Origin of the sequence: Paraburkholderia metrosideri, from assembly GCF_904848625.1 — a bacterium.
GTDB classification, from domain to species: Bacteria; Pseudomonadota; Gammaproteobacteria; order Burkholderiales; family Burkholderiaceae; genus Paraburkholderia; species Paraburkholderia metrosideri.
This window is the reverse complement of record NZ_CAJHCP010000003.1, coordinates 227,830-285,500: the sequence shown is the minus strand read 5'-3', so window position 1 is coordinate 285,500 and position 57,671 is coordinate 227,830. Positions and strand designations below refer to the sequence as shown.

General features: G+C 59.4%; 37 protein-coding genes and 3 pseudogenes (2 of these 40 only partly in view). 20 read left to right on the top strand and 20 right to left on the bottom strand.

The annotated features are described in order from the left end of the window. Positions 1–68, top strand: partial view of a class I SAM-dependent methyltransferase gene (locus LMG28727_RS07065; protein ID WP_201641596.1) — the 3' portion only. The gene continues 685 nt to the left of window position 1, outside the view; 68 of the gene's 753 nt are visible here — the last part of the coding sequence; the start codon falls outside the window, past its left edge; its stop codon occupies positions 66–68. A 124-nt stretch (positions 69–192) separates the two neighbouring features. Here the strand turns inward: LMG28727_RS07065 and ppc are convergent, their stop codons facing one another. Next, positions 193–3,432, bottom strand: a complete 3,240-nt coding sequence (gene ppc, locus LMG28727_RS07060) for a phosphoenolpyruvate carboxylase (RefSeq protein ID WP_201641595.1) — start codon at positions 3,430–3,432, stop codon at positions 193–195. 454 nt (positions 3,433–3,886) lie between these two features. Between ppc and hemC the strand changes: the two genes are divergently transcribed. Genes hemC through LMG28727_RS07045 form a run of 3 tightly spaced genes read left to right on the top strand, consistent with a single transcriptional unit; the run spans position 3,887 to position 8,156 of the window. Then, the gene (gene hemC, locus LMG28727_RS07055; protein WP_201641594.1) at positions 3,887–4,921 is read left to right on the top strand and encodes a hydroxymethylbilane synthase; all 1,035 of its coding nucleotides are present in this window, start codon (positions 3,887–3,889) and stop codon (positions 4,919–4,921) included. Then, the gene (gene hemDX / locus LMG28727_RS07050; protein ID WP_201641593.1) at positions 4,921–6,963 is read left to right on the top strand and encodes a fused uroporphyrinogen-III synthase HemD/membrane protein HemX; all 2,043 of its coding nucleotides are present in this window, start codon (positions 4,921–4,923) and stop codon (positions 6,961–6,963) included. The genes hemC and hemDX overlap by 1 nt, the downstream gene beginning before the upstream one ends. A gap of 2 nt (positions 6,964–6,965) precedes the next feature. Further along, positions 6,966–8,156 carry a heme biosynthesis protein HemY gene (locus LMG28727_RS07045; RefSeq protein ID WP_201641592.1) on the top strand — a complete coding sequence of 397 codons (1,191 nt, stop codon included), beginning with the start codon at positions 6,966–6,968 and terminating at the stop codon, positions 8,154–8,156. 192 nt (positions 8,157–8,348) lie between these two features. Here the strand turns inward: LMG28727_RS07045 and LMG28727_RS34045 are convergent. Beyond that, positions 8,349–8,818: pseudogene (locus tag LMG28727_RS34045) on the bottom strand (hypothetical protein). A 1,866-nt stretch (positions 8,819–10,684) separates the two neighbouring features. Here LMG28727_RS34045 and LMG28727_RS07040 point away from each other — a divergent pair. Then, the gene (locus tag LMG28727_RS07040) at positions 10,685–13,690 is read left to right on the top strand and encodes a metallophosphoesterase (protein ID WP_201641591.1); all 3,006 of its coding nucleotides are present in this window, start codon (positions 10,685–10,687) and stop codon (positions 13,688–13,690) included. Positions 13,691–13,702: 12 nt separating this feature from the next. Continuing rightward, positions 13,703–14,416 (top strand): hypothetical protein, encoded by a 714-nt coding sequence (locus LMG28727_RS07035; protein WP_201641590.1) that lies wholly within the window; start codon positions 13,703–13,705, stop codon positions 14,414–14,416. A 993-nt stretch (positions 14,417–15,409) separates the two neighbouring features. Here the strand turns inward: LMG28727_RS07035 and LMG28727_RS07030 are convergent. Beyond that, positions 15,410–16,072 carry a GntR family transcriptional regulator gene (locus tag LMG28727_RS07030; RefSeq protein WP_201641589.1) on the bottom strand — a complete coding sequence of 221 codons (663 nt, stop codon included), beginning with the start codon at positions 16,070–16,072 and terminating at the stop codon, positions 15,410–15,412. A 146-nt stretch (positions 16,073–16,218) separates the two neighbouring features. On the opposite strand from LMG28727_RS07030, the gene pruA reads away from it, so the two are divergent. The 3 genes from pruA (at position 16,219) to LMG28727_RS07015 (ending at position 20,355) form a co-directional block, all read left to right on the top strand. Beyond that, positions 16,219–17,826 (top strand): L-glutamate gamma-semialdehyde dehydrogenase, encoded by a 1,608-nt coding sequence (gene pruA / locus LMG28727_RS07025; RefSeq protein WP_201641588.1) that lies wholly within the window; start codon positions 16,219–16,221, stop codon positions 17,824–17,826. A 165-nt stretch (positions 17,827–17,991) separates the two neighbouring features. Next, positions 17,992–19,143 carry a branched-chain amino acid ABC transporter substrate-binding protein gene (locus LMG28727_RS07020; protein ID WP_407945832.1) on the top strand — a complete coding sequence of 384 codons (1,152 nt, stop codon included), beginning with the start codon at positions 17,992–17,994 and terminating at the stop codon, positions 19,141–19,143. Between the two features lie 657 nt (positions 19,144–19,800). Beyond that, positions 19,801–20,355: an AAA family ATPase gene (locus LMG28727_RS07015; RefSeq protein ID WP_201641586.1), complete on the top strand. Its 555-nt coding sequence runs from the start codon at positions 19,801–19,803 to the stop codon at positions 20,353–20,355. A gap of 575 nt (positions 20,356–20,930) precedes the next feature. Here LMG28727_RS07015 and LMG28727_RS07010 read toward each other — a convergent pair. From LMG28727_RS07010 to LMG28727_RS06990, 5 genes are all read right to left on the bottom strand, one after another. Continuing rightward, positions 20,931–24,473 (bottom strand): autotransporter outer membrane beta-barrel domain-containing protein, encoded by a 3,543-nt coding sequence (locus LMG28727_RS07010; protein ID WP_201641585.1) that lies wholly within the window; start codon positions 24,471–24,473, stop codon positions 20,931–20,933. 753 nt (positions 24,474–25,226) lie between these two features. Then, positions 25,227–25,568, bottom strand: a complete 342-nt coding sequence (locus tag LMG28727_RS07005) for a hypothetical protein (protein ID WP_201641584.1) — start codon at positions 25,566–25,568, stop codon at positions 25,227–25,229. Positions 25,569–25,795: 227 nt separating this feature from the next. Beyond that, a complete protein-coding gene (locus LMG28727_RS07000) occupies positions 25,796–27,004 on the bottom strand; it encodes a DUF3443 domain-containing protein (protein ID WP_201641583.1) in 1,209 nt (402 codons plus the stop codon). Positions 27,005–27,013: 9 nt separating this feature from the next. Continuing rightward, on the bottom strand, positions 27,014–27,499 hold the full coding sequence (locus tag LMG28727_RS06995; protein ID WP_236591645.1) for a DUF2844 domain-containing protein: 486 nt from the start codon (positions 27,497–27,499) through the stop codon (positions 27,014–27,016). Between the two features lie 508 nt (positions 27,500–28,007). Next, the gene (locus tag LMG28727_RS06990; protein ID WP_201641581.1) at positions 28,008–29,612 is read right to left on the bottom strand and encodes an FAD-dependent monooxygenase; all 1,605 of its coding nucleotides are present in this window, start codon (positions 29,610–29,612) and stop codon (positions 28,008–28,010) included. Between the two features lie 762 nt (positions 29,613–30,374). Here LMG28727_RS06990 and LMG28727_RS06985 point away from each other — a divergent pair. Then, positions 30,375–31,167: pseudogene (locus LMG28727_RS06985) on the top strand (SDR family NAD(P)-dependent oxidoreductase). A gap of 337 nt (positions 31,168–31,504) precedes the next feature. Further along, complete coding sequence (locus LMG28727_RS06980; RefSeq protein WP_201641580.1) at positions 31,505–31,876, top strand: YciI family protein; 372 nt, start codon at positions 31,505–31,507, stop codon at positions 31,874–31,876. Between the two features lie 17 nt (positions 31,877–31,893). Here LMG28727_RS06980 and LMG28727_RS06975 read toward each other — a convergent pair whose 3' ends face one another. The 4 genes from LMG28727_RS06975 to LMG28727_RS06960 all read right to left on the bottom strand — a co-directional run bounded on the left by LMG28727_RS06975 (position 31,894) and on the right by LMG28727_RS06960 (position 35,911). Next, the gene (locus LMG28727_RS06975) at positions 31,894–32,121 is read right to left on the bottom strand and encodes a hypothetical protein (RefSeq protein ID WP_201641579.1); all 228 of its coding nucleotides are present in this window, start codon (positions 32,119–32,121) and stop codon (positions 31,894–31,896) included. Then, a complete protein-coding gene (locus tag LMG28727_RS06970) occupies positions 32,118–33,140 on the bottom strand; it encodes a LysR family transcriptional regulator (protein WP_201641896.1) in 1,023 nt (340 codons plus the stop codon). Before LMG28727_RS06970 ends, LMG28727_RS06975 begins: the two co-directional genes overlap by 4 nt. Next, positions 33,124–34,473, bottom strand: a complete 1,350-nt coding sequence (locus LMG28727_RS06965) for an amidohydrolase (RefSeq protein WP_201641578.1) — start codon at positions 34,471–34,473, stop codon at positions 33,124–33,126. Before LMG28727_RS06965 ends, LMG28727_RS06970 begins: the two co-directional genes overlap by 17 nt. 64 nt (positions 34,474–34,537) lie before the next feature. Beyond that, entirely contained in the window at positions 34,538–35,911 is a 1,374-nt protein-coding gene (locus tag LMG28727_RS06960; RefSeq protein ID WP_201641577.1) for a nucleobase:cation symporter-2 family protein, read from the bottom strand. Between the two features lie 150 nt (positions 35,912–36,061). On the opposite strand from LMG28727_RS06960, the gene LMG28727_RS06955 reads away from it, so the two are divergent. Beyond that, on the top strand, positions 36,062–36,949 hold the full coding sequence (locus tag LMG28727_RS06955; RefSeq protein WP_236591667.1) for a LysR family transcriptional regulator: 888 nt from the start codon (positions 36,062–36,064) through the stop codon (positions 36,947–36,949). Between the two features lie 361 nt (positions 36,950–37,310). Next, entirely contained in the window at positions 37,311–38,120 is an 810-nt protein-coding gene (locus tag LMG28727_RS06950; RefSeq protein WP_236591643.1) for an SDR family oxidoreductase, read from the top strand. A gap of 275 nt (positions 38,121–38,395) precedes the next feature. Here the strand turns inward: LMG28727_RS06950 and LMG28727_RS06945 are convergent. Beyond that, a pseudogene (locus LMG28727_RS06945) lies at positions 38,396–39,355 on the bottom strand (MFS transporter); the annotation flags it as partial. A gap of 129 nt (positions 39,356–39,484) precedes the next feature. Between LMG28727_RS06945 and LMG28727_RS06940 the strand changes: the two are divergent. The 3 genes from LMG28727_RS06940 to LMG28727_RS06930 all read left to right on the top strand — a co-directional run bounded on the left by LMG28727_RS06940 (position 39,485) and on the right by LMG28727_RS06930 (position 43,954). Further along, a complete protein-coding gene (locus LMG28727_RS06940) occupies positions 39,485–39,796 on the top strand; it encodes an RHS repeat domain-containing protein (RefSeq protein WP_201641575.1) in 312 nt (103 codons plus the stop codon). 129 nt (positions 39,797–39,925) lie between these two features. Next, a complete protein-coding gene (locus LMG28727_RS06935; RefSeq protein WP_236591642.1) occupies positions 39,926–43,378 on the top strand; it encodes an RHS repeat-associated core domain-containing protein in 3,453 nt (1,150 codons plus the stop codon). A 117-nt stretch (positions 43,379–43,495) separates the two neighbouring features. Next, positions 43,496–43,954, top strand: a complete 459-nt coding sequence (locus LMG28727_RS06930; protein WP_201641573.1) for an Imm50 family immunity protein — start codon at positions 43,496–43,498, stop codon at positions 43,952–43,954. Positions 43,955–44,151: 197 nt separating this feature from the next. Here the strand turns inward: LMG28727_RS06930 and LMG28727_RS06925 are convergent, their stop codons facing one another. The 3 genes from LMG28727_RS06925 to LMG28727_RS06915 all read right to left on the bottom strand — a co-directional run bounded on the left by LMG28727_RS06925 (position 44,152) and on the right by LMG28727_RS06915 (position 47,897). Continuing rightward, entirely contained in the window at positions 44,152–45,471 is a 1,320-nt protein-coding gene (locus LMG28727_RS06925) for an MFS transporter (protein ID WP_201641572.1), read from the bottom strand. 159 nt (positions 45,472–45,630) lie between these two features. After that, positions 45,631–46,389: an SDR family oxidoreductase gene (locus LMG28727_RS06920; RefSeq protein ID WP_201641571.1), complete on the bottom strand. Its 759-nt coding sequence runs from the start codon at positions 46,387–46,389 to the stop codon at positions 45,631–45,633. A 68-nt stretch (positions 46,390–46,457) separates the two neighbouring features. Beyond that, positions 46,458–47,897, bottom strand: a complete 1,440-nt coding sequence (locus LMG28727_RS06915; RefSeq protein WP_201641570.1) for an aldehyde dehydrogenase family protein — start codon at positions 47,895–47,897, stop codon at positions 46,458–46,460. Positions 47,898–48,198: 301 nt separating this feature from the next. On the opposite strand from LMG28727_RS06915, the gene ppa reads away from it, so the two are divergent. Then, on the top strand, positions 48,199–48,726 hold the full coding sequence (gene ppa, locus LMG28727_RS06910; RefSeq protein WP_201641569.1) for an inorganic diphosphatase: 528 nt from the start codon (positions 48,199–48,201) through the stop codon (positions 48,724–48,726). Positions 48,727–49,057: 331 nt separating this feature from the next. After that, positions 49,058–51,154 carry an FUSC family protein gene (locus LMG28727_RS06905; RefSeq protein ID WP_201641568.1) on the top strand — a complete coding sequence of 699 codons (2,097 nt, stop codon included), beginning with the start codon at positions 49,058–49,060 and terminating at the stop codon, positions 51,152–51,154. A gap of 130 nt (positions 51,155–51,284) precedes the next feature. Here the strand turns inward: LMG28727_RS06905 and LMG28727_RS06900 are convergent, their stop codons facing one another. Further along, entirely contained in the window at positions 51,285–51,656 is a 372-nt protein-coding gene (locus LMG28727_RS06900) for a GIY-YIG nuclease family protein (RefSeq protein ID WP_201641567.1), read from the bottom strand. 9 nt (positions 51,657–51,665) lie between these two features. Then, entirely contained in the window at positions 51,666–52,835 is a 1,170-nt protein-coding gene (locus LMG28727_RS06895) for a GNAT family N-acetyltransferase (protein WP_201641566.1), read from the bottom strand. Between the two features lie 154 nt (positions 52,836–52,989). Here LMG28727_RS06895 and LMG28727_RS06890 point away from each other — a divergent pair, with 154 nt between their 5' ends. Further along, positions 52,990–54,678, top strand: a complete 1,689-nt coding sequence (locus LMG28727_RS06890) for an NAD+ synthase (protein ID WP_201641565.1) — start codon at positions 52,990–52,992, stop codon at positions 54,676–54,678. A gap of 147 nt (positions 54,679–54,825) precedes the next feature. After that, positions 54,826–55,164, top strand: a complete 339-nt coding sequence (glnK, locus tag LMG28727_RS06885) for a P-II family nitrogen regulator (protein WP_074763377.1) — start codon at positions 54,826–54,828, stop codon at positions 55,162–55,164. Between the two features lie 273 nt (positions 55,165–55,437). On the opposite strand, the gene LMG28727_RS06880 is transcribed toward glnK, so the two are convergent. Then, positions 55,438–56,595, bottom strand: a complete 1,158-nt coding sequence (locus LMG28727_RS06880; protein ID WP_201641564.1) for a porin — start codon at positions 56,593–56,595, stop codon at positions 55,438–55,440. A gap of 604 nt (positions 56,596–57,199) precedes the next feature. Then, on the bottom strand, positions 57,200–57,671 hold the 3' portion of the coding sequence (locus LMG28727_RS06875; RefSeq protein ID WP_201641563.1) for an ABC transporter ATP-binding protein. 308 nt of this gene lie beyond the right edge of the window; only the last 472 of its 780 coding nucleotides appear in the window; the start codon falls outside the window, past its right edge; its stop codon occupies positions 57,200–57,202.

The following is a 57,671-nucleotide window of genomic DNA, read 5'->3' as shown; positions in this document are numbered from 1 at the left end:
GTGAGTATTTCGACGTGCAGGACGACGGCTCATTCAAGCTCGACGCGTTGATGGTCGAAGCGCATTGAGCGCGCTGCGCGAAAGCGCGGCGGCATGAAAAACGGCGGGATACCGAACCCGGTACCCCGCCGCAACACATCACTTTGACTTCAGGCGGCAAAAAAACGCACCGCCTGACAGGGTCAGCCAAACTCAACCCGTATTACGCAACCCCGCCGCAATCCCGTTGATGCTCAGATGAATCCCGCGCCGCACGCGCGCATTGGTATCGCCCGCGCGGTGACGCTTGAGCAGTTCCACCTGCAAGTGATTCAGCGGATCGAGATACGGGAAGCGGTTCTTGATCGACCGGGCGAGCAGCGGGTTTTCCGCGAGCCGTTCGTTCTTGCCGGTGATCTCCGACAACACCTTCGACGTGCGCTCCCATTCGGCGACGATCCGCTCGAACACGTGCTTGCGCAGTTTCTTGTCCGACACCAGTGCCGCATAACGTGAGGCCACGGCGAGATCGGTCTTGGCGAGCACCATGTCCATATTCGACAACAGGTTCGAGAAGAACGGCCACGACTTGTGCATCTTCTTCAGCAGCGTGAGACGGCGCGCGCGTTCGGCGTCGCTCGGTGCGCTGTCGAGATGCGCGGCGACCGCGCTGCCGAAGCCGTACCAGCCGGTCAGCAGCAACCGGCATTGACCCCACGAGAAGCCCCACGGAATCGCGCGCAGATCTTCGATCTTGCGTTGCTTCGGATCCTGCAATTTGCGCGAAGCGGGCCGGCTGCCGATGTTGAGTTCGGCGATCTCCGCGATCGGGGTCGACTCGAAGAAATACTCCTTGAAGCCCGGCGTTTCGTACACCAGCGCGCGATACGACGCCATCGCCGCATCGGACAACTGCTGCATCGTTTCTTCGAAGGCGGGCAACTCGGCGGGCGCGTTGCCGTGCGGCAGCAGCGACGCTTCGAGCGTGGCGGCTACCACCGTTTCCAGATTGCGTCGGCCGATGTCCGGATTGCCGAACTTGCTGGCAATCACTTCGCCTTGCTCGGTCAAACGGATCTGACCGTCGACAGTACCTGGCGGCTGCGACAGGATGGCCTGATACGTCGGGCCACCGCCTCGACCCACGGTGCCTCCGCGGCCATGGAACAGTCGCAGCGTCACGCCGCGTTCGTTGAACAGCGACACCAGCGCGAGTTCGGCGCGATACAGTTCCCAGTTCGACGTGAGGAAACCGCCGTCCTTATTGCTGTCCGAATAGCCGAGCATCACTTCCTGCTCGTTGCCCTGATGTTCGATCAATGCATCGACACCCGGCAGCGCGATCAGATCGCGCATGATGTGCGGCGCGTTGCGCAAATCGGGGATCGTCTCGAACAGCGGAATCACCATCAGGCCCGCGCGTGCCGGGTCGTTCACATCGCCCAGACGGCCGTGCAGCAGACCGGTTTCTTTCTGCAGCAACATCACTTCGACCAGATCGCTGACGGTCTCCGTGTGCGAAATGATGTAGTTGCGCACCGCCCGCGCGCCGAATTTTTCGCGCGTGACACGGGCTTCTTCGAGCACGCCGAGTTCGCTCTTCACGAGATCGGAATACTCCGTGTACGGCAGACGCAATGCGCGCGGCTGTGCCAGTTCGGCGAGCAGCACGGTGAGCTTGTCCTGCTCGGAGAGCGCTGCGTAGTCGTCTTCGACGCCCGCACGCTTGAGCAACTCGGCAATCACTGCTTCGTGAATATCCGAGCTTTGGCGCAAGTCGATGCTCGCGAGGTGGAAGCCGAACACTTCAGCGGCCCGCGCGAGCGGCGACAGGCGCGGAGCCGCGAGCGGCGCGCCGTGATGCTCGGCGAGCGAATCGATCAGCACATGCAGGTCGCGCGCGAATTCCGACGAGTCGTCATACGGTTTCGCGCGCACCGGCGCCGCGCCCCGACCGGCGCTGCGCACCGGCACGCTACCTTCGCCCAGACGCACGCGCGCGCTCGCCGCGAGTCGCGTGTACATGCCGATCAGCGCGCGGCGATACGGCTCGTCCGTGCGATGCGGCGACTGGTCCGGCGAGATGTCCGCCAGTTCCTTCAGCGCGTCGCTCGCGCCCGCCAGCAGGTTCGACACGGACAGCTCCGCGCCGAGCTTGTGCACCTGCTCCATGTAGTGCTCGAAAATCACCGCGGCCTGGCGGGTGATCGCGTTTTCGAGCGTTTCGGCGGTGACGTTCGGATTGCCGTCGCGGTCGCCGCCAATCCAGCTACCCATCTGGAAGAACGGCGGCAGACGTGCGTCGATGCCGTGCTCCTTCAACGCTTCTTCGATATCGGTGTAGAGCGCGGGGATTTCTTCGAGGAACGTCGCGCGGTAGTACGACAGCGCGTTTTCGATTTCATCGGCGACCGACAGACGCGAATCGCGCAGCATGCGGGTCTGCCACAGCGACGTCACGCGTGCGCGCAGCATCGCTTCGTTATGCGCGCGTTCGCGCTCGGTCAACTGCTGGTCGCGCTCGGCGAGCAGACGCGCGACGTCATGCTGCGCGTCGAGAATGCTCTTGCGCTGCACTTCGGTCGGGTGTGCGGTCAGCACGGGGACGATCAGCGCGTCATTGAAGAACTGCTGCAACACGGGCGTCGCGGCCGCATTCGCTTCGACGAGCCGTTCGAGCGCATGGGCGATGGTGCCCGGCTGCGAGGTCGAACCGGCCAGCGCGTGAATCCGGTGACGGCGATTGCGGTGACGGTCTTCAGCGATATTCGCCAGATGCGAGAAGTAGCTGAACGCGCGCACCACGCTGACGGTTTGCTCGGGGCTCAGCGAACGCAGCTTCTTGTCGAGGGTCTGTGCGGCGGCGTTGTCGTCTTCACGACGAAAGCGCACGGCGGTCTGACGAATCGTTTCGACGACGTCGAACACCTCGTCGCCTTCCTGTTCGCGCAGCACGTCGCCGAGCAGGCGTCCCAGATATCGGATGTCCTGGAACAGCGGATGGTCCTTGTCCTCACGCGTGCGGCCATTGCCCTTCGGCGCGGCGGCGGATGCGGACACAGGCGCCGCGTTTTCCGTCGACACAGCCTGCAACTTCGGCGCTTTCGCAGCTTTCGCTGCTTTCGGCGCGGCAGCGTCGGTCGCGACGACCTTGATCTTCGTGGAGGCGGCCTTGGCCGGTTTCTTTACCGATGCAGCCTGGTTGGCTTGCGAGGCTTTATCCGCCTTCACCGTTTTAGCGGGCTTGGCAGGCTTGACCGGCGTGGAAGCTTTGGCGGCTTTGGACGCTTTCGCAGCCTGGGCATTCTTGCCCGGGCGTTTGACTGTTGTCGACGAAGCGTCGGCTGCACCAGCAGCGGCGGGAGCGGAGGGCGCTGCGGCGGCGTCGGCCGTGCGAGCGTTGGGCGATGCAGTGTTGCGGCGGGCAGGGCGCGCCGATCCGGAAGACGTCACGATGGGTTTCCTCAGGGAAGCCAGGGTCTGTTAAGTGATGAACTGCTACTGCGGAACTGCACTATGAACTGCACCAGGAACTGCACGACGCGGAAGGTGACGATGGCGTAACGCCGGGGAGGGGTCGCCTGCATGCAGCGCGTGCACACAGCGCGACACGCATGGCGGGTACAAACTGCATGACCCGCTGCACAGGCTCGCGTGCGGGGCGCTGCTTGATACAAGTTGCCGCAACTTGCTGCAACTTGCGCGCCGCATTGCATCATCCCGCCTGTCGGGGCCCGGTGCGCGAACGACCGTGCGTGAACAGACCGGGATGGGGCACGCGCATGCTGCACGAGGCCCGTCTCCTCCATCGATACCGCGCCAGCACGGCGCTCCGCTGTGTCTTCGGACACAAAGGCGCGTGCTAACATTGATTGTTATTACATCCCGTCATTCGATCAGCAAGCTAATGAACACCGAGACGTTTTCTACGCCACCCCACACGCTTGTGATTGCGTCGCGAGAGAGCCGCCTGGCCATGTGGCAAGCGGAGCATGTGCGATGTGCGCTGCACAAATTATATCCATCTTGTGACGTAAAAATCCTCGGAATGACGACACGTGGTGATCAAATTCTCGATCGCACGCTGTCGAAGGTCGGCGGCAAGGGCCTGTTCGTCAAGGAACTGGAAGCTGCACTGGCCGATGGCCGCGCCGATCTCGCGGTGCATTCGCTGAAAGACGTGCCGATGGAATTGCCCGCTGGCTTTGCGTTGTCCACCATCATGGAGCGCGAGGACCCGCGCGATGCGCTGGTCTCCAATGATTACGATTCACTGGCCGCGTTGCCGCAAGGCGCCGTGGTCGGCACCTCCAGCCTGCGCCGTGAAGCCATGCTGCGCATGCGTTATCCGCATCTCCAGGTGCGCCCGTTGCGCGGCAATCTGGATACGCGTCTGTCGAAGCTCGATCGCGGCGACTACGCGGCGATCATTCTGGCGGCGGCCGGTTTGAAGCGGCTGGGTCTGGGCGAGCGCATTCGTGCGCTGCTCGATCCCGAAGACAGCTTGCCCGCGGCCGGTCAGGGCGCGCTCGGCATCGAGATTCGCGCCGATCGCGCGGACCTCGCCGCATGGCTCGCACCGTTGCATCACGAACACACGGCGGCGGCGGTCGAAGCGGAGCGCATGGTGTCGCGCTCGCTCGGCGGCAGTTGTGAGGTGCCGCTCGCGGCTTATGCGAGCTGGCATGACGGCGCGCTGCATCTGCGTGGCATCGTCGCGACGACCGATGGTCAACGCGTGTTGAGCGCGCAAGCGTCCGCGCCTGCGCCCACTGTCGAGCGTGCGGTTGCGCTCGGCAAGGAAGTGGCGGACGCGCTCGAACAGCAAGGCGCGATGGAGATTGTCCGCGCGCTCAGCACGGCCAGCGGTCCCGCTGCGGCGTCCGGCGATGCTGCCGCCGACGCAGCCGACCCAGCCAATAGCGCGGCATCCGGCGAGTGATGGCGGCCAATCCTCCAGGCAACACAGCATCCTCCGCCAACCGTGCGGCGTTCACGGTCGTGATTACGCGACCGGCCGGTCAGTCGAGTGAACTGATCCGGCAACTCGACGCCGCCGGCATCGCCACGCTCGACTTCCCGTTGATCGACATCGCGCCCGTCGCCGACGACGCGCCGTTGCGCACCGCGCTCGCGTCGCTCGAGCGCTATGCGCTGGTGGTGTTCGTGTCGCCGAATGCCGTCGATCAGGCGTTTGCCCGCAGCAACGAAATCTGGCCGCACGCGCTGCCAGTCGGCGTAGTCGGGCCGGGCAGCGTGCAGGCGCTCGCGCGTCATGGCGTGGCCGCGCCCGCGCATCAGGTCATCAGCCCGGCTTCGGTTTCCGAAGACGAATCGACGAGCTTCGACTCCGAAGGCCTGTTCGCGGCGATCGACGCATCCATCGGCGCGGCAAGTCTCGAAGGCAAGCGCGTGCTGATCGTGCGCGGCGACGGCGGCCGCGAATGGCTCGCCGACCGTCTGCGCGAAGCCGGTGCCGAAGTCGAAGCCGTGTCTGCCTACCGGCGTCTCGTCCCCGAACCGTCAATTGGCGGCTGGGCGCGCGTCCACGAGTTGCTGGCAGGCGCACCGCACGCATGGCTCCTGACCAGTTCCGAAGGCGTGCGCAATCTGCACGAACTCGCGCAAGAGCATCTCACCGCCGACGAAATCGTCCAGTTGAAGCACGCGCCGCTTGTCGCGCCGCATCCGCGAATCGCACAGACCGCGCGGGCATTGGGTTTTGATAGGATTACGGTGTCCGGCGCGGGCGACGAGCGCATTGCCCGCGCGCTGCTTGCCGCTGTTCCGCCTGTCGTCCCGCCCGTAGTTCAACCGGTATCGTCCGACCCGGCTCATTCACCGGCTTATTCACCGGCTCATTCACGCATGACTGAAACGAACGCATCCACGAACGCTTCACCCCAGCCGGCCGCGACTACTCCGTTGCCGCCGAATCAACCCTTCACTCCCTACGAAGCGCAAACGCGCCGCAGCGCGAGCGGACCGCTGCTGTGGGCTGTCGTCGTGATCCTCGCTTGCGCGGCGGGCGGCGGCGGGTTTGTACTCAACCGCAAGCTTGAGCGTGCCGAGCAACAACTCGCGCAACGCCAGCAAGCCAACGACACGCAAACCAACGAACTGCGCATCAAGACCGATCAGGCGCTGGCCACCGTGCATCAATCGGACTCGCAGGTTGCGCAACTCGAAGGCAAGCTCGCCGATGCGCAGACCGCGCAGCAGGCGCTGCAACAGCAATACGCCGATCTCGCGCGCAATCGCGACGACTGGACGCTCGCCGAAGTCGGGCAAATGCTGTCGGCGGCTAGCCAGCAGTTGCAACTCACCGGCAACACGCAACTCGCGCTGTTCGCGCTGCAAAGCGCGGACACGCGTCTCGCCGCATCGGACAGCCCGCAGGCGGTCGCGGTGCGCAAGGCCATCGCGCAGGACATCGACAAGCTGAAGGCCGCGCCGTCCACCGATCTCACCGGCATGGCGATCAAGCTCGACAACGCGATTGCCCAGGTCGACAGCTTGCCGCTGTCGGGCGAAGCGCAGATCGCCCATGCGACGCCGCACGCGGCGACGTGGGCCGATACCGCGAAGGTGGCGGCTGCCACGGGCAAGCCGCGCTGGGAAGTGTGGCTGCATGAAGTGACCTCGGGCATCGGCGAGCAGATCACGAGCCTCGTGCAGGTGCGCCGCATCGACAATGCGGACGCGATGCTCGTCACGCCCGATCAGGGTTATTTCCTGCGCGAGAATCTGAAGCTGCGTTTGCTGTCGGCGCGCCTCGCGCTGCTGTCGCGCAACCAGGACACGCTGAAGTCCGACCTGCAGAGCGCGCAAAATTCGTTGACGCGTTACTTCGACAACTCGTCGGCGCAAACCAAGACCGTGCTCGATCTGGTCAAGCAGGTGGATGCCGGGTCGGCTGCGGTCCAGTTGCCCGATCTGAGCACGAGCTTGCAGGCGGTCAGTCAATACCGGAGCCGAGGTTAATCATGGCGATCCGGGGACTCTTATGGTTGGCGTTGCTGTTCGCGATTGCTGTCGCGCTGGCGGTGGTCGGTCGCTTCGACGCCGGGCAAGTGCTGCTGATCTATCCGCCGTACCGCGTCGACATTTCGTTGAATCTGTTCGTGGTCGGGCTGGTGGTGCTGTTCATCCTGCTGTATGCGCTGCTGCGCATCGTCCGCAATATCTGGCGCATGCCGCAGCGCGTGGCCGCTTACCGTGCGCGCTCGCGGGTCGCGAAAGCGCACGCGGCGCTGCGTGATGCGATCGGCAATCTGTACGCCGGACGTTTTTCGCGCGCTGAAAAAGCCGCTAAGGATGCGCTCGCGAATGGCGACAACAACGGCGCAGCCGGTTTGATCGCGGCGACGGCCGCGCATCGCATGCATGAATATGCGCGGCGTGATGAATGGCTGTCGCAGATCAATGAAGCCGACTGGCAGGATGCGCGCCTGATGGCCACCGCCGACATGCGCGCCGATGGCCGCGACGCGGACGGCGCACTGACCGCGCTGACCGAAATGCAATCGCAGGGCGCGCGGCGCATTCACGCGCAGCAGATCATGTTGCGCGCGCAGCAGCAATTGAAGAACTGGGCCGAAGTGCTCAAGCTCGTCAAGACGCTGGAAAAGCGCGAGGCGATTCATCCGGCGGTGGCGGTGCGGTTGCGTCAACTGGCGGCGGAAAATCTGCTGCGTGACCGTCGACATAACGCCGATGCGCTGCTGGAATTGTGGAGCTCGCTATCGGCCACCGAGCGTCATTCGCCGCGTCTTGCCGATCTCGCTGCGGAATTGCTGGTGGCGCTGAATCGTCCGCAGGAAGCGCGCAAGATCGTCGAGGAAGCGCTCGCGCAGAACTGGGACGCGCGCTTGCTGCGCCGTTATCCGGATACGACTGCGGGCGACGCGTTGCCGCTGATTCAGAAGGCCGAAGCGTGGCAGAAGGATCGTCCGGAAGATGCGGACTTGCTGTTTGCGTTGGGGCGTTTGTGTCTGCATCAGCAGTTGTGGGGCAAGGCGCAATCGTTCCTTGAACGCGCGCTGAAGCTGGCGGATAACGAGACGTTGAAGATTCGCTCGCATCGTGCGTTGGCCAGGTTGCATGAGCAGCTTGGCGATAGCGATAAGGCTAGCCAGCATTATCGTGAGAGTGCGTTGGCGATGAATGTGGTTTGAGGTTTGGGTTTTCAGGTTGGTTTTTTTTGACGGTTTGAAAACTTGTCGTTTGAGAAGTTGATGAAGAAATGGCCGCAGCGCGATTTGTGCTGCGGCCATTTTTTTTGGTGCGCCGGTTGTGCGTCAGGTGGTGGTTTTGCGTTGCCGAATGTGTGTTGTCTGGTTCTCGCTGACGGCTGGTTTAGTGCTGGCTTAGTGCGGTGCGGTGGACGGTTGTTGTTGCACTGACGGGGCGGCCAACGTGATGGCCGCGCGTTTCGTCGATAGCTTTTTGCGGGGCGAAACCTTGGCTTCTTGCATCGGCTTCTTTGCGATCTCCGATGCTTCGGCTAACAGGTTCGCTGCTTGCTGCGCCGTGAGACGGCTGCGCGGGATGCCCTTTGCGTCGAGTGCAACACCTGGAACAACTCGCGGTCGCATTCGAGATCCTGCTGATACTGCTCGGCCGTGTCCACCAATAATTCGAGCAGTGTCTGACGACGTCTTCTTTCGTCGTGCGTGAAGGCAGGATTTCTAACTATCGATGACGCAAGTGTGATCAACGTGTCCAGTTGACTCAATTGCCGGTCGCATAAATCGAATGCGGACAGGGCGAGTTTTTCGTATTGGATGGCGTCGACTGGTGGGCGTGAAGCGGGTTGATTTTTGACGGACCTGGGCATGGTGCGATCTCCCTGTTGCTTCGAAGGGTCGCCCGGACACTGGCCTTGCTTTGGGGAAGGGGTGAGCGGGCACGTGGCGGGATTGACAGACTGGCACTAAACCAAACCAGCGAGCCTTGCGGCTCTCCCACCACGGCCCGCCCATTGAAAAAGGACGTGCGGAGGCAGACGCACGACCTGCCTGGGCAGGCGTGCGGGTTTAGTGTGCAGGCTGTCAAACCTGATCGCCGGGTGTTTCCGGGCGATTTGGTAATTATAAGGGACGGGGGGCTATCTCGGATTTGGGATCGGGGGGTAAATGTTGGGATTGGCCGATTGGATGATGCCGAGTAGGGCGGGAGATACTTGGTCGGCACGTTGCCTATTTTCTACCGCTATTTCGCGGATTCTTGAAAGGCCTTTGTGAGTCGTGGCATTTCATCTCTATCGGCTTGGTCAGTACTGATCGGGCAACGCGGAGGACCGATGTCGACCCACAAGTGCCGTTCAACTTTCTCCAAAGCGGCCGCTCAAGCGGCTGTAGCGGGGCGAGTTTCGCTTGAGAGAATTAGACCGTCTATTCCACCCAGCATCGCCACCATTCCAAAGCTTGCGATCGTTGCTTGCCCTAGAAATAGGAACAACGCGGTGATGCAGACCCCGCCCAAAAAAACGAAAATCAGCAAAGTCCGTTCTTCAATTCCAAATAGCTTCGTGCCTTGCGGACGGCCCCCTTGTAGCAATGGCCCTAGTAGCATCCAAAGGAGTGATGCCGGAACATAGCAAGCCACGGCAGAAAAAAACGCGGCGCCTAGTATCGGAGCGCGAATCCAAAGAACGGCGAGGGCTATCAATCCCAACGCGATATACCACCTAATCCGCGACGCATATTTGCCTCTCATTTTTAGCTCCGGCCAGACCGAAGGCACATTGTCAGCGATTCTGCATCTCCGGTCCAACGTCGCTTCCTGGCCGGTTGTGTGAGCTCGCCAACGGCCGCTTTGAGGTGCTCCAGTTCGCAAAACCGTGATTTGACTGACTGACCGCTTTGGAGGGGGTCGTCTGACCGTAGTGGGTCGGGCTGAGTCCGTCCGCGCTTCGAACTCATCGCCGCAAACCGGTCATTGGTATTTCGCTTCCCGAAAGCGGCCGGTCGCCAACGTGCACTCCCGACCCTCAACCGCCAATCGGCCCAGTGACGCTACGAAGGCAAGTACTTGGCTACATCGGCCACTCGCGCTGGCAGGTCTGCTGGCGGGTTCGACCATTGCCGACGTTCAGCTGTCCGCATTGGTGAGGCAGCACCCAGTTGCGTTGCCGACGTAGAATCCGGCGCACCTCAATGTCCGCAAAGTTGCTGATTGATGACGTAAAGGCCTTGAGCCGCCGAACGGAAGGCCTTCTCGATCGAGGAACTCAACCTTACGCGAAGCGTGCCTACCTGCGCCGCAAGACACCCACAACCATCTAGCTTAAGCGGAAGCGTCGCATAACCGTTCCAAACGGTTTATCGTCGCTGCGATTCAACGACCAACTCCGGCAAGTTTCGCTGGTATCGACGGCTGACGTGCTTGACGTATCGAGCGTCGATTGCTGCGTTCGTCAAACGTTGACGTCCAGCTTAAAAAGGACTAGACAACGTTGTTGATATTATCTGAGGACTTAAAACTTATTCGCCCTGTCCTTGGCCTGTCAATATACGTGACGACTGTGCCGGCCACGAAATCATCAGACGAAAATGGCTGATTCGTCACAAACATTTTTCCTTGAAAATTCTAGATGGTCTGATATTTTTATTAGTTCCATCCGCTCTGACTTCATGAAAGTCTGAGTCGAAAGCAGTTAGGCACCGATCCCTGCGACGGCAAAGAATATAGCGAGAGCGAAATGGCCATAAAATGCTTGTCTTGGAACGTCAATGGCGCAGAGTTTCGGGGTCCCAGTGAGAAAGGGGGGAATGCTCTGTCTGATGGTCTTTCGTATATTGTCAACACATTAAATGACATAGATGCCGATTTGGTGGCTTTACAAGAACTGCCATGTGGAAAGGCTGAGTTGACTCAAGTTAGTGCGGCATTTAAGACGCTGAAAATCTATAGTCCGTTGAAATATATGATCTTGTCAAGCTCTCACGTCAGGCCAGGCGGAAAGCTGGGATTAGGAATTCTATCCAAGTATCCTCTAGTAAAAAACGAATTAAAGCATTTATTTCCGGTCCCAGATATACCTTTTTATAAAGAAGATAAAACAACTGAAAGTCTCCATGAGAAAGGCGCATTTAGAATTTGTGTAAAAATAGGAAATCGAATCGCCGAATTTGGCTCAATGCATCTTCCTCCTTTTCGAACGATTGCCCGCACAATCGGTGAAGTCCCATTTAGCGGAATGAGGTCTAGTGCTCATGAATTTATAGCTGGAATTCAGAATGAGTTTATCCTTGGAGCAGATATTAATATGGATAGCGTCAGGGATCTGCTTCCTCGTGTGGCCTTCGATCACCTGCGCGAAGCTATCTCGGGCCCGACGCACTGGCACAAAGGCGTCATGGAGCGATCAGATCAGTTGCTTTACTCAAAGCATTTGAGGCTCCGCTTCAGTCGTACTTTTTCGTCTAGGTTTGATCATCGCCCTTGCTATGGTGAATTCTTCTTTGAAGGCGACGAAAAGGATATCTATGAACCCAAAGAGGACTCTGAGAGCTCAGATGTGACCATCCTGCATCTGTCGGATTTACATTATGGTAAAGATTCGGCCGAAATTTCTGATACGAAAGTACTTCTCGATGGAGCTGAAAGAGTAAAAGTAATTAACAGGCTTGAACGATTTTGTAGAAGTATTCATCCTAAGCCAGATTTTGTTATTGTATCTGGAGACATTACAACTCGCGGCGATCAACAGGGATTTGAGAACTTTACCGAGGCTTTGAAAAAATGCATTGAATCAAGCGCTTTTCCATCTGCACGCCATATTGTTATCGTTCCGGGAAATCATGACGTAGATCGAAACATTAGTCCGCGCTCTGCAGAACGATGGGATGGATTTAAAAAGAGATTTGGTTTGAAGCATGTCATCCCATGGCTGCCAAACGCAGACCGACCAGATGTGTTGATGAGGAAATTTCTTGATTTAGATATTACCAAGCTCGATTTGATTGGGGGTGGTGATGTTAAGAATGATGGGTATGAGCCCACATCGCTTGGTCTCCCGTTTGTCTTCGATAAAACAAAGGGGGTCTTTATTTATGCATTTAACTCGGCAATGATATCCGGAACGAAAATCGTTGCTGGTAAGCCGCTTGAGGAATACCTGAAAGCCCTGAATACGACTGACACATCCGCTCAGAAGGAAAATCTTCTCAGGGTGTTCAACGAGCTTGTGAGCGTGGATCCGGCTCGCATTGAGTATGACGAGCTCGATCTGTTCGATCAATTTATTTATGCTTTTCGTCAAAAAATTCCGAACGATTTCCAGCGAGCTGTCAAGATTGCAATCCTTCACCATCACGTAACCCCGTTCATTTCAGAGGAAGTCAAACAGTTTGAATTCTTGATGAATGCTGGGCAGTTTAAGAAACATTTGGTCGATGCGGGCTTTCACATTGTTATGCACGGTCACAAGCACGTTCCAGACATGTTGATTGATTCGGCCTTAAGCGACGAAAAAAGGCTGATCATCGTTGCTGGCGCGACCGTTGGTGGAATGGCCTCGGGTAGCCAAAACGGGTTCAACATATTGCGGGTGGAGCGCGATACAAGGGATTTGCACGTGCATCGACATTTTGTTCCGGTTACTGCCGATGCTCCAGAGTCTGCAGTGAGCAAAAGCATGGAGTCACCCGCGCAATCGAAATCGACGCCCCTACGTCCGGATGATTTTCAGCGGCCAGAGAATGCAACTAAATCTGGAGCTGAACTGTTTGATGAGGTTGAAGAGAGGATTCTGAGTGAAATAAGGACATCGATTGACTCAGCGAATCGGACCGTTGCTGGATGGAACAACTATCTCAGTACGCGGATTCCGAGCGTTTTGGGAACCTCTTATGGAGTTGCTATATTAGCAACCCTTGAGTGTCAAAGGATCGAGTTTGTATCGAAAAAGCCAGCAATCACAGAGTTTCTGCTGTCGCAGCGCCGGGAAAACCGCTATTGGAGCGCTACGGCGCTTGGGGAGCCGGGCCAGCCGTTAGAGTCCTGCATCGTGCTTGCCGCGCTGTTTGAGTTAGGCTGGCCGGATGCTCAAGCGGCCGCAGACAGTCTGCTTAGTGATATTCGTGCGCAAAAATGGCCGACTCTATTGCAGTCTACCGTAGCAGTTGGAATGGTTTTACGATTCGCAATTAGGCACTGTCCCACCTCGCCAATCATCGAGCAGCTCATGGAGATTTTGCTCGATTCGGCTTGCTACGATGACGAAAACAACATCATGGGTTGGGGCATCAGGACCGGAGAAAACTTCAGCAGTATTGGTTCTGGCTTTATCGAAGGTGGACCATCCGGAGACTTTGCGCCATCCGTGCCGCGCACTGCAGTTGTGATTCTCGCGTGGCTGGAAGCGAAGAAATCTAAGGGAAGTTTGCCCGGACGTCTTGACGTTGATTTGAGCAAATGCTGCGAGCGTCTGCTTCATACGCAATGGTCACAGCATCAGGAATCCGTCGAAGAGGGTGGCAAAAAATTCTTGATACTCAATCTTCCCAGCGAATTGTTAGCAACACAGGCGTTGCTTAGGTCTGGAGTTGACCCGACAAATGAGAACATCCGGAAAACAGTAAATTCGATTTTGGATAAACGTGTCGATGGCTTATGGAAATTTGATACGGCAACGCGTGCAACATGGCATATCTATGAGGTCGTGCAGATGCTAAAGGCCTACGTTATGGCCCGTCGGATATAACGGGTCATAACTATGGACGCTCTAGACCATTTATGCGCGCGATTGAGTCATCTTGAGCCCGCAATCGATTCTCCAGCGAAGTGGGCAGGTTCGTCGACGGTGAAGGAGTTTTTTCGAAAAGAGCTGGATCATAAAGCAATTCTTATGGACTCGATTTCGCCGGCCCGTATTCAAGAGTCGGCAAAAGCGTCGTATTGGCATGACAATGGTTTCGTGAAAATTGTTTTGCTCAATACCCAGTACTATAAGCTGAGACTGCACATCTGGGATTGTCGCCACCATGTCCATCCTATGATTTCTAATGTACATAGTCACCGTTGGCCATTCTATTCAGTAATGTTATCTGGATGCTACGTTCACGAACTGTTCGACGCTGCAGCCGAGGGGGCGGCTTACTTTAACTACGACTACGAGCATGCCGAGGGAGGTGCTTATGAACTAATCGAGAAAGGCAAGATTCACTTGAATCGTACAGCGGATCATATTTTTCAGCGCGGTGAATGTTATTTCCAAGGATGCGAGCAACTTCACCGCGTCACGGCATTTCCTGGGCAGGTAGTCGTGTCAATGATTCTTCAAGGCAAGGCTATCCGCAAAAGGTCTACGGTATGTACGCGAGCTCCGTGGAAAGGAGATACAGTGCGCCCCCAAACGGCGCTCCAAGACAAGGTAGTCGCAGAGCATGTCGGTCTGGCATTGGACCGCATGATGCAAGCAAGTACGTGACAACCTCGCGCGATCAGCAGCCGAAGCACTTGGCACCGTCCGTACGCTAGGCCCATTTGTATGTCGGTCCTCAATCTCTTACTGTAACGGTGCCGATTTTATTCATAATTTTGCTCTCGCAATTTGCGTGAGTGGACGAACACTGTTCTATAGATTTCGAACATCGGTTCAAGAGGGATTTCGCGGAGCATCTCGCGCTTTGGGGCAATCCCTAAGACTACAAACGCAAAGCCAGTGACGACTATTCTTCTAGCAGCGGATCAAAGTCCGGATCAGTTTCTTTAGTGTGACTCTGACAGTTAAAAAACTGTCATTCGGCTGTCAAATCCAACCGCCGCTAGCAATCAATCCCGTCGCTGACATAGAACCCAGTCAATCCCAGTGACAGCAACGGCCGACAGCGTAGCCACCGAGATGCATGCTCGAATGGCCGTTCGAGTTTGTAAGTTGCGGTAGCTCTCGCGGCGACTCGAAGGACTGCTGGGTCGACTGCTGTCCTAGCGCGCAGCGAAGCTGTCATTCAAAGTGGCCGACGCTTCAACGACTGCTGAGCAACCCACAGCGGCCCTTGTCCAGCGATCGGCCTAATCACCTCATTGGCCGACAAGCATGCGTCCCGCATCGGGCGGGTTTCGGGGTGGACCGGCCGTGCGAGTGACTGCTGCACAGCTCAGGCGAGCGGCAGAAAGTGGCCGAATCCGGGCCGACGGCCAACGCGTCAAACCGACCCAATCGGTCGTTTAACATGGGGAGCCGAATTGTCTCGTTATTCGCCCTGAGCAGCCACTCACTGATTACGTTCGGTGACGTCACACAGGTTCTAGGCTGCGGATTGCAATTGGCGAGTAGATACTATCAGCCCCGCTGCCGCCGACTTTGGCTCCCCTCACAAAGCCCTGATGTCGTTTGCCGCTGCGGCTCATAGAGATTTGCCAAATGCCGTAAAGCTCCATCAATTGAAGATCGGGTGTACCTTGGATCCGTTAGTCCGCATCACTGCCCAAGGCGTGCAGCGGCAAGAACCTCCCGCTTTGTCTCAAGAATATGCTGTTCCAGCAAGCTCACTACTTCGTTGACAGCACGCCGCTTGCACGCGTCGACGATCTGATAGTGGTCCCTTTGCACGTCTTCCTTTTGCGTATTCAGCGACATCCTCAGATGCGGATAGCGATTGGTCGTGCTCAGGCAATACTCCTCGATCATCTTCTTGAGCCGCTCGTTGTTCGAGGGCGCGCACAGCGCCAGATGGAACTGCCGGTTGCACTCGGCCCACTCAGGAAGCGTTGTGGCGACGTCGTATGAAGCGAGGATGCGCTTCATCAACTCGATGTCGGCCACCACCATGTTCGGTACGGCGAGCTTTGCTGCATAGCTTTCAAGCGCGGCGCGAATGTCGAGCAACTCGCAAATCTCGCTCGTTGACATCGCGATCACGACCGCTCCGCGGTTGAGCTGATAGCTCACCAATCCTTCCGCTTCGAGTTGCCGTAATGCCTCACGCACTGGAATCCGGCTCGCGCCAAAACGCTCCGCCAGATTTTCCTGGCGCAGCTGTGTGCCCGGCGGGAGCGTGCCCCGCAGGATTTCATCGCGCAGTTGGTCCCGAATGGATTGCGGCAGCGAACGCTGATCTGCCTTGGCCTGCACTGTCGTCATGAGCAAAAGCCGGTCGTACGCCGACCGACGAAAAAAGTTGTCGTCAAAATTGTAGCCTGTTAGGATTGGATCCAATCGACACGTAAATGGATAATTTTGTTGTCGAATTGAATCCTATATGCCGTCAGTCAAAGGTTTGCATAGTCATGCTCGAAGCACCCAGAAACGAACCAATCTTAGCGTATCAGCCGGGCTCGCCAGAACGGGCGGAGCTTGTCCGCGCACTCGAACAGCAATCTGCCGATGTGGTGCAAATCCCCGTCGTGGCAGGCCGCAAGCGACTAACGGGCGGCGACACACTACCAGTGGCATGTCCGCATGACCACGCTCAAACGCTTGCGCAAGTGCATCAGGCGAGTAGCAGCGATGTGAGCGCCGCGATTCAGGCCGCCATCGAGGCGCAGCGCGACTGGTCGCAATGGTCTTTCGAGGATCGCGCGGCAGTATTTCTCAAAGCGGCCGACCTGCTGGCCGGGCCGTGGCGTCAAAAACTGAACGCTGCGACCATGCTTGGCCAAAGCAAGACGGCCTATCAGGCGGAAATCGACTCGGCCTGCGAACTGATCGATTTTCTGCGCTGGAATGTCGCGTTTGCGCGAGATTTGCAGCGGAGCCAGCCGGTCTCGGCGCCCGGTATGCGCAATGCACTTGAGTACCGACCGCTGGAAGGCTTCGTCTATGCGGTGACGCCGTTCAACTTCACGGCGATCGGCGGCAATCTAGCTTGCGCGCCGGCACTGATGGGCAACTGCGTGCTGTGGAAACCCGCGGCAACGGCAGCGCTGAGCAACTACTTCGTGTTCGAACTGCTGGAAGCCGCTGGTTTGCCACCTGGCGTGATCAATTTCGTGCCCGGCGGGGCGCAAACAGTGTCTTCCGTCGCGCTCGGATCGGACGCGTTCGCTGGACTGCATTTCACCGGCTCGACGGCCGTGTTCGATTCGCTTTGGCGCGAGACAGCCGCGCGTCTGCCGACGTATCGCAGCTATCCGCGCCTCGTCGGCGAAACCGGCGGCAAAGATTTCGTGCTCGCGCATCCGTCAGCGGATGTGGTGGCGCTTAGCGCTGCGCTGCTGCGCGGCGCGTTCGAGTATCAAGGCCAGAAGTGCAGTGCCGCTTCACGCGCATACGTGCCGCTCTCGCTCTGGCCGGCCGTCAAGGCGCGCCTTGCCGACGATCTGGCTACCGTCCGCATGGGCGATGTACAGGACCTCGGCAATTTCATGGGCGCAGTCATCGATCGCAAAGCCTACGACCGGGTCACTGGTTACATCGAGCAGGCACGGCAAGCGGGTGGCGTGTCGATCGTCGCGGGTGGCGGCGCCGACGACCGCACCGGCTTCTTCATCCAGCCGACCGTGATCGAAGTCGACGATCCGCAGTTCGTCACGATGCGTGAAGAGATCTTCGGGCCGGTACTCTCGGTCTACGTCTACCCCGACGCGCAATGGGCAGATGTCCTGAAGCTGGTCGATTCGACTTCACCGTATGCACTGACCGGCGCCGTGTTCGCGCAGGAACGCAGCGCCATTGTGGAAGCGAGCGCGGCACTGCGGTTTTCGGCCGGCAACTTCTACATCAACGACAAGCCGACGGGCGCGGTAGTCGGGCAGCAGCCGTTCGGCGGCGCACGTCGCAGCGGCACCAACGACAAAGCGGGCTCTGCGCTGAATCTGCTGCGCTGGGTTTCGCCGCGCACGATCAAGGAAACCTACGTGCCGGCTAATCAATACGCTTACCCGCATATGAGCTGAGCGCCGGCATCAAGCAACCCGGCAGCTTGCAAGAAACCGCGGTCGCCGACGGGCCGCGAGCAAGGTGCAATCAGAAGTGTCTGCAACAGGGGGACGGACGCAGCGTGGGAGGCACGCGGCGGGTGCCGTCTCGCGCCATTCCACAAGAAAGAGGAGCATCAGAAGATGAGCATGGGTACGAAACAGATCGCGTTGGCCGCTACCGCTGCGGCACTCGGCTTGAGCGGCGCAACCGCATTGGCACAGCAGGCGCAGGACGTGAAGATCGGCTTCGCCGCGCCGCTGACTGGCGGCCAAGCCCATTACGGCGCGGACTTCCGCAGTGGCGTGACGCTGGCAATCGAAGACTTCAACGCCACCAAGCCGGTCATCGGCGGCAAGCCCGTGCACTTCGTGCTCGACGCGGCCGACGACCAGGCCGATCCGCGTACCGGCACGACCGTTGCGCAGAAGCTCGTCGACGACGGCGTGGCCGCGGTAATCGGCCACTTCAACTCGGGCACCAGTATTCCGGCGGCGCCGATCTACGCGAAGGCGGGCATCCCCGAACTGGCGACTGCCACCGCGCCGGCCTACACGGCGCAGGGCCTCGCAACCACGTTCCGTCTCGTCACCTCCGATTCGCAACAAGGCGGCGTGCTCGGCGAATACGTAGTGAAGGACCTGAAGTTCAGGCGCTTCGCCATCGTCGACGACCGCACCGCGTACGGCCAGGGCGTGGCCGAAGAGTTTGCGAAGGCGGTCAAGGCGGCGGGCGGAACGATCGTCGCGCAGGAGTTCACGAACGACAAAGCCGTCGACTTCCGGGCGATCCTCACGCACATCAAACAGTCGGATGCGGACGCAATCTTCTACGGCGGAGCGGACACGCAAGCGGCACCGTTTCTCAAGCAGATGCGCACGCTGGCGGTCAAGGGTACGCTGATCGGACCGGACATGATCCACTCCGACGAGTTGCTGAAGATTGCGGGTCCTGCTGCGGAAGGTGCGTTGGCTTCGTCGGGTGGCAGCCCGCTCGACAAGATGCCGGGCGGCAAATCGTACGTGGAGCGCTACAAGAAGCGCTTCGGCAACGAAGTCGAACTGTATTCGCCGTACGCCTACGACGGCACGATGGCTGTGCTTAATGCCATGAAAAAAGCCGACTCAGTCGACCCGCACAAGTATCTGCCGGTGTTGAAGGCGACGCAGATGAAAGGCGTGACGACCAATGAGCTTGCCTATGATGATCGCGGCGATCTGAAATACGGCGGCGTGACGGTGTACAAGGTCACGAATGGCAAGTGGGCGGCGCTGCAAACCGTCGGCACGAAGTAATTCAAGTCTAGCTGGTCCAGTCCAGGTGGGCCTGGTCCCAGGCCACGGCGCGGGCGAGCGATTGCGACTCCTCTTTCAATTGTTGCGCGCCGATTTCGCGAGTCTCATGGTTGCACATGAGACTCGTTTTTTTTATCGTGGCAATGCAGTAGCGCCTACGTATCTGCCGCCTCTTACGGTCGGCTGATAGACAGCTTCGGTCTAACTTCGACACGCGCAAGTGGCACGCGAACGGCTCCTATGTCATACAAACCCGACACCCGGTTGTCGCTTTGCGTACTTCGGCGGATGACCGCTCCTGGCCGAACCCGGAAGTTCGGCCTGCGCCCGCCAGTCACCAGCTCGGCCTTGCCGCTAATTTCCTTTGTCGACCCTGAGCCGACGTTGGAATCGGCGCCAACGGAAGGTCCGCTCTCGACGCGTCAGCTGTCGTACCGCGTTGGATGGTCACTCTGCTGCTCGGACTGTGCTGGACGGTCGCGACTTGCCCCGTCTCGCCGGTTGAATTAAGCTTTGCGACATGAACCAATTTGTCATCAACTCGATTATTAGCGCCGCGAGAGTCTCGGCGGGATAGCTATTGAGTGACAATATGCAATCACAACCCGCCCAGAAGGCGGGTTTTTGCTTTCTGGGCTCTAAACGGAGCGTTTGGGAATGACGAGTGAGAGTCGAGCAGTTGACGAAGTTGGCCATCGTGAGACGGCTGTTTTGCATATGGTTTGCGGAAAAATCGCATCGGGGAAGTCCACGTTGACGGCTCGCTTGGCGGATGCCTCTCGGACGGTCCTGTTTAGCGAAGACAAATGGATGGCATGTCTTTACCCGGACGAGATTCATACGGTAAGCGATTATGCAGACCGCGCAGCACGCCTGAGAACGGTCCTCACGGAGCACATCCAGGCACTCCTCGCGGCGGGTATCTCCGTGGTACTGGACTTTCCATTCAATACGGCCAGCACACGTGCTTGGGGTTACTCACTATTCCAGGCGGTTGCCTGCGAGCATCGGCTTCACTATCTTAATGTGACCGACGAGATCTGCAAATCTCGTTTAATGACGAGGAATGTGTCAGGCGAGCATCCTTTCCGGACATCAGAAGAGCAGTACGATCAGATCACCCGGTACTTCGTTCCGCCCGCACTCAGCGAAGGATTCAACATAGTTGTCTATGACGAGTCAGGTAAGGTCTGTTCCCCGGCGGAGTCATGACATTCGAGTGTCGTGGTCGGCGGCGAAACGCAAGGCCTGCTCGTGGCCGCAAGCGGCCCACGACCCGGCGCGGCGGCGAGAGGCTTCGACCCCAAGGGACGTAGGGGTAACCCGGTCGAATGGCCGGTCTCCGACCGGACTCCGACCTTCAGTAGTGACACAAGTTAGATTAGCGGATAAGCCCCGACAGTCGCTTGCCATGAAACTGCGCATCCTGCCGGTCAAGCTGCCCGGCGATCAATCTACAAGCTGCGGTGCGGGATGACCCATTTTTCCTATTGAGAACTTCAGCGCGTGGACTATAAAGCCGCACCGTGTAGTCCAGCTATTCATCGCCGGCCAGCAGTTCGGAATCTTGCGATCGCACCCAGCCGAACTGGACTGAGAAAGAGCCGTCAGCGCCCTTTTTCGAAGTAAATTTATTCAGCCAACAGGCGTTGTACTTGTTCTTCTGGAAGGAGCCATCGGCATAGCGCACTGAGATACCGCTGACACGCGAATTTCGCCCTCGGGTAAATCTGTCAGCTTATGCGTAACCGCATTTCCGGCCATATAGGGGCAAAGTCCACCCGCTCCTACTGCGACACAACCGCGGCGGCGGGTGCCGGCGCGACGAGGGAGGATGACGCAGGCTGCGGCGGGTCCCCGAAGATAAGACGCAGACCACCGTTCAATACCCAGCCACGGAACCCGCCACTGCCGACATTATTCTGCCAGGCAACGTTGCCGTAGACCGAGAGATTCCTTGTCAGGGTCCCGGTGGCACCGGCACCGACCTGCAGTGCAGTTCCTGGCTTGCCCGTGCCAAAGCTGACACCGCTGAGTACGACGCTATTAGATCCGCCGATGCCCTGCAGCAGGTTCGCCTTGATGTACGGCGTCACGCGTGAGCCGTCGCCCATCACGAACGGCCGGAGCAAGCGGAAGCCGACGCGGGCGACACCCTGATCGGGGCTTCCCATGTTGACCTCGATGCCATCCCCATCGGTACGGTCCGCGAAATCGAGGTGCTGCCAGACCAGTTGCACCTGAGGCTCGATGGCCAGGTTCCACCAGGGCAACTGGAAGGGCATGCCGGACTCGATGGACACGGCGACCGAGTTGCCGTTCACGCTGGTAATCTGCCCGCGTGCCGCCGTGGTGTAGCGCCCGTTAAAGAGCCCACCCATGACGATGCCATCGACGTACCAGCCGGCACGGTCCTGCCAGGTTGCGATGCCCGCGAGCGATTGGGTGTCAAACCGCGCGTCGCTGGCTCCGTCGACAGCGGAAGGCTGCATCCACAATCGGCCAAAGGTGCCAGCCAGGCCGACGCGCAGAGTACCGTCCGGGTTATCGATGGTCTTGTAGCTGGCGCCGAACTGCACGGCGCCGTAGTCGAGGCTGAAGTTGTATCCGAACGACTGGAAACTGCGATCCGTCGTGTAGTTGAACAGACCACCATAGATCCGCACGAAGCCCTCGACAGCTTGTCCGTTGCCGGAAATCTGGTCATCACGGATTTCGCCGAGACGCCGGTGCAGGCTGTCAATATCAACGAGACCGGTCTGAAACAGCGCCCGCGAGGTGGAAAGATAGGCCGGCACCTGCGGCGCCACTTCTGGGCGCGCGTCGGATGGTAGCTGGGGAACCGCGCCTGGGGGAGGCTCAGGCGCTGGTTGCCCGGGCTCAGCGGGAGGCCCGGGTTCTGGTTCCGTAGGCGCCGAGGGAGGTCCAGGCGCTGGTTCCAGCGGCCCTGAGGGAGTCTCGGTCTCTGGTTTCACGGGTCCCTCCGGAGTGACGTAGGCACTCTGAAGCCGGTAATCCCAGTGATTGCCTGCGGTCCCGACGAGCGACTGCAGAGCATCGGCGGCGCCGTTGGGTGAACCGGGCCCATAGGCGTTGAGCTTGTACTGGAAAGGCGTGCCGCCCGTGACATAACCGTGCTGCAGGGTGAAGGCTTCCGGCGTGGACGCTCCTGCCACCTGGATGATCGAGATGCCATCAGCGGCATCCGGGACACCGGTCAGGCTGGTGAACGCTCCCGCGCCTCGCGCATTGTTCACTGTAGTCGACGTGGTGCCTTCAGCATTGCCCAATATGAGCAAACGGTCAGTCAGCTGATTCGACAAAGGGCCACCCGCGTTCAGCTGCGTGTTCATTGTCAGCATACTGGCGCTGCTGGCGTAGTCGCCGCGAACGGTGAGCGTTTTGAATGCGCTGCCCGCGGGCGGCGCAAACGCTATCGTGCTGGGGTCGAGACTGAGCGAGGCGACATCGGAATTGGCGGTCACGGTCCAGGCGCTGTCGGCGAGCGACACGGCGCCGACGTTGCGCGCGGCGCCGGTCCAGGTGGTGCCGTCGGCGAGAGCCATATTGACGATGCCGTCGGCATTGGCCTGCGCGTCGCCCGTCAGGACGACATGCCCCGTGGCCGTGAGGTCCAGCACCGGGGCGACTGCAGTGGAAGCGGTATGGGCGGTATTGATCAGCAGCCCGGCGCCACTGCTGACTTGCGCGCCATTGGACAGGGACAGGTCCAACTGCGAATTCGTCACCTGGATAGCAGCCGATTGCGCGCTGCTCAGGCTACCGCCCGAGAACGAGACGGCGTTCTGCACCGGTGCCGCATACGCCGTGGTGGAGAGCAGGCCGTTGCTGCCGGAGCCCTCGGCCCGAACGGTGCTGTCGGTGGCGTTGATGATGCCGCCGGTTGACACCACCAGCCCATGGGCATTGCTGCCGGTCGTTGAAATCCTGACGTTCTGCAGCAGGATCGTTGGGGTGCCCCCGCCGGGGTATCCCAGCGCAACAGCCCCATGAGATCCGGTTCCGGAGGTGGTGACCGTGCCATTACTGAACCTCAGCGTGCCCACGATGTCCGCGTCAGAGATGGAGTAGGTGGAGTCCATACCATAGGCGGTATCGGCTGGCACCGTAATGCTGACGCCGTCGGCGGTGAGGGTGCCGCCCAGTGCGAGCAGCCCCGCGCTCTGGCGCAAATACGTTGTCCTGAAGCTCGGGGCTTCCGTGAACGTTCTGACAATGCCCCCGTTCGAGTCCGCTATGGTGATGCTCGAATCACGAATGTTGACGCTGGAATTGGCGTCGGCAACGACACCAATTCCAGCACCCTGCACGGTGACGCCGCCCACGGTGATCTCCGCCCCCTGGGTGGCGGTAATGCCGGTTCCCTTGATGCCCGTGAAGCTGAGGGTGACTCCGTCGATTGTGCCGCCGGGAACGATGGTGTTGTCGGCGACGATACCCGCCGCACCCGAATTGGCCGTGCCGACGTTGGTAAGACTGAGCGGCGCCGTTGAGCCATCGACCCTGACCAGACCGCCGTTCAGCATGTAGATGCCGACTACATCATGACCGGCGATGGACAAGCTTGTGCCGTTCCGGGCGTCGACGACGCTACCCGGGCCAACGGCCATCAACACCGCTCCGCCGGGTGCAATATTCGGACCGGTCAGCACGAGATGGCTACTATCGATCAGGGTAACCGAGCTGCCGGTGTCGGCGCGCACGCCAAACGCTCCGGTGGAAAAGTTCGATGTCAGATCCAGACCCAGGGTGACGGATGAGTTCTGGATTGCACGCAGGCCGTAACTGGACGAGCTTGTGCTAGCCAATGCGGTTGTCAGGGTAACGGGGATGCCCGTGCCAAGGCTACCGGGGATCGCCGTATTGTTGATATTGATGCCCACGATGCCAGTGTTGGTGGCGGTGGAGTCGACTGTGATCGGAGTGGTCGTGCCGAGAAGAACGGCCCCGCCATTGATCATGTCGACACCACGAATGGGAGTGGCCGTGGTGACGGTCGCACCAGGCGTGAGGTCGATCACGGTGCCGGCGTTGGTGGCCGAGACGGCCGCACCAGTGCCCGTGGCACTCAGCGCCGATCCCGGTGCGGCTGAGCAGGTGCCGGACGTCAAGGCAATCCGACCCGAGGTGACGGTGCAGGTCTGCGCCTCGACCTGACGCGGCAGGATGGGCACGGCGGCTGTCAGTGCAACAAGGCTGCCTCGGCAGAGCAGGTGTCGCAGGTTCTGCGCGACCCAGGTGGGCTCTGCTGCCCCGCTTCGCCAAGGACGGGAATCCGGCGACTGACGAGCGGCTTTATCACAGGCCACGCTTCACCTCCAGAGACGGATGTCAAGACCGCGATGGAAAGTCTTTACAGCACACCGGCGTGTCGCCCGATATCGCACGCCCCTGATGTCGCATAACCGCACTCGAACGGATGGAGATTGAATCAGGCACAGATGGTTCTCTGTCTTAACCATCTGCGCCGCTCTCTTCTTTAAATCGACGTCCTTATTGCCACAGTCTTGTAGGTTTTTAGCGGATCGGCAAATTTAAACGTGTCAATAATAGTCAAGTCCCGGATCAAAGGCGATTGTCTGGGTCAACCGGACGCCTGCCGTGTAGGAGATAAACGTCCAGGTGTGCAGCCTTTACCGGCCATCGGACCGCGCCCCTAGTCCTCGTTCGCTCGGTTCCGGTCCATTGACAACATTGACTCGGCCGGTTAATGACAGCGTTGCGACTTCCCGAAGGGCTTTCGAGTCGATCAGCTATCTGCAGCGTGGCCTGCGAGTTCATCAGCGGACGGTCGCAAGTTTTTGTCGATTGACCGGAGTTGGCCGCTTTCTGCCTGATGCGGCTGGCTCAGTTCGATCCGTTGCGGGCAGTCGGCTTGACCAGCAGCGGCCACTCGCAGCCGATACCGCTTCGCGTTCGGCGTCACGGCTTTCGAAGTGCGAGATAACGCAGGGTGTCTTTGTAGCTGAGCACTTCCGCGCCATCGCACTTCAGACCATAAATCCAATAGCTAATCATGGTGCCGTGCATGGGATAAAACTCGAATTCGGCTCGTCCGCAATTTACGAGTGAAGCCAGTTGTGCCCGATTGAAGGCGCCGGTGTTCTGCACATAGATGTCGTGCCCGCCACGACCCGAAAGATCAAGAACGTTGCTAGCAGATCACGACCATCGTCCAGTTGAATCTCAAGGTACGGAACGTGGTTGGAAATCCGAGTGATTCGCCCTCGTGCATGAACCAGATCGGCCTCGCGCGGTGCCGTGTATCGAGCGTAGTCGTGTTTGTCGCCTAGTTTGTCGATGTACAAAATGCCGAACACGCTCAACAGCAACGCGGCGATCATGGCGCCGATGCCCAACCATACTTTCTTCAATGCAACCGTAGTGAGGGAATTTGAGGACATGACGCCTCGATGCCTTTCAGTGAATCCACCTTTCCACGCAATACCCCCTGAGGCGCCCCCTCTCGACAAAATACGATGACCCGTCAAGAAAGGGGCGGTCGCCCTCACGATAGTCCGGACCCTCGGGGTACTTGCTTGCCCGCGTTGCTCCTAAGGCCGCTAGATGATTCGCCCGCGGCCCGATACGGATAAGAACGTCGGTTTTCGCCGATCTATCGTGAACCTTATCAATAGGCGTAATAAGGTCCCGTGCCACCGGGCGTGCTTTTTCCGTTGAACGCAACGAATACCGAGCGGCCGTAAAAGAACGACAGTCCCCAAATGAAACTGGTCGAGAAGTAGCTGTTCGTGCCCAGCGCGGATTGCGGTCCAGCCCGCTCATTTTGCGCAAAGTTGCCGCTGCCGAACAAGTCATTGATGTTCGCGACGCTGAAATTAACCGTGCCGTTGCTTCCATTGCCGCCGACGTTGACGGCAGACAGCGCGGTCGGCATGAGCGGACAGAAGTCCACCGTGCCGGCGCAAATCGGCAGAGTGTTGTCGAGGAAGATGTATCGATTCGTTCCGCTGTCGATTGCACTATCTCCAAAGGACGTGCCCTTATAGATCGTCGTGATATTGCCATTGAGATTGGTGGCATAGACCTGCGCACTACCCAACGCATTATCCGCCTGCGTGCCAATGCCAAAGATCAACTGTCCCGTTGCATTGACCGCGCCCGTATTCGCAATACTGGGCAGTTGCACGATTACACCATTATTGTCCTGAGCGAATTGCGTCACGGGATTGACGACTTGTTGGACCAGCGGGACGGTGGTCGAGGTGCAGGTTGTCGCGTCGCAGGTGTAATAGCGGTTATTGGCCTGGGTAGTGGCACATGTCGCGCCGCAATCGTAAGGCGTTACGCCGATGCCCAGGATGCCGTTGGCGTCCATCGCCGTAGTGGTGTTTTGCGCGCTGCCGCCCGTGCTGGAACAATAGTCCGGCACTGCCGGCATGGCTGGGTCGGCGACTATCTGCACGGCGACATTGCCGGCGGTTTCACCTGCCATTTTCACGTCGGCGAGCTTCGTCGAGCCCCAGACATAACTGGTCACGTAGAAATAGCATTCGCCCAACTGGTTGCCAGCCGTCGTGCTCTGGGTGGCAAGTTTCAATGCCTGCACGGCAGGAGTCGACAACAGCCGCAAACCGACCGAGCCGGTATCGATCAGCACGTGGTCGATGGTCTGGCAATTATTAGTGCCCGGCGCACAAATCGTGACACTGGTATAGGCGCGGTTCACGGAATTGAACGCGCCATCCACTGTGATCGGCGCAGTATTCTGAACGGGGGCCGCGACTGAGGCCGTGCTGATCGGGTTGCCGCCACCGCTACTACCGCCGCCACAACCGGCCAACAACAGCAAGAGCACTGCTATGAAATACTTGCGCATAGAGAGTCCTTACTGAATAGCTTGAGCAGTTACGCCTTGCGGCAGCAGCGCGGGCAAGAAAGCCTGGCCGAAAAATAAATTCATGTGACCGCCGGAGTAGATGACCAATCCCTCAGCTTGAATTGCCATGGGAGCGTGGTCGCCGTTCTGATTCGCGGCCTGTACGCCTGCGGAATAAGTTGGAAAATAATTGCCCAGCAACTGTCGCAGATTGGGGGGTGTGGGGCCTCTCCACGCGATACCGAATACAGTGCCGTTTGATAAATACTCTTTAATCACGGTTCCGTCCGGTTGGGTCAATTGCTGGACCGAGACGGATGTCGGCAAGATAGTCGGAGCGGCGGTCGTATGAATGGTCGCGCCGGCATTTCCGCGGAGCGCCGAAGGTGTCAATTGCTGGGTACTGGCGTGCAACTGGGTCTGGTCGGCAGTAATGCTCGATGTATCGCCACCGAGTGTGGCAAGAGCGGGCAGAGGCGTGATGACAACCGCCAAGGCAAGCGCAATCCTGGTTCTATGGCCCATATTTATTATCTGCAAGTGTGGTCGGTCTGGAAAAGGCCGTCGACGTGACAGGCAACGACGAACCTGGACGCAATAGCAATGTTTTATTTCTTGATGTTTCAGGCCAATTGAAAGGGCGACCCGAAAAAGCAATTGATACCGCCGCTGGATCGCGGGCGCCAAGTCAGAAAGCAGGGGCTATATTACTTACCCATTCTTTCAATTGAGTTCTCGCTTAACGGTGTTTGTCTGGCGCAGGTGAGACCACGCATGCGCGAATGCACGACCCGCAACTTAGCCGATACCAGCTCATCGAGTTCTCAAAGTTTTCGCCAGAATTGAGCGCGCGCGAGGCCGATCGTTGACGTTTCCACCCACCGCTATCGAACCTCCGAAGTTGGCCAGTCACTGCTGTATGTGACCGCCCGATCCGGATCGGTCCTTCTGCGCGCTCCACAGCGCTCGCTGACGTTCAGTGAACGTGCGCAACCTGGCGGTTCTAGCTTGTATGACTTGTTTGCGCGCCCAGCCGCTGTAGCCAACTTCTGATTTCTTCGCCCGAACAGTCGCTACTTCTCCATCCGATATAGCCGTCCGGTCGGACAATCCACACAGCGCCGCCGCTCGCATGATAGGTGGAAGCGAATTCGCCCGAAGCGTCTGCTAGCGTCGTCGTGAACTCATAGTCAGGTACTTCGCAGCCCGGCGCCGTAACGAGCACGGTTGATACAGCGTCGGGTAATGCCGTCGACAGAGCACGACAACCGTCAACGAAGGCGTCGTATTGCTCTGGCTTGTCGACATAACCTACGAGGGCGTGTTTTCCCCGGCCGATGTATTCATGCAGTCGTCTAACGTGGCCGACGAACCGTTGTGTCAGCGCGCGCGCGTCGGGCGCCCGGTCGCCAGGTGCGGGAGCGGCGGGATCGGCATCAGGCCAAAGATCCGTGACGATCGGGCTGCCACGATAGGAAATTAGCAACTGTGTCTCACGCATCGCCGGATTCGCTGCCTGCCGCGCGAGCACTGCGTTGAGCGCCGCACTCGTCGATTTGACGACGTCGGTGCCAACAGGATGTCGTTCTGCCAGATAGCTGTCGAGCAACGTGGGACCCATCAGCCCCTTCACGACGTGTGCCAGTTTCCACGCGAGGTTGTGCGCGTCCTGCAGCCCCGTGTTCATGCCCTGGCCGCCCACGGGGGGATGAATATGCGCGGCGTCGCCAGCGATGAACGCGTGACCGCGCCCATACGCGGACGCAATACGATGGCTGACCCGATAAACCGACGACCATCGCATTGACGATAGCCGCGAGCCTTCTGGCAAAGACGGCAACAGGAGGTTGCACATCGTTTCGAAGTCCGGCGTGACAGCGTTAGTGAGCGAAGAAGCCTGTTCGTCGGGAACGATCATCGAGAGCCGGTAGCGTTTCGCGGAACCGCGCACGGGCACAGCCGCGACGCTTACTTTCGCCCGCGCCATATCAGTCCATTCGAATCGGTACATGGGGCCGCGCGCATAGGACCAGTCGACGTCAACATCGGCAAGTGCGAAAGTCTGCGGATATTGCTCGCCTTCAAAGCTCAGGCTCAAGCCGGATCGAACTTTGCTGTGCGCTCCGTCGCATCCGACCAGCCATTTGCACCGCAGGGTTAGCGCCTCACCCTGAGGTCCGGTGAGAAACGTATCGACTGCTTCCCCGTTGTCGATGAAGCTGTCCAGCGTACAGCCGTAATTCACTTGACCGCCATGTTCCGCGAACGCCGCTTCGAGTAGCCGCTCAGTCTCGTACTGCGCAAGTGAAAGCGAGCCGTAGGGCAGACCCTTGTCCGGTACGCGCATTGAGCGGCCGGGCACCATCGCACCGTCGACCCACGTTTCGACGCCGGTGAGCCACGTGCCTGCGCCGATTGCGCGATCGATGATTCCGAGATCGTCGAAAATCTCGAGCGTGCGTGCTGTAATGCCGAGAGCTTTACAGAAAAATCCTCGGTTCGGCATTCTGTCGATCACCTTTACCGCGACGCCCTCGCGTTGCAATTCGGTGCCAAGCAGCAGGCCGACCGGACCCGCGCCAATGATAAGGACGTCCACGTCTTTCATATTCTGCTCCAGACAGGTCATTGCGCAGCCGGCAAGACGGACACGCATGGAGAGGGCGCTGCGAGTGCGCACAGCAGAATACTAGTGCGTGATGTCGAGGAATCCTATTCGCGGCATGCGAAGACTTTGGAAGGGACGGCGCACATTGAATGGAGGAGGGGATTGCGCTGTGGATTGGCGGCAATTCAGCGGTTCGCATCGACCGATGCGGAGCTGACCGAACCCCGACGTTCACCCCGGTCGACGCCGGATGAATCGAGCTACCTTGCGAACTTCCGCATGCGACCCACTGCGGACGGCCACATTTCTCCAAAGCGGTCGTTCAAACGCCGCCACTGTTTGCCAAGGGACGACCTCATGACAACGCCGAGGTGCACTCACTGGACACCGTGCCAGAGCGCAAGACGCGACGCGGTCTCCTGGATAGCCAGATTTGCTTATTGCGGGACAGCCTACAAAGGCCGCTTCGGGTTGTAAATCCGTCCTTCGCGGGCTGCCGGCCGGCCCCGAGGCGCTGCGGGTCGTCCATCAGCCTGATCACTGGCCCCCATGTCGCTTGCTCGGCGGCGTTGTATTGGAAATGCACGACGACGAGCACGTCTTTGCGGATCGCCACCTTCTCGTAGACAATGGGTCATTTGGGCGTCATTTGGGCGTCAGACGGGAGGGCGCCAGGAAGCCGGACCTGCCTGGCTCACAAGAAAACTTCCATGGCGCGCAGTCGGTTTCGTCGTCGCAGCGATTAATCAATACGGGATGAGAATGGCAACTTCTAGCGAAAAATCTTCGGGACAAGCACGTTACGCGAGCTATCCCAGTCTGGTAGACCGGGTCGTGCTCATTACGGGCGGCGCGAGTGGCATTGGCGCTTCGTTCGTCGAGCACTTCGTTGCAAGGCGCACGTGTGGGCTTTCTCGACATCGACACGAACGCGGGAACAGAGCTTGCCAAATCGCTCGGTAACGCGCGCCATAAACCGCTCTTCGTCGCCTGCGACGTCACCGACATTCCCGCGTTGCACGCGGCCATCGCCGAAGTGCGGGCAGCATTCGGACCGATCGAGGTGCTCGTGAACAACGCGGCGAACGATCGCCGCCACGCGCTCGCCGACGTTACGCCCGAGTCGTTCGATGCAGCAGTTGCAGTTAACGTGCGGCATCAGTTGTTCGCAGCGCAGGCCGTGGTCGACGATATGAAGGCCGCACGCGCGGGCTCGATCATTAATCTCGGCTCGCATTGCTGGATGCTCAAGAGCAGCCAGTTCCCGGTTTACGCCATGAGCAAGGCGGCAGTACAGGGCCTGACGCGCGGGTTCGCCAAGGACCTTGGCGCGTATGGGATCCGCGTGAACACGCTCGTGCCGGGCTGGGTGTTGACTGAGAAGCAGCGCAACCTGTGGCTCACCGACGAAGGCCGCGAAGAGATACGACGCGGCCAGTGCATCGACGAGGAAATGGAGCCCGGCGATCTCGCGCGCATGGCGCTCTTCCTCGCGGCCGACGATAGCCGCATGATCACGTCGGAGGATGTCATGGTGACGGGGGGCTGGTCGTAATAACGCCGATTCTCGCCCGGCGGTTTCGCCCATTGACGAGCGGTAGTGGCATGGCAACTTCCGAGGAAAGATTGACCGATGGTGGACGCGCGTTCGCGACCTCGCGCAACCAGGCGAGGCCTCGAAGAGTGTCGACGATTTCAACCGGATCGTGGACTGAACGCTGATGGCCGATCACTGCCTGATGAGATCCGCAAGTGCAGCACGAGGCCACCGGTCGGCACCGCGCGACTCCAAACTGGACAGGCCGGCGAGACCCGCTACAAACTCTCCAGAAAATTGTCGATTTTCGATCATCAGATTCGTCGTCAGGGTATTCACACCCAAAGGATCTCCCATGAAATACGTCGGCCTGGCCTACTTCACCCCCGAAAAATTCGCCGCGATGGCGCCCGACGACGTCAAGAAACTGGTGAGCCAATGCCCTGCATTGGACGACAAGATGCGGGCTACCGGCAAGGTATTGATTTCCGCGTCGCTTGGCGATCTGGACACCTGGAGGACGCTCCGCCCGCGCAGTGGCAAGACGCACATCACCGATGGGCCCTACACCGAGTCGAAGGAAGTCGTGGGCGGCCTGTTCGTCATCGAGGCGGATACCCATGACGAGGCGTTGCGCATCGCCTCCATGCACCCGGCGGCCACGCTGGGCGAAGAAGGCGGATGGGTCGTCGAGCTTATCCCCCTGGATTTCTACCTGGCCCGATGAGGGCGTGGACGCGTGTCTCAGATATGCGTTGGCGCTCCTTGCTCCAGAAACACCTTCACTGCTTTGTGCGTCATCGCGGCGGTGCTACTTCTGGGCCGGAAGACGATGCTTGTGATCGTCCCGGCGGTGATCGACTCGGGACGACCCCGGTAGAGCCACTCGGACGCAGATTGTGTCAGTCCGCTTATCGCCGAATACCCGGCCGGGAAACGGTGACCGTGATCGAGTGATTTCGGTTTCTTCATCGCCCCTTGTTATCCGGCTGCGTACCTAATAACCTGACAACGCCGGTTTGACGCTTCATCGCCTTTTTCAATATCCCACGCAACCATCGCACTTCATCCGGATAGTGACTGCGTTCATGCCAAACATGATGGTAGTCAACTGAAGGGAAGACGATTGGCGAATGAAGCACCTTCAATGGAAGCAGTCGTGCGAAGTGCTCTGCAAAAAGGCGGGTCGTAGTAAAGATGAGATCCGAGTTCACCAGTGCATAGGGCGCCAGATTGAAATGGAGAAGCTTGATCACAAGCTTCCGCCTTAACTTTTCCTTGGCAAGATGTACATCGATCACGCCTTGCTGCCCTACCAAATGAGGTGACGGTGCGATATGAACCGCCTGCTCATAGTCCTCAACAGTGATTCCCCCCCGCTTTGCCAACGGATGGCAGTCGCCAACCAGGCACACGACTTCGTCACTCAACAAGATGGCCCCACGAAGCTGTTTTGGCGGTGTGGGCCAGTTTCCTACGACAAGATCCAAAGCTCCAGTTTCCATCGCCGATTCAACGTCGAACGACGGCTCCGGAGAAACGATTTCCAGTGACGCCTCCGGCGCTTCGCGCCTGAAAATCCTGACCATATCGGGCATGAACGATCCACTGATGTAATCGGGGCAGCTGATACGAAAGCGCCGAACGCAATCAGGCGGCGAGAAGGTCGCCCGCCGGATTGTAATTTTCTCTATCTCGCCTAACGCCCGGCGGGCAGGCTCCAATAGTTCCAAAGCGTATGCAGTTGGAACCATGCCCGATTTTCCGCGCACGAGCAGCGGGTCACCGATCGCGTCACGCAGTTGTCGCAATGCCGCGCTGACTGCGGGTTGCGATTGATTCAGCTTGATTGCTGCCCGGGTGACGCTGCGCTCATCGAGCAACGTCTTCAACACCCGCAATAGATAGGTGTCGATCACTTGATCTTCTGATGCATTCAGAACCTTGTCGTGGAAGGTGACGCCCAATCGGTCTTCAGACCTGAAGCGCATCTGCCGCGCGGCCCAGCGCATTGACGGCGCCGTGACTGGCAAGCCATTGGCTCCGCCGCTCGAACAGCCCCGGTGTGAGCCGGTTGACGCGGTCGATCAACGCGCGCAGGTTGGCGCTTTGCAACTGCCCGTTATCGACGAGGATACGGCCATCCACCATCGTCAGATCGACGTCGCCGCCTTGCACCGCGTGCACCAGATTATGGTGAAGGTTGAGCAGCGGCCCCGTTACAAGAGGTGTCATCCGGGGCGTGTCGGTGCGCACGGCAATCAGGTCAGCGGACTTACCCGCCTCGAGCGTACCGGTGACTTTGTCCAGCCCGAGTGCGCGGGCGCCCATGGCGGTGGCCATCCGGCAAATCGACCAGCTATCCAGTGCTGACGCGTCAAGTTTCGACAGCTTGGCGAGCAACGATGCGACTTTCATCTCTTCGAAAACGTCAAGATTGTTATTTTCCTTTTCACCATCCGACCCAAGCCCAACGGCCACACCCGCGGCGAGGAGTTTCTCGACAGGCGCCGCACCGCTGGCAAGCTTCATATTGCTGACCGGGTTATGCGTCACACCGACTCCGCGCTCGGCGAGCAACGCAATTTCGCGGTCGTCCAGCCAGACGCAGTGCGCGAGCAGCACGCGGTGAGCGTCGAGCAGGCCGAATTTATCCAGTGCTTCGACGGGGCGCATTCCGTAGCGGCGCTGCGTTTCTTCCACGTCGAAGCGGCTTTCGTTGCTATGTGTGTGCAACCCGACACCGTATTCGCGGCTGATGGCGACGGCACGCTCCCACGCCGCCGGTACCGCGTAGAACATGTGCTCCAGCCCAACCCATGTCTGGATGCGGCCATTGGCCTTGCCGTGCCATTGGCGGATCAACGCCTCGTTGGTATCCAGCGTTTCGAAGTAGTCGTGGTCGGGGTGCTCACCGACGTACGGCACCAGTACGGCCCGGATTCCCAATTCCTGCGCGGCGTGAGCGCTGCCGTCCATGAAGCGCCACATATCGACGATTGTGGTGGTGCCCGACAGCAGTGCTTCCGCATAACACAACCAAGAGGCGGCTTCGGCCTCCTCGGCATTCAGTACCCGGTGCATCGGGTCAATAAACTGCTGCAGCCAGTCCCATACCGGCAATCCCTCGGCCGTGCCGCGCAACAAACCGGAATGGCAATGCGCATTGATCAGTCCCGGCATCAACAGGCGATCGCGCAGGTGCCTGACGGAGGCATCGGGATAATCGCGCTGCATGACGTCGCCGGCGCCGACGGCAACGATCCTGCCGACGGTATCGATCACCACCGCGCCATCGACGATGACGGCATTGTCGGGTGTCATCGGCACGCAAAAGGGTATTTCTCATTGCTTTATCCTTCGTGTGAATGAATACGGCGAGGTGCGCTCAGGCATCCGCCATCTGTGCGGCGCGCTCGATCTGGGCTTCGACGTCGTCTGATTTTCCAAAGCCATTGAAAAACAGGTTGAGCAACATGGCCGACATGACGGACAGCACGATGCCACTATCGGTGAACACGCGGCTCCATGCCGGCAAGTGGTTGAAGTAGGTGGTGGATACCATCGGAATCATGCCGACTCCTACGCTGATGGCGACAATCACGAGGTTGTTATGTTGCCGCTCGAAGTCGATGGTGGACAGAATCCGCACTCCCATCATGGCCACCATGCCGAACATCACCATGGCGGCTGCGCCCAGTACGAATTCCGGCGTGGACGCGACGATGAACGCCAGCTTGGGGAACAACCCCATCGCAACCAGAATCGCAGCGCCAGTGGCGCAGACGAAGCGGCTCTTGACGCCGGTCATCGTGACGAGACCAATGTTTTGCGAAAAAGAGGTGTACGGAAAGGCGTTCATTACGCCGCCAATGACGGCTCCCAACCCATCGGCCATCAGGCCGCGGACCAGCCGTTGCCGCGTGGTCGGACGCCCGACGATATTCCCTAAGGCGAGGAACATGCCAGTCGACTCAACCAGCGTGACCAGCATGACGAGACACATCGATACGATCGCGACCGGATCGAATTTCGGCGGTCCGAACTGGAATGGCCGGATCACGGCGAACCATGGCGCTTGTGCAAGTCCTCGCAGGTTCACTTCGCCCAGTGACAGCGCCGCACAAAACGCGGCGAGCACGCCAAGCAGCACGGCAATGTTAGCGAGAAAACCCTTTGCGAAGCGGTTGATGGCGAGAATCAATACCAGTTCGCCCAGAGAAATCGCCAGATACAGCGGGCTGCCGTAGTGGGGATTGGGAGAGCCATCGGCCATGACCGGCTGGCCGCCCGCCGACCAGTCGATACCAACGCGCATCAGGCTGATTCCAATCACTAGCAGTACAGTGCCGGTGACGACTGGTGGAAAGAATCGCAGCAGCTTGCCCATCACCGGTGCGAACAGGATGCCGAAAATGCCCGAGACGATGATGGCGCCGTACACGCCAGGCAACCCTAAGCCCGGTGCGGTGGCAATGGCAACCATTGGCGTCACGGCCGTGAACGTAACGCCCATCATCACCGGCATGCGCATGCCGAAAATGCCCAGACCGAGCGACTGCACCAGCGATGCCAGCCCTGCCGCCATCAGGTCGGCGTTGATAATGATGGCAAGTTGTTCCTTGGGCAGATGCAGTACGGATCCAAGAATGAGCGGGACTACGATGCACGCCGAGTACATCACCAGCACGTGCTGGAATCCGAGGATGGCAAGTAGACTGAATGGCAAGCGCTGGTCTACGGGGTGCGGCTGAAGGTTCATCGGGTTGTCTCCACCAGAAATGGACAGATGCCGGGCTGATTTGCTCCTGTGCGTGATACGAGCGGTTTTCGCCGTCATGTCAATCGCAGCTTGGCGCTTGAAAAAATATCCGTAAAATCGGGATGTATCTGGTTTCTAGATAGAGGCGGAATGCGCTTTTCTTTTGAACAACTCGAGGCTTTCGTCACGACCGCGCAGGAACGCTCGTTTTCCGCAGCGGCGCGGCGCCTGGGCAAGGCGCAGTCGGCCGTAAGCACGGCGGTGATCAATCTGGAAGTCGATCTAGGTGTGACGCTGTTCGATCGGTCAGGTCGATATCCAGTGCTGACCGTCCAGGGCCAAGCGCTGATGTGCGAGGCGGAGGCGGTGCTACTGCACTGCGTGTCACTACAGGACCGCGCCAACAATCTCAACATGAACGTGGAGCCGCGCCTCGTGATAGCGGTCGATGATGCCATTCCGTATGCCGCGATCGCCGGCGCTCTGCGGCGTTTCGAGGTCGCGTTCCCCGATCTTGAGCTGGAAATCCGGCATGTTTCGCAGGACGATATTCTGCATGCCGCGCAGCGCGGTGAAGTGATGCTTGGGCTCACGTTCGCGCAGACGCACTACCCCAAGGAAATCGCTTTTCGGCGACTGGGCAATATCAATCTGACACACGCCGTGCATCGCGACCATCCTCTCGCAAAATCGGACCTCATCAGTTTTGCGCGACTCAGCGACTACCGGCAGATCGTCGCGACTAATGGCCGAAAACTGCCTACCGGCGAATATCTGAAGGTGCCGCGCTGCTGGTTCGTGGAGAGTTATCTGATGCTGCTGGAAGCAGCCAGGGACGGCATGGGATGGGTCACGCTGCCCAAGCGACTAATCGCTGACGAGCTCGCGTCGGGCGAACTCGTCGAACTGCGGCTCGAGGCCTATCCGTTCACGGAATGGACGGTAGGCACCGACCTCATCTGGAATACCTCGCCCGAATCCGGCAAAGCTGCCGCCTGGCTGCGTGCGGAATTGAGCCGCAACGAGATCAACGTTTGAGCCTCACCGGTCGAACTTCTCCTGGGTAGTCATCGACCCATTCGGGAAGTAGTGCGACCTGCTTACGGTCATCGCCTTCAACGAATCGCTTCATGAGTCACCCGGTCTCAGTGCGTTGATTCAGTTTAGGCGATCAATGCTTTTTCACGCACTCTGGACCCAAGGCCGCCATCGGAGCAAACAGTTTGTCGATGGCGGCTCGCGAGGTTCTGCAGCCGTTCGCTTCTTCGAGTCGTTCGTAACCAGGATCCATCAAAGGTGACCTCCCAATACATAGAGTCTGCGGGTGCAGCGCCTCCGACTCGATTGCCGCGAACCACGTACACTCTGCCGCAGCCGCGGTAGCGCATCGGTTCAGGTCATGCAGCACGTGCTGTCTGACGTTCGACGTCGCCGTGTGGACTTCTTTCTTACTAAATCGTCAAACATGGGAAACAATCATCTTTCGGGTATCACGCTTGAACAAAGCAGAGTCGTCGTAGCCGGCGGCACGTCAGGAATTGGCTTTGCAGTGGCCGAAGCTGCCGCGCATTCCGGAGCCGAAGTCATCATCGCCTCGAGCAGCCCGGAACGCGTCGCAGCGGCACTGGCGCGACTGCCTCAAGGCACTCGCGGCGAGCCGCTTGATTTTACCGACGAGGCACAAGTGAGCGCGTTTTTCACGCGCGTCGGCGCGTTCGACCATCTCGTCTACACCGCCGGCGAAACACTGCTCCTGCAAAACCTTGCCGAGCTCAGCATTGAAGCCGCGCAGCGAGCCTTCGAGGTGCGCTACTGGGGCGCGCTCAAGGCCGTCAAATATGGTGCTCCCTTCATTCGCACGGGCGGCTCCATCACGCTGACAAGCGGGGTGGCATCGTCGCGTCCTCTACCTGCCTGGACGATTCCGTCCAGCATCCTCGGTGCGATCGAGTCACTGACTCGCACACTGGCTGTCGAGCTTGCGCCGCTGCGTGTAAATGCCGTGGCGCCCGGCGTCCTGCGTACGGCCTTGTGGGACAACATGAGCGAAGCCGATCGCGAAGGTCTTTATGACTATATCGCCGAAAAAATGCCCGTACGAAGGGTCGGGGAGGCAAGCGATGTTGCCCAAGCGTATCTTTATCTGATGCAGCAGGGCTTTAGCACGGGACAGGTCGTCATCGTCGACGGTGGCCACGTGCTGGTTTAACGGACGACGATTCGCTTCGACAAGCGGATTGTCATCGACGAAAGCCGTGATTAAACCGTACCCAGAAGTCTGATATTCCGAATATGGGCGACGTTCGAACATCCACGCGCAAGCGTGGGCGAACGTCGGTAGTGGCCGACTGCTGCCTCATGCCGTTGGCAGGAGTCGACCGGCACTTATCGAAACCGGGAGTTTGCTGCGGCGGGGAAACCGCGTCTTCAACCGCCAGCCCAAATCCTCAGTGTTCGATCGCCACTGGGGCTCTCACGGCCTCCTCACTTATTAACCATCCTCCCCGGCACACTAACCGCAAGCAACCCACCAAGCACCATAAACGCAGCCAACATAAACATCCCCGAATCATTAGCCTGCGTCACCTGCTTCAACCACCCCACCGCATATGGACTCAAAAACCCGGCAAGGTTGCCGATAGAATTAATCATCGCAATCCCAGCCGCCGCCCCTGTCCCGGCCAGAATCGCCGTAGGCAAACTCCAGAACAGCGGCAGGGTAGTCAGAATCCCCATCGTTGCGAGCGTCAGCGCCGCCATCGCCAGCACGGTGTTATGCGCCCACACGACCGACAGCACAAGCCCCACAGCCCCAGCAAACGCAGGCAACGCAATATGCCAGCGCCGCTCGCGCTTGCGATCCGCACTACGAGCGACTAAAACCATCGCCACCACCGCCGCCGCAAACGGAATCGCGGACAACAGCCCGATCATGAACGCGTCGGTCACGCCGGTTGCCTTGATGATCGTCGGCAGCCAGAAGCTCACGCCATACAAGCCCATCACGAACGAAAAGTACGTGAGGCTGAACATCAACACACGCCCATTCGTGAGCACCTGACGAACCGGCATGTCATGCTTGGTCGCTTCCTCCGCCGACACATGACGCTCGAGCAATTGCTGCTCTTCCTTCGTCAGCCACTTCGCGTTCGCAATCCGGTCATCGAGCATCGCAAACACCAGGACGCCGACGATGATCGACGGAATCCCTTCGAGCAGAAACAGCCACTGCCAGCCATGCCAGCCGTTCATCCCGTTGAAGTTCTTCAGGATATAACCGGACACCGGTCCGCCGATCACCCCCGACAACGCAATCGCCGTCATGAACCAGGTGGTCATGCGGCCGCGCCGGTGCGACGGATACCAGTAGGTGAGGTACAGGATGATGCCGGGGAAGAAGCCCGCTTCGGCGAGACCGAGCAGGAAGCGCATCACGTAGAACAATCAACTGAATCTATCCACCATCGCAATAGGACATTTCCGGTGCAAATAAAGATTCTTCCTTCATAAATGAACTTTGCGCGGTGATAACGTAAAAACAACTAAAACACTTATCAGGGAGGCACGGTATCCATGCACAACGCTGACCTATCTTTTTGTAGATCCCTGAAACTCAAACGGTTCTTTGAAGCGCGTTGGGCGGTTGTCCTCAGAGAATGTCTCGGAACCGCTCATGCTGCATCGCACGCCGTATGTGCAGCCGTGATCCGCCATATTGCAGCCGTCCTTGCCTGCGCGTTGTTTGCGTTTGTCACACCTTCCTTCGCAGACAACATTACCTACGGCTATGACGCCTTGGGACGGCTTATTTCGGTGACCGTAGCGGGTGAAACCGCCTATTACGACTACGACGCAGCAGGAAACATGACTGCGATCCGCCGGTAGCCCGCCGTCCCTTCCACTTCTCTGCCGTTCAATCTGCAATGTACTTGCAGGTCGGTTGCACGCACCTCTATTGCCTGCCACGCGCTTATGTCACCGCTCGAACCTGCCGCCGCCGTACGTCGCACGCGCTTGACCGCGCGCTTCTTTTCCCTACTGCTGTTTGTGTTGTTGTCTTGGCTCATTGCTCCTCACGCGCATGCCGCCGACGACTGTGATTCGAAGTACATGAAGGCAGGGGCCTTCCCTTCCGACCCGCTATGTCCGCTCAATGCTGCGTCCGCTGACTTCGGTGGTTTGGGAGGGTATGTGTGTGGTGATCCGAACAGGATCGCCGCATTTTGCAGTGGACCGTCAGGCAATGACACGAACGAGCCCGAATCGCCTGAAGACAGCACGCCCGACCCGGGGCGGACCAGGAACTGCCCGAGCGATGCTACAGCCGGTTGCGGCAACAGCACGTCCGGAGCCGATCCGGTCAATTTGTACACCGGCCAGTTCTTTCAGTACAACCATGACCTGACGGTAGCTGACACGGCGGCTGGACTCGACCTCGTGCGCGTTTACCGTAGCGGTGCCTACGATGCGGCGGGCAAGCCTCTGACGGCCGCTTTCGGTCTAGGCATGAGCTTCACCTACGACACGATCCTCGCGATGAGTGCGGACCGTCACAAGCTGGAGGTGCGCGAAGCGACCGGAATACGCGTGCCGTTCACTCCACGCGCAGGCAGCGCCAGAATTTGGGACAACCTGACAAGCCCGGGAGAGTACTTCCGCGCCCGGATCGATGCAGTTGGCAATGCGGGCATGACGATTACCTTGCGTGACGGACGGTTGCAGCAGTTCACGCTGATTGGCGGCGTCAACCGTCTCACCCGTTTGCAGGACCGCAACGGCAATGCGATCGTGATTACGCGAGACCGGACAACCGGAGCGGTAACGACTGTCACCAGCCCGAACGGTCGCGTGCTCAGCTTTACTTCGGTGACCGGTAGCCGGGGCACGCCATTGGTGTCACGCGTCAGCGATCCGCTCAAACGTGAGGTCTCGTACCAATACGACGCTCAGGACCGGCTTGTCCAGTTCACGGATGCGGGGGGAGGCGTGTGGAAATACGGCTGGGATAGCCGAAGTCGCCTTACTACCATTACCGATCCGCTGAACAACGTCCAGGTGACCAATACTTACGGGAATGGTGGAGACCTGAACGACCGCGTCATCGCACAAAAGCTTGCTGATAACAGTACGTTTGGCTTCGCGTACACGCTGACTGGCGGCAGGGTAACCCAGACCGAAGTAACCGATCGGCGTGGCAGCATCCGCCGGCTTGAATTCGACGCTAGCGGCCGCGTGTTGCGCAACATCTTTCCGGCCGGGCTGGACATTGCTCTCGTTCAAACGTTTTCCTACAACGCCACCGGCCGCGTGACGAACATCACGTCGACCGATCGTGAGTACACGTATGCGTACGACACGAACGGCAACCGCATCAGCGAAGCCGATCAATACGGTACCTTGGTGATGCGTAGCTTCGACAGCTACAGCCAGTTACTGACGGAAGCACAAACGGGCGACCCGCAGCGCGGCGTCAGCACGGTGTACACGTATGACTCGAAGGGCAACCTGTTGACGGTTACTGACCGGCTGGGTAATCGAACGATGTTGACCAACGACAGTCAGGGACGTCCGCTTACAGTGACCGATGCACTTAGCGGCGTGACGAGATACTCATGGACCGGCGCAGATCTGACCAGTGTGACCGATCCGTTGAACAGAACAACGACCTACACGACAGATGCCGTGGGCCGAGTCACGGCAATGGAAGATCCGCTGGGCCGTACCACGCGCCGCGCATTCGACGCGCTGGACCGGATCATTGAAATGACTGATGCGGGGGGCGGGGTAAGCCGCCTTGGGCGGGACGATAACGGTCGGCTTCTCAGTCAGTCGGACCCGAAAGGCGTGACGACTCGCTATGCGTACAACGCACTCGGTCGTCCACTTTCAAGGACCGATCCGCTTGGTCATAGCGAGACGTACACGTGGAACAGCGCGGGACAGATTGCGACGTTGACCGACCGGAAAGGCCAGGTGACGACGTACACCTACGATGCGGCGGGCCGGCCCGTGCAGATCGCCTTTCAGCCTGCTGCCGGCATGCCCGGTTCGCGGCGCTGGCAATACGGCTGGGACACGACGCTGAACAGATTGACCGGCACCAACGACTTTGGCCCAGGCACGCACGGAGAGGCGGTGGCTGACAACCCGATCTCCAGCACGCTGTTCTACTACGATAGCGTGACCGGCAGGTTCATGGGCACGCTGGAATTGCCGAGTATCACCGGGAGATGGACCTATCGCTTTGCGCCCGATACCCGTGACATAGCCGGAATCGACATGGATCGCGCGGCGGTGGACTACAGTCGCGACGCAGAGCGGCGGGTGACGCAGATCCAGTACCGGGTCAACGGCGAAGCACCGCGTACTTTCCGCTATTCATACGACGCTTTGGGCCGACTCATTCACACGACGCTGGCCAACGGGATAACGGCAGCCTATACCTGGGACGCGGCAAGCCAGTTGATCGGGATCGGGTACCGGCGAGCCGACGGCAGTGTGTTGGGTGACCTGACGTACGGCTATGACCTGGCGGGTCGTCGCACCAAAGCGGGCGGCAGCTTCGCGAAGGTGAACCTGCCGAAAGCGGTTAGCGACGCGCAGTACAACGCAGCGAATCAGTTGGTCCACTGGGCGGGCAAGACGATCACGTATGACCTGAATGGCAATCTCACCGACGACGGGGCGAGTCACTACGGATGGGATGGACAGAACCTCCTGAGCCAGATTATCGGCGCTGCGACGGCAAGCTTCAGCTATGACATGTTCGGCCGTCGCAGGGTCAGCACGGTGAACGGTCACAAAATGGAGACCGCGTGGATCGAACATGAGCTGAACCTGATGATCCCGGACGATGACTGGTCGCAGCGTATGCGAGTGTTTTCTCCTTATCCGGAAAGCGGTCCTGATGAGTTAACGTACCGGCGCATTGGGGATGACGCAGGCCGTGACCGTTATGTGCTGCGTGATGCGAATAACAATGTGATCGCGTTGACGGATGGTGATCAGCGAATTCAGACGACATACAGTTACGAACCATATGGCGTGACCAGCCTGGCAGGCATAGTCGATCCTAATCCGCAGCAATTCACGGGGCGGGAGGTTGATGAGACGGGGTTGTACTACTTTCGGAACCGGTATTACGGTCCGCAGACCGCGAGGTTCATTAGCGAAGACCCAATAGGGTGGGACAGCGGGCAGACCAATGCGTATGCTTATGTGGGTGGCAACCCGGTGCAGTTCACGGATCCGTTTGGTGAGTCCAAACTCATGCCGATTACAGGCGGCCCACCGGGCGGGTTTGTTACTCACCCCTTTAAAAATGATGTGAACTATTACGATTCAAATGGCAATCTGTCCGCTCAGTATCACGGTAGCCATTCCCACGGTGGAATGAGACCACATGGTCACAATGCGGGTCCGAATTTTGATCGGGACGAAGGGGTAGCACTTTGTCCAATTTTTTAAAACGAATTTCAATTCAGCTTGATGCACACTCTCCGCGATAAGTCGCGGGAGGTTTCTTAGTTGATTGCACTATTTGATGAGTGAAAGCAAAAAGACTGGCTTACGGATGAGGAAAACATGACAAGCGTGGTCGATGACTATGGGTGGAATGAGGTAGACAACTCAACCTTGCTGAAAAAGATATTTGGCTATTGGCCTGCCTTTCATGATGCGCACATTTTGTCTATCCGGATGGATCATGGAAAACGTGGCCCAGGATTAGTAGATGTCGTATTGGAGCTGCATCACTGGGGACAGGATGATCCAAACTGGACTGCCCGTGGACCCGATTGTGTCGTTACGCTGACGCTTTTGGGGGTAAAGATTGCGGACATATCCATGAATTTATTCGTCCAAGATAACTGGGTAAGCGATGTCTCTTTCGCGAGGACTGATGATAATTTGATCCTTTTTGAACTTGATCCTAATAGTGGGGTAGGCGTTTTCCTTGCATGCACGTCTGCCGAAATAACCCGCATAGAACCCTATAGGGCGCCAGTCGATTTGACCATGACGCGAGTGCCCGGCTTGGACTAGCCCTGAGAGTCTCAGTACATCGGGCATTCGCAAGGAAAGAAGCGGTCGAGGTTTAATCCTTCTAATAGGATCGGAGCCTATCGAAGTTTTGAGGCAAACGGCTCTCCGGGTCCGCCTTGTGAGAGTGTCGCGGCGAGTCGGTGTTGAATCAACCCCGGAGAGAGGCTGGTCGTCGAATTACCGCGAGCGCCCACTCGTCATTTATCAACCATCCTCCCCGGCACACTAACCGCAAGCAGTCCACCAAGCACCATAAACGCAGCCAACATAAACATCCCCGAATCATTAGCCTGCGTCACCTGCTTCAACCACCCCACCGCATATGGACTCAAAAACCCGGCAAGGTTGCCGATAGAATTAATCATCGCAATCCCAGCCGCCGCCCCTGTCCCCGCCAGAATCGCCGTAGGCAAACTCCAGAACAGCGGCAGGGTAGTCAGAATCCCCATCGTTGCGAGCGTCAGCGCCGCCATCGCCAGCACGGTGTTGTGCGCCCACACGACCGACAGCACAAGCCCCACAGCCCCCGCAAACGCAGGCAACGCAATATGCCAGCGCCGCTCGCGCTTGCGATCCGCACTACGAGCCACTAAAACCATCGCCACCACCGCCGCCGCAAACGGAATCGCGGACAACAGCCCGATCATGAACGCATCGGTCACGCCGGTTGCCTTGATGATCGTCGGCAGCCAGAAGCTCACGCCATACAAGCCCATCACGAACGAGAAGTATGTGAGGCTGAACATCAACACACGCCCATTCGTGAGCACCTGACGAACCGGCATGTCATGCTTGGTCGCTTCCTCCGCCGACACATGACGCTCGAGCAGTTGCTGCTCTTCCTTCGTCAGCCACTTCGCGTTCGCAATCCGGTCATCGAGCATCGCAAACACCAGGACGCCGACGATGATCGATGGAATTCCTTCGAGCAGAAACAGCCACTGCCAGCCATGCCAGCCGTTCATCCCGTTGAAGTTCTTCAGGATATAACCGGACACCGGTCCGCCGATCACCCCCGACAACGCAATCGCCGTCATGAACCAGGTGGTCATGCGGCCGCGCCGGTGCGACGGATACCAGTAGGTGAGGTACAGGATGATGCCGGGGAAGAAGCCCGCCTCGGCGAGACCGAGCAGGAAGCGCATCACGTAGAACATGGTCGGCGTGGTGACGAACATGGTCAGCATCGAGATGAGGCCCCACGACACCATGATTCGCGCGATCCACACGCGTGCGCCGACTTTATGCAGGATCACGTTGCTCGGAATTTCGAAGATGAAATAGCCGACGAAGAAAATGCCTGCGCCAAAGCCGTAGACCGCATCGCTCAGACCTAAGTCGCTGGTCATTTGCAGCTTCGCGAAACCGACGTTCACGCGATCCAGATACGCGACGATGTAGCAGAGCATCAGCAGCGGCGCGAGCCGCCAGGTGACCTTGCGATAGGTCGCCTCTTCGAAAGAAGAAGACGGCGCGCCCGCGCCGGGATGGTGAAGCGGATTTGCAGGACTAGCCATGGTGTCTCCCCATGCAAGATGGATGATTTTTTATTGAATCGACCGACCGCAGTCGATGGATTCTAGCTGCGCTAGTTGGTTTGGATCACGAATCGACGCTGGGGGAAAACACTGAGAGCGGCGAGGGCGGTACGAAGCCCACGCCACCCTCGCACCGCTTTATACGCAGCGCCCGCCGTCCACTTCAAGGCACACGCCCGTAATGAACTCCGCCTCGTCAGAAGCCAGATAAAGCGCCGCATTCGCAATATCCTGCGGCGTCGAGAAGCGCCCGAGCGGAATGCCCGCCAGAAACTTTTGACGATTCTGCGGCGTATCTTCAACGCCCATGAATTCGGAAAGCAGCGCGGTTTCCCCGATCACCGGATTGATGCAGTTCACCCGAATGCGCTCCGGTCCGAGTTCGACGGCCAGCGACTTGCTCGCGATGATCACGGCGCCCTTGCTGCCGTTGTACCAGACGAGCCCCGGCCTCGGCCGCACGCCCGCCGTCGACGCGATATTAATGAAGCTGCCGCCGCCTTGCTCGCGGAAATACGGCACGAACTCCTGCACGCTCCAGTAGATGCTCTTGACGTTCACCGCGTAGACGCGGTCGAACTCGGCTTCGGTCACTTCGAGGACCGGCTTGTTGCGATGCGTGGTGCCCGCGTTATTAACCACGATCTGCACGCTGCCGAAGTCGTCGAGCGCGGCCTCGCGCAGCTTGCGCCAGTCCTCGTGCTGCGCGACGTTGCCCGCCACCGCAATCGCCTTGCCGCCGCCCAGCGCGATTTCGCTTGCCACACGCTCGGCGGCCGCGCCGTTCAGATCGTTGACCACGACGTTCGCGCCTTCGCGCGCATAGGTCTTCGCGATGCCTTCACCGAAACCCGAGCCGCCACCCGTGACGATGGCCGTTTTACCTGTCAACCGCATGATGTCTCCGTTGCTTGTTGTGGAGGGTACTGCGTTGCTTTTCAACGTTACGTCGAACCGCACGCACGTCAGCCGTGCCGGATCGCGATGGTCTTCAGCACGGTGAAACCGTACAGCGCTTCGAAGCCTTTCTCCCGCCCGTGGCCCGAATGCTTGACGCCGCCGAACGGCAATTCGACGCCGCCGCCCGCGCCATAGTTGTTGATGAACACCTGTCCCGCTCGCAAACGCCGCGCGAGACGCATTTGCCGCGCGCCGTCGCGTGTCCAGATGCCGGCGACCAGGCCGTACTGCGTGCCGTTGGCGAGCGCGAGTGCTTCGTCCTCATCTCTGAAGGACATCGCGGCGAGCACCGGGCCGAACACTTCGTCGCGTGCGAGACGATGGCTTGCGGGCACATCGCGCAACAGCGTGGGCGCCTGATAGAAACCGCTTTCCGGCGCTTCGGCGATCACTTCGCCGTGGGCCGCCATCGCAATGCCGTCGTGCTGCGCGTCCGACAGGAAATCCCATACGCGCTGCTGTTGCTTCGCGTTGATCAACGGCCCGCAGTCGAGATCGGCCTGCGAAGGGCCGACGCGCAACGCATGAAACGCGTTGCCCAGCCGGTCTAGCAACGGCTCGTAAATGGCCCGGTCGATCAGCACGCGACTGCCCGCCGAACAGGTTTGCCCGGCGTTCTGCACGATGGCCGAGATCAGCACGGGCAGGGCGGCGTCGAGGTCGGCGTCGGCGAAAACGATTTGCGGGGATTTGCCGCCCAGTTCGAGCGTGACCGGCACATGGTTTTCGGCGGCCATTTGCGTGACCAGCTTGCCGGTTTCCGGCGATCCGGTGAACGACACGTGGTCGATGCCGGGATGCTTCGCGAGCGCCGCGCCCGCCTCATGTCCATAGCCGGTGACGATGTTCAGAGCGCCCGCGGGCAAGCCCGCTTCGGTGGCCAGTTCGGCAACGCGCAACACCGACAGACACGCATCCTCAGCCGGTTTGACGACGCACGCATTGCCGGTGGCAAGCGCCGCGCCGACGCTGCGGCCGAAAATCTGCATCGGATAATTCCACGGCACGATATGGCCGGTCACGCCGTGCGGCTCGCGGATAGTCAGCACCGTGTAGCCGGTCTGGTAGGGCAGTGTTTCGCCGTGCAGCTTGTCGGCGGCGCCCGCATAGAACTCGAAATAGCGGACGAGGGCGGCGGCGTCGGCACGCGCCTGCTTGAGCGGTTTGCCCGTGTCGCGGGCTTCGAGTTGGGCCAGTTCTTCCTGGTGGACGGCGACCAGCATCGAGAGCCGGTACAGTATTCGCCCGCGTTCGGCGGCGCTCGCCGCGCCCCACGGACCTTCGAATGCGCGGCGCGCGGCGTGGACCGCGGTGTCGATGTCGGCGGCGGTGCCGCGCGCCAACTGCGTGAAGATCTGTCCGTCGGACGGATCGAGCACGCCGATCGTCTCGCCGCCGGATGCGGCACACCACTCGCCGCCGATGAAGTGTCGTGCTTCTTCCATGCTTGCTCCTTGATTGTTGCGGTGGCGCGCAGCAGGGCTTCAGCCGCGCGATGGTCACAAACCAGAGGCACCATTGAGAAAAGCCGTTCAGAAAAGCTGTCGGGAACGCTTAACGATTATCGCGCCGATCCTGCAACGGATGCCATCGGCCGATTGGCTATAATGGCGTATTCCGCAATGTCCGGCCGCCGCGCTGCGGTTCGACGCAAGATCAAGTCTGGGCCGCGCCCGCTTCAGTTTTGCCCGAACTCCCGCGCAGCAAGCCGTGTTCCGATTTTCATCTTCTGATCAGAGAGCGCTCATGAGCTTCAATCACGTACCCGCAGGCAAAGACCTTCCGCAAGATTTCAACGTCATCATCGAAATCCCGGCGCAAAGCGATCCGGTGAAGTACGAAGCTGACAAGGAAACGGGCCTGCTTCACGTCGACCGTTTCATCGGCACCGGCATGCGCTATCCGGCGAACTACGGTTACATTCCGCAAACGCTGTCGGGCGACGGCGACCCGGTCGACGTGCTGGTGCTCACGCCGTTCCCGCTGCTGGCCGGCTCGGTGGTTCGCGCACGCGCGCTCGGCATGCTGCAAATGACCGACGAATCGGGCGTGGACGCGAAGCTCGTCGCCGTCGCACACGACAAGGTCTGCCCGATGACCGCCGACCTCAAGTCGATCGACGACGTCCCGGCGTACCTGAAAGACCAGATCAAGCACTTCTTCGAGCAATACAAGGCGCTGGAAAAGGGCAAGTGGGTGAAGGTCGAAGGCTGGGCAGGCATCGAAGCCGCGCACAAGGAAATTACTGAAGGCGTCGCGAACTTCAAGAAGTAAGCGCGCTGGATGCTGGCCGAATGGCCGACTAGCAAGCTGATGTAAAAAGCCGCACGATTCCGCAAGGGACGTGCGGTTTTTTCATGGCATCTTCAACGCTGTCATCTAACCTCGCTCGAGCCCAAAAGAGCGGCTCCGGCATGAAGAGTGCGAACACATAGACGGCGTGCATAGCGGGGATGAACCGAAGGCATTTTTATATTTAGGGGTTAACCCTTAACATGTGCCATCGGCCGCGTGGAGTCGCGCGGTTGAATCGAAACATAAGACATCGCGCCACAAGCAGCGCCCATGCAGCGCCAGATGCGCCTATCAGGAGAACACCGTCCGGATGATGAACCGTAAGCTTCACCCGTCGTCGCCACGCTGGTCGAACCGGCTCTACAGCATCGCCACGACGATTTATCGCAAGCGTCCGGTGTGGATGGTGTCGTTTTCTGCGAGCGAGGCGAGTCTGTCTGAAGGACTGAGAGCCGCCTGTGCGTCGACGGCGATGCTCGTGGTGGGCAACGTGCTGCACGATCCGATCTTCGCGTGGGCCGCTATCGGCGCGTTCTGGACCTGTCTAGCGGATGCCGCTGGGTCCAACCGCGCCCGTTTCGCGTCGATGATGGGCTTTGCGCTGTTGTCCACGTTGTGCGGCGGCATCACCGCTTTCGCGTCGGGCACGAGCGCCGTATTCGCGGCGCTCGCGGTGCTGGCCTTCACGACGCTTGGCGCGTTCGGCCGGATCTGGGGCGCAGCCACTTCGCAAGTAACGATTCTCGCGGCGACCGCCTGCGTGGTCATGGTCGACCGGCCCATGCACAGCGTGCACGCGGGCCTCGCATTTCTCGGCGTGTATCTGGTCGGCTGCCTGTTCGCAGTCGCGTTGAGCCTGACCGTGTGGCGTATTCATCCGTTCGGCGCGAGCCGGTCGTCGTTGCGCACCGTGTATTTGCGGCTCGCCGACATCGCACTCGATAGCGCGCGCCTGCTCGAACACCAACGCGCCATTCCACGCGATTGGGCCACGCATGCTGCCAAGTTCCGCGCCGACGCGCGCGCTGCGTTGGAGCGTTCGCGCAAACTGCTGGCGAGCGTGCCCCCAACCAGAACGGGCAATCGCGAAACCTACGACACGTTGCTCGGCCTCCTCACCGACAGCGAAGCGCTGTTCGCGTATCTGATCGCCGTCTCGGGCGCGTGTGAACGAGCGCCCGCCGACGCATGGCGCGCGAAACGCGCGGCACGCTTGCTTGGCGCGATCGGCGAAGTGCTGCGCGGTATCGGCGCGGCGGCGGGCGAGGGCCGCTTCGAGCGGCTCGCCGATTTCCAGCGACGTCTGCGCCGTCTCGCGCAACGACTCGAGAACGCGTTGATGGAACCGGTGAAGCTGAAGTCCGACTTCGAACTGGTCGATTTTGCGCCTGCGTACGAGGAGCCCGCGACGTGGACGGACAGCGCCGGCCGTCTGGCGACGTGGATCGTCTCCACGCTCAAGGCCAATCTGTCCTGGCAATCCGTCGGCTTGCGTCATGCGGCGCGCGTCGGCGTGACGACCACCACCGGCTTTCTCGTGATCCACGCGCTCGGGTTGCCGTTCGGCTACTGGGCGACCATGGCGACGTTGCTGATCCTGCAGCCGTCGATTGCCGCGACCTGGCCGCGCAGCATCGAGCGCGCGGCAGGCAGTATTGTCGGCGGCGTGCTGGCGGCGGCGATCGGTTACGCGATTCACTCGCCGCTCGGCATTTCGCTCGCGGTGTTTCCGCTGGTGGTGGCGACGATGGCGTTGCGCCCCGTCAGCTACAGCCTGTTCGTGCTGTTTCTCACGCCAGCCTTCGTGCTGGTCGCCGACTTCGCGACGCCTGGCGCGAGCGAATTCGCATTTGCGCTCACGCGGCTCGGCAACAACGTGCTCGGCTGTGTGCTCGCGCTCCTTGCCACGTTCTATCTATGGCCGACGCGCGAGAAGGTCGACTACCGCGCGTATCTGAGTGTGGCGGTGCGCGCCAATCTCGCGTATCTGCGCGCGGCGCTGGAGTCGCCACGTCGAAGCGAGCAGGAGATGGAGCAGTTGCGTCGCGCTGCGGGTCTTGCCAGCAATAACGCGGAGGAAGTGATCGGCCGGATTCGGTTGGAGAAGCTCGAAGATTCGATGGTCGACACGGTGACGCTGACGGTGTTGAGCCTGTCGCGCCGGATGGCGGGGACGGCCACGCAATTGCGTCTGACGACGACAAGGCGCGATCGTCACGATGAACTTACCGAATGGATCGCTGCGATGAGCGCCGAGATCGACGCGGCGTTGAACCGCACGCTGCGGCCGGTTCGGCATGAGCTTCCTGAACGCGACAAGCTGACGTCGCTGGAGGCGGACGCGGTGGGGGAAATGGCGCGGATGCATCGGCTGCTGACCGAGCGGATGCGGGAGGCGAGGGGGTAGCTGGCTTCTACGGTTGGTGGGTCTTGGGCAAGACGGTTTGACGGCGGTACGTTCGGCTCATCGCAGCGCAGCAGTATCGCGACGGTGAGGTGAACGCACGAGCCGACGACGGAAGAAGCTCACCGCTCCGTTATGAGACGCCGGGCTGCTCATCCGCTTCTTCAGCAACCTGCGCATCAATCGGCGCCGCCGTCGCTTCTAGCTCAGCGTTTAGCTCCGGCTCCGGCACCACCTCCGGCAACACCGACTCCAACGTCCTCAACCCCGCCGCCAGCGCGCGCTTATCGACCGCCGTCAAGCGCTTCACCCAATACTCCGCTGTCGACGCCTTCGACCGGTCCGCGAGTTCAAACGACGTCAGCACTCGCACCGGCTTGCGCGAGCGCGTATAACGCGCGCCTTCGCCGCTCACGTGTTTGTCGAAACGCGCCTGCACGTCGGTGGCGATGCCCGTGTAGATGCTGCCATCCGAGCATTCGAGCAGATAAAGAAACCACGCCATAAATGCGCTTCAGCCTTTGAACGGATTGTGTTCGCGCAGCTCGTCCACGTACGCGTGGATGCTGTTCTTTTCGTTGTCGAGAAAGTGGCCCACCGCATCGGCGAAAGCGGGATGGGCGAGCCAATGCGCGGAGCGCGTCACAGTGGGCAGAAACCCGCGCGCCATCTTGTGCTCGCCCTGAGCCCCACCTTCGAACACCCCGAGCTTTTCTTCAATGCAGAATTCGAGCGGCTGATAGTACGCAGTTTCGAAGTGCAGACACGGCACATGTTCCAGCGCGCCCCAGTAACGGCCATACAAGGTGCCGCCGTTTTTCCCATCGCGCTGATACACCACCAGCGAGCTCGCAATCCGCTTGCCCTCGTATTCGGCGATCACGAGCAACAGGTTTTCCGGCATCGACGCACCGATCATCCGGAAGAAATCGAGGTTCAGATACGGACTCGAAAAGTGCTCGCGGTAAGTCTGCCGATAACACTTGCTGAAGAAGCGCCAGTCCGCGTCCTGAATGTCCTCGCCGCGAATCCGGCGCATCGTTACACCCGCTTCCTGCACCTTGCGACGCTCCGCGCGAATGTTCTTGCGCTTCTTCTGTTCGAGCGTCGACAGGAAATCGTCGAAGTCGCGATAGCCGTCGTTGAGCCAGTGAAACTGCACGCCCTCCCGCTGCATCATGCCGAGATCGGTCAGCGCAGTCGCTTCGGTCTCGGTCGGAAACAGCACGTGCAGCGACGACACGTCGGCCTGTTCGGCAAACGCCATCAGCGTGGCCGCGAGATGCCGCAACGCATGCGCGTCGGTCGACAACAAACGGTTGCCCTGCACCGGCGTGAACGGCACTGCGCACAACAGCTTCGGGTAATAGGGCAGACCGTTGCGTTTATACGCATCCGCCCAGGCCCAATCGAAAACGTATTCTCCGTACGAGTGCCCCTTCAGATACACGGGCGCGGCCGCCGCGAGTTTGTCCGTGCGCGGATCGGTGAGCGTGACGAATTGCGGCGCCCAGCCAGTATCGGCGACCGCACAACGAGTCGCGTGCAACGCGCTCAGGAACTCGTGCCGCAAAAACGGCGTGGGTTGCGACTGCTGCGCGAGGAGGGCATTCCATTCGGCGGCGTCCACCTCGGAGGGCGACGCGAGAATGCCCGTGCGATAATCAAAGCGTTCCTGGTTCAATCTGTGTGACTGTTCCGAATGAGCGACGCAGTGCGTTAAAGGCCTGTGAGGGCCTATCAAACGCAGCGTCGTTTGTTTATCCGATTTGTCCGTTCCTTCGAACTAACCAGCTGCGGTACTCGCAAGCCTGTGTCGCTTGCCCGTCGATCCTGCCATGAAGACCCGAATCGCTCTTGCTCAAATCAATGTCACCGTCGGCGACTTCGCCGGCAACGTCGCGAAGATTGTCGCTGCCGCGCGCTCTGCGCACAACGATGGTGCGAAGCTGCTAATCGCACCTGAACTCGCGCTGTCCGGCTATCCACCTGAAGATCTGCTGCTGCGTCCCGCGTTCTATACCGCAAGCGCCGCCGCGTTGGCCGACCTTGCCGCGCAACTCAAACCGTTTACCGGCTTGCATGTGATCGTCGGCCATCCGCTAAGAGACGTAGCGCACGGCCATGGTAATGCAAACGCGCCAATCGAGCGCGGCGTGCCGCCGGTCGACACGTTCAACGCGGCGTCGCTGATCGTCGACGGGGAAGTGAAGGGCACCTATCGCAAGCAGGATTTGCCGAATACCGAAGTGTTCGACGAGAAGCGTTACTTCGCGTCCGACCCGCAACCGTTCGTGTTCGAACTGGACGGCGTGAAGTACGGCGTGGTGATCTGCGAAGACGCATGGCATGCATCGGCCGCGCAAATGGCGAAGGCGGCGGGCGCACAAGTCGTGCTGATTCCGAACGGCTCGCCGTATCACCTGAACAAGGAAGCGGTGCGCTTCGACATTCTGCGCGCGCGAATCCGCGAGACCGGCCTGCCGATGGTCTATGTGAACATGGTCGGCGCACAGGACGAACTGGTGTTCGACGGCGGTTCGTTCGTGCTCGACGCGCAAGGCGAACTGGTTGCGAAGATGGCGCAGTTCGAAGAGGCGACCGCGATTGTCGAGTTCGACAACGGCAAGCCGTTGCCTGCCGCGATCGCGCCGGAGCAGTCGCTCGAAGCGCAGGTGTACGCGGCGCTCGTGATGGGCGTGCGCGACTACATCAACAAGAACGGCTTCCCGGGTGCGTTGATCGGCTTGTCGGGCGGCGTGGATTCGGCACTCGTGCTGGCAGTCGCATGCGACGCGCTCGGCGCGGATCGCGTGCGCGCGGTGATGATGCCGTCGCGCTATACCGCCGACATCTCGACCACCGACGCCGCCGAGATGGCACGCCGCGTCGGCGTGCGCTACGACGAAATCGCGATTGCGCCGATGTTCGACGCGTTCCGCAGCTCGCTCGCCGATGAGTTCGCGGGCCGCGCCGAAGACGCCACCGAAGAGAACATCCAGGCCCGCATTCGCGGCACGTTGCTGATGGCACTGTCGAACAAGTTCGGTTCGATCGTGCTGACCACCGGCAACAAGAGCGAGATGGCAGTCGGCTATTGCACGCTGTACGGCGACATGGCCGGCGGCTTCGCGGTGATCAAGGACATCGCGAAAACGCTGGTCTACAAGCTGTGCCACTACCGCAATCAGGCCACCACGTTCAGCCAGCAGGACGTGATTCCCGAGCGGATTCTGACGCGCGCGCCGTCGGCAGAACTGCGCGAAAACCAGACCGACCAGGACAGCCTGCCCGAATACGATGTGCTCGACGCGATCATGCGCATGTACATGGAAGAGGATCGCTCGCTCGCGGAGATCATCGCGGCAGGTTATGCGGTCGACGACGTGAAGCGTGTCACGCGGCTCATCAAGATCAACGAATACAAGCGTCGTCAGGCGCCGATCGGCATTCGCGTCACGCATCGCGCGTTTGGCCGCGACTGGCGTTATCCGATTACGTCGCGCTATACCGAACCGGTGGAGTGAGTCACGGCGTTACGCTTGCCGAACTCAACGCAAGACTCACAGCAAAGCCCGAACCGCACGCCGGAATGCCGCAATGCATCCGGCGCGGCGTAGAATAAAAATCATCCATTTCCCTTTCACTCTTCCTATCACGAGACGAGGTTCGCCATGAAGCGCATCACTGCAGTCATCAAACCGTTCAAACTCGACGAAGTGCGCGAGGCGCTCGCTGAAGTCGGCCTCACCGGGCTGACCGTTACCGAAGTCAAAGGCTTTGGCCGCCAGAAAGGGCATACCGAGCTCTATCGTGGTGCAGAGTACGTGGTCGACTTTCTGCCGAAAGTGAAGATCGAGGTCGTGGTCGCAGACAACCAGTGCGATCAGGTGATCGATGCGATCATCGGCGCGGCGCGCACGGGCAAGATTGGCGACGGCAAGATTTTTGTCGCGGAAGTCGAGCGCGTGATCCGTATCCGGACTGGCGAAGAAAACGAAGCGGCAGTGTGAAGCACCCGACTTCGCAATAACGTTAAAGCAGCGTTTTAAAGCAAAAGTTAAGCGCACGGTTTTATTGCCGGCAGACTCGAATCTCGTGCGCACCGATCCGGTGCGGCGAATTCACAGTCAGCGGAACAAAACCGTGCGCCCAAATAAAAAACGGTGCAATACCCTTTCGAGCATCGCACCGATACGCGCCTCTCGCAGCAGCGTGAAAAAGATTCTTCTTGAAGAAATCTTGATTGGGCCCGGAAGGAAATTCCTTCGGGGCCCATCGTCCATTTAGAACGAGTGTTGAATACCTGCGTACACGCCCGACTGTGCGCGGCCTTGCAGCGGGTTATCCGTTGAGGCAGCGTAGCCTGCGTTGTTCGCATTCAGACCGAAGTTCGCACCGCGGCTGTTACGTACCGTTGCTGCTTGCAGGTCCAGCAGCGTGCGCTTCGACAGGTTGTACGAACCACCAACCGTGTAGATCGTCGCATTGCCGCCGCCGTTGTTGGCGTTCACGTGGTACACCGCTGCGATCAGCGCTGCAGCCGGCGTTGCTTGCCACGTCACACCACCCCATTCATGATCGAGCGTGGTCGGCGTGCCCGGCAGAACACCGGTAGCACCTGCCGAACGGACAGCCTGGTAAGCGCCCTGAATCTTGAACTGGCCGAGGAACACGTTGAACATGGCCGAGTATTCACGCGATGCCGCGAACACGCCGTTGCCCGTGTTGTCCGTATTGATACCGGCTTGAGCAGGATTGCCGCCCCACAGACCGCCATTGGCCGGATTGCGGATTTCGTCATACATGCCGCGAATCTGGAACAGCGAGTTCGTGTAGGTGATCTGTCCGCCAGCCTCACGGCCTTGCGGGGTCGAGCCATTACCGTTGAAGCTCGTTGCATTCGACAGCGCGTATTGACCGTAGAAGTCAAAGCCTGCGACCTTCGGCGACTGGTACGCGAAGTTGTTGCTCGATTGCGGCCAGTTGCGGCCACGCACCAGCGATGCCGACGACCAGTTCGACTGACCGAACGGGTCGAAGTCCCACACGCCGTTCGAGATGAAGAGCATGCGGCCCAACGTGAACGTACCGTACTGGTCGTTCGACAGGCCAACAGTTGCCCAACGATTGAAGAGACCGCCACCGCCAGGGCCTGCGCCCGTCATCGTGTTGAACGAGCCTTCCAACTGGAACAGGACCTTGTTGCCGCCACCGATGTCTTCAACGCCCTTCATACCCCACAGGCTGGTACCCCAGTCGCCGCTTTCTGCTTTCCAGCGGTTGGAGCTTCCCGTAGCCGAGCCGTTTGCGGCTGCGCCCGTCGGAACGCCCGACATGTATTCAATGCCTGCATCAAGGCGGCCATACAGCGTCACGCTGCTTTGAGCGTGTGCGACAACGCCAGCTGACATCAGCGCCGCGGCGAGCAAAGCTTTCTTCATCTTCTCCTCCATACCCTGTCAAAAAGTAAACCCAGTACTGCGAATGGTGTTCGGACGCATGCAGCGCCGAACAGAAATCGGTACGTACCAGGGAGATTAGCGGGTGGATTGGGTGTCCTGCCGTGACGTGTAGCCTTAAGGCCATCTCGTCGTCATGCCGATCCCTCGCCGACCGGTTCTCCTCTGTGCTTTGAAGTAAAACTACTTTAATTCAACTTTGTTTTGCTACTTTGGTTACTAATTTATCAAAAATACACTTCTATGGGAGAAGAAATTAGTACCTGCCCGAGAGGGTGTCTCCAAATTGCAATAAGAATGTGTGCAACGACCCGTTGCCGCCTCCGTGGAAACCGCTTAAATCCTTATCCGGCAAGGGATTCGCGGTTGGCGGAGGGCAATCTTAAGGATTGTCACTATTGACGCTTTGAAAACGGCGGAGTAGGGCGCAAAGAGAGCGAATAAGCTTCGCAGGGACGGGCGTTTCGTGGCCGAAATACCCAAAATGCATAGTGAAACGAAACAAAAAAGGCGCTCGTAAGCGCCTTGTAATGCTACTGCGACTACGGCCCAAATAGCGGGCTTGAAGTCATATTCAACGCATTATCTATTTGAGGCTGCCGGAAAGGAATTGCTTCAGGCGATCACTCTTCGTGTTCCTGAATACTTCGTCAGGATGGCCTTCTTCTTCAACCCGGCCTTGATGCAGGAACATCACGTGATTCGATACGTTGCGCGCGAACGCCATTTCGTGCGTGACGACGATCATCGTGCGGCCTTCCTCGGCGAGCGTCTGCATGACCTTGAGGACTTCGCCGACCAGTTCGGGGTCGAGTGCGGACGTCGGCTCGTCGAACAACATCACGTCGGGATGCATCGCCAGCGCGCGGGCAATCGCCACCCGTTGCTGCTGACCGCCCGACAGATGCGACGGATACTGCTTCTCAAGACGCGGCGCGAGACCCACCTTCTCCAGATATTCGCGGGCGCGCTCTTCGGCTTCCTTGCGCTTCAGGCCCAGCACATTGATCGGCGCCTCGATGATGTTCTCGAGCACGTTCATGTGCGACCACAGGTTG

Excerpts from the sequence above, each read along its gene's own strand:
- hemC (WP_201641594.1), top strand. The coding sequence starts at position 3,887 with ATGAACACCGAGACGTTTTCTACGCCACCCCACACGCTTGTGATTGCG.
- hemDX (WP_201641593.1), top strand. The coding sequence starts at position 4,921 with ATGGCGGCCAATCCTCCAGGCAACACAGCATCCTCCGCCAACCGTGCG.
- LMG28727_RS07045 (WP_201641592.1), top strand. The coding sequence starts at position 6,966 with ATGGCGATCCGGGGACTCTTATGGTTGGCGTTGCTGTTCGCGATTGCT.
- LMG28727_RS07040 (WP_201641591.1), top strand. The coding sequence starts at position 10,685 with ATGGCCATAAAATGCTTGTCTTGGAACGTCAATGGCGCAGAGTTTCGG.
- LMG28727_RS07035 (WP_201641590.1), top strand. The coding sequence starts at position 13,703 with ATGGACGCTCTAGACCATTTATGCGCGCGATTGAGTCATCTTGAGCCC.
- LMG28727_RS07030 (WP_201641589.1), bottom strand. The coding sequence starts at position 16,072 with ATGACGACAGTGCAGGCCAAGGCAGATCAGCGTTCGCTGCCGCAATCC.
- pruA (WP_201641588.1), top strand. The coding sequence starts at position 16,219 with ATGCTCGAAGCACCCAGAAACGAACCAATCTTAGCGTATCAGCCGGGC.
- LMG28727_RS07020 (WP_407945832.1), top strand. The coding sequence starts at position 17,992 with ATGAGCATGGGTACGAAACAGATCGCGTTGGCCGCTACCGCTGCGGCA.
- LMG28727_RS07015 (WP_201641586.1), top strand. The coding sequence starts at position 19,801 with ATGACGAGTGAGAGTCGAGCAGTTGACGAAGTTGGCCATCGTGAGACG.
- LMG28727_RS07005 (WP_201641584.1), bottom strand. The coding sequence starts at position 25,568 with ATGTCCTCAAATTCCCTCACTACGGTTGCATTGAAGAAAGTATGGTTG.
- LMG28727_RS07000 (WP_201641583.1), bottom strand. The coding sequence starts at position 27,004 with ATGCGCAAGTATTTCATAGCAGTGCTCTTGCTGTTGTTGGCCGGTTGT.
- LMG28727_RS06990 (WP_201641581.1), bottom strand. The coding sequence starts at position 29,612 with ATGAAAGACGTGGACGTCCTTATCATTGGCGCGGGTCCGGTCGGCCTG.
- LMG28727_RS06980 (WP_201641580.1), top strand. The coding sequence starts at position 31,505 with ATGAAATACGTCGGCCTGGCCTACTTCACCCCCGAAAAATTCGCCGCG.
- LMG28727_RS06975 (WP_201641579.1), bottom strand. The coding sequence starts at position 32,121 with ATGAAGAAACCGAAATCACTCGATCACGGTCACCGTTTCCCGGCCGGG.
- LMG28727_RS06970 (WP_201641896.1), bottom strand. The coding sequence starts at position 33,140 with ATGCGCTTCAGGTCTGAAGACCGATTGGGCGTCACCTTCCACGACAAG.
- LMG28727_RS06965 (WP_201641578.1), bottom strand. The coding sequence starts at position 34,473 with ATGACACCCGACAATGCCGTCATCGTCGATGGCGCGGTGGTGATCGAT.
- LMG28727_RS06960 (WP_201641577.1), bottom strand. The coding sequence starts at position 35,911 with ATGAACCTTCAGCCGCACCCCGTAGACCAGCGCTTGCCATTCAGTCTA.
- LMG28727_RS06955 (WP_236591667.1), top strand. The coding sequence starts at position 36,062 with ATGCGCTTTTCTTTTGAACAACTCGAGGCTTTCGTCACGACCGCGCAG.
- LMG28727_RS06950 (WP_236591643.1), top strand. The coding sequence starts at position 37,311 with ATGCAGCACGTGCTGTCTGACGTTCGACGTCGCCGTGTGGACTTCTTT.
- LMG28727_RS06940 (WP_201641575.1), top strand. The coding sequence starts at position 39,485 with ATGCACAACGCTGACCTATCTTTTTGTAGATCCCTGAAACTCAAACGG.
- LMG28727_RS06930 (WP_201641573.1), top strand. The coding sequence starts at position 43,496 with ATGACAAGCGTGGTCGATGACTATGGGTGGAATGAGGTAGACAACTCA.
- LMG28727_RS06925 (WP_201641572.1), bottom strand. The coding sequence starts at position 45,471 with ATGGCTAGTCCTGCAAATCCGCTTCACCATCCCGGCGCGGGCGCGCCG.
- LMG28727_RS06920 (WP_201641571.1), bottom strand. The coding sequence starts at position 46,389 with ATGCGGTTGACAGGTAAAACGGCCATCGTCACGGGTGGCGGCTCGGGT.
- LMG28727_RS06915 (WP_201641570.1), bottom strand. The coding sequence starts at position 47,897 with ATGGAAGAAGCACGACACTTCATCGGCGGCGAGTGGTGTGCCGCATCC.
- ppa (WP_201641569.1), top strand. The coding sequence starts at position 48,199 with ATGAGCTTCAATCACGTACCCGCAGGCAAAGACCTTCCGCAAGATTTC.
- LMG28727_RS06905 (WP_201641568.1), top strand. The coding sequence starts at position 49,058 with ATGATGAACCGTAAGCTTCACCCGTCGTCGCCACGCTGGTCGAACCGG.
- LMG28727_RS06900 (WP_201641567.1), bottom strand. The coding sequence starts at position 51,656 with ATGGCGTGGTTTCTTTATCTGCTCGAATGCTCGGATGGCAGCATCTAC.
- LMG28727_RS06890 (WP_201641565.1), top strand. The coding sequence starts at position 52,990 with ATGAAGACCCGAATCGCTCTTGCTCAAATCAATGTCACCGTCGGCGAC.
- glnK (WP_074763377.1), top strand. The coding sequence starts at position 54,826 with ATGAAGCGCATCACTGCAGTCATCAAACCGTTCAAACTCGACGAAGTG.
- LMG28727_RS06880 (WP_201641564.1), bottom strand. The coding sequence starts at position 56,595 with ATGAAGAAAGCTTTGCTCGCCGCGGCGCTGATGTCAGCTGGCGTTGTC.